The 57,671-nt window shown below is 61.3% G+C and carries 47 protein-coding genes (2 of these 47 only partly in view); 23 read left to right on the top strand and 24 right to left on the bottom strand.

What is annotated here, in order from left to right:
• The 9 genes from QF092_RS17375 to QF092_RS17335 all read right to left on the bottom strand — a co-directional run.
• Window positions 1-693: the start of a restriction endonuclease subunit S gene (locus tag QF092_RS17375; RefSeq protein WP_281465912.1), read on the bottom strand. 1,035 nt of this gene lie to the left of the window's left edge; only the first 693 of its 1,728 coding nucleotides appear in the window; it begins with the start codon at window positions 691-693; the stop codon falls past the left edge of the window.
• Window positions 690-2,135: a type I restriction-modification system subunit M gene (locus tag QF092_RS17370; protein WP_281465910.1), complete on the bottom strand. Its 1,446-nt coding sequence runs from the start codon at window positions 2,133-2,135 to the stop codon at window positions 690-692. The genes QF092_RS17375 and QF092_RS17370 overlap by 4 nt, the downstream gene beginning before the upstream one ends.
• 11 nt (window positions 2,136-2,146) lie before the next feature.
• On the bottom strand, window positions 2,147-2,866 hold the full coding sequence (locus QF092_RS17365) for a hypothetical protein (RefSeq protein ID WP_281465909.1): 720 nt from the start codon (window positions 2,864-2,866) through the stop codon (window positions 2,147-2,149).
• Complete coding sequence (gene hsdR / locus QF092_RS17360) at window positions 2,866-5,319, bottom strand: EcoAI/FtnUII family type I restriction enzme subunit R (RefSeq protein ID WP_281465907.1); 2,454 nt, start codon at window positions 5,317-5,319, stop codon at window positions 2,866-2,868. Before hsdR ends, QF092_RS17365 begins: the two co-directional genes overlap by 1 nt.
• 397 nt (window positions 5,320-5,716) lie before the next feature.
• On the bottom strand, window positions 5,717-6,661 hold the full coding sequence (locus tag QF092_RS17355; RefSeq protein WP_281465905.1) for an NAD-dependent epimerase/dehydratase family protein: 945 nt from the start codon (window positions 6,659-6,661) through the stop codon (window positions 5,717-5,719).
• Entirely contained in the window at window positions 6,658-7,116 is a 459-nt protein-coding gene (locus QF092_RS17350) for a dTDP-4-dehydrorhamnose 3,5-epimerase family protein (protein ID WP_281465903.1), read from the bottom strand. Before QF092_RS17350 ends, QF092_RS17355 begins: the two co-directional genes overlap by 4 nt.
• Complete coding sequence (gene rfbG / locus QF092_RS17345) at window positions 7,104-8,186, bottom strand: CDP-glucose 4,6-dehydratase (protein WP_281465901.1); 1,083 nt, start codon at window positions 8,184-8,186, stop codon at window positions 7,104-7,106. Before rfbG ends, QF092_RS17350 begins: the two co-directional genes overlap by 13 nt.
• A complete protein-coding gene (rfbF, locus tag QF092_RS17340; RefSeq protein ID WP_281465900.1) occupies window positions 8,180-8,962 on the bottom strand; it encodes a glucose-1-phosphate cytidylyltransferase in 783 nt (260 codons plus the stop codon). Before rfbF ends, rfbG begins: the two co-directional genes overlap by 7 nt.
• Complete coding sequence (locus tag QF092_RS17335) at window positions 8,962-10,041, bottom strand: glycosyltransferase family 2 protein (RefSeq protein WP_281465898.1); 1,080 nt, start codon at window positions 10,039-10,041, stop codon at window positions 8,962-8,964. Before QF092_RS17335 ends, rfbF begins: the two co-directional genes overlap by 1 nt.
• 418 nt (window positions 10,042-10,459) lie before the next feature.
• Here QF092_RS17335 and QF092_RS17330 point away from each other — a divergent pair, with 418 nt between their 5' ends.
• The 4 genes from QF092_RS17330 to QF092_RS17315 all read left to right on the top strand — a co-directional run bounded on the left by QF092_RS17330 (window position 10,460) and on the right by QF092_RS17315 (window position 13,426).
• Entirely contained in the window at window positions 10,460-10,756 is a 297-nt protein-coding gene (locus QF092_RS17330; RefSeq protein ID WP_281465896.1) for a ribbon-helix-helix domain-containing protein, read from the top strand.
• A gap of 97 nt (window positions 10,757-10,853) precedes the next feature.
• Window positions 10,854-11,249 carry a VOC family protein gene (locus QF092_RS17325; protein ID WP_281465894.1) on the top strand — a complete coding sequence of 132 codons (396 nt, stop codon included), beginning with the start codon at window positions 10,854-10,856 and terminating at the stop codon, window positions 11,247-11,249.
• A gap of 70 nt (window positions 11,250-11,319) precedes the next feature.
• The gene (locus tag QF092_RS17320; RefSeq protein ID WP_281465892.1) at window positions 11,320-11,844 is read left to right on the top strand and encodes a Twin-arginine translocation pathway signal; all 525 of its coding nucleotides are present in this window, start codon (window positions 11,320-11,322) and stop codon (window positions 11,842-11,844) included.
• 13 nt (window positions 11,845-11,857) lie between these two features.
• The gene (locus tag QF092_RS17315) at window positions 11,858-13,426 is read left to right on the top strand and encodes a GMC family oxidoreductase (protein WP_281465890.1); all 1,569 of its coding nucleotides are present in this window, start codon (window positions 11,858-11,860) and stop codon (window positions 13,424-13,426) included.
• 133 nt (window positions 13,427-13,559) lie between these two features.
• On the opposite strand, the gene QF092_RS17310 is transcribed toward QF092_RS17315, so the two are convergent.
• The 11 genes from QF092_RS17310 to QF092_RS17260 form a co-directional block, all read right to left on the bottom strand.
• A complete protein-coding gene (locus tag QF092_RS17310) occupies window positions 13,560-13,715 on the bottom strand; it encodes a hypothetical protein (protein WP_281465888.1) in 156 nt (51 codons plus the stop codon).
• A 4-nt stretch (window positions 13,716-13,719) separates the two neighbouring features.
• Window positions 13,720-15,078, bottom strand: a complete 1,359-nt coding sequence (locus QF092_RS17305) for an amidase (RefSeq protein WP_281465886.1) — start codon at window positions 15,076-15,078, stop codon at window positions 13,720-13,722.
• Window positions 15,065-16,486, bottom strand: a complete 1,422-nt coding sequence (locus tag QF092_RS17300) for a TRAP transporter large permease (protein WP_281465884.1) — start codon at window positions 16,484-16,486, stop codon at window positions 15,065-15,067. Before QF092_RS17300 ends, QF092_RS17305 begins: the two co-directional genes overlap by 14 nt.
• Window positions 16,487-16,526: 40 nt before the next feature.
• Window positions 16,527-17,111, bottom strand: coding sequence for a TRAP transporter small permease subunit (locus QF092_RS17295; RefSeq protein WP_281465882.1), 585 nt, complete (start codon window positions 17,109-17,111; stop codon window positions 16,527-16,529).
• A 64-nt stretch (window positions 17,112-17,175) separates the two neighbouring features.
• Window positions 17,176-18,312 (bottom strand): TRAP transporter substrate-binding protein, encoded by a 1,137-nt coding sequence (locus QF092_RS17290; protein WP_281465880.1) that lies wholly within the window; start codon window positions 18,310-18,312, stop codon window positions 17,176-17,178.
• A gap of 122 nt (window positions 18,313-18,434) precedes the next feature.
• Window positions 18,435-19,397, bottom strand: coding sequence for a 2-hydroxyacid dehydrogenase (locus QF092_RS17285; RefSeq protein WP_281465878.1), 963 nt, complete (start codon window positions 19,395-19,397; stop codon window positions 18,435-18,437).
• A 39-nt stretch (window positions 19,398-19,436) separates the two neighbouring features.
• Window positions 19,437-20,309, bottom strand: coding sequence for an NAD(P)-dependent oxidoreductase (locus QF092_RS17280; protein WP_281465876.1), 873 nt, complete (start codon window positions 20,307-20,309; stop codon window positions 19,437-19,439).
• A 95-nt stretch (window positions 20,310-20,404) separates the two neighbouring features.
• Window positions 20,405-21,724 (bottom strand): HlyD family type I secretion periplasmic adaptor subunit, encoded by a 1,320-nt coding sequence (locus QF092_RS17275; RefSeq protein ID WP_281470082.1) that lies wholly within the window; start codon window positions 21,722-21,724, stop codon window positions 20,405-20,407.
• A 112-nt stretch (window positions 21,725-21,836) separates the two neighbouring features.
• Window positions 21,837-22,910, bottom strand: coding sequence for a hypothetical protein (locus tag QF092_RS17270; RefSeq protein WP_281465874.1), 1,074 nt, complete (start codon window positions 22,908-22,910; stop codon window positions 21,837-21,839).
• 100 nt (window positions 22,911-23,010) lie between these two features.
• Window positions 23,011-24,792, bottom strand: a complete 1,782-nt coding sequence (locus tag QF092_RS17265; protein WP_420026479.1) for a type I secretion system permease/ATPase — start codon at window positions 24,790-24,792, stop codon at window positions 23,011-23,013.
• An 80-nt stretch (window positions 24,793-24,872) separates the two neighbouring features.
• On the bottom strand, window positions 24,873-31,982 hold the full coding sequence (locus QF092_RS17260) for a peroxidase family protein (protein ID WP_281465870.1): 7,110 nt from the start codon (window positions 31,980-31,982) through the stop codon (window positions 24,873-24,875).
• Window positions 31,983-32,351: 369 nt separating this feature from the next.
• Between QF092_RS17260 and QF092_RS17255 the strand changes: the two genes are divergently transcribed.
• The 9 genes from QF092_RS17255 (at window position 32,352) to QF092_RS17215 (ending at window position 42,527) form a co-directional block, all read left to right on the top strand.
• On the top strand, window positions 32,352-33,017 hold the full coding sequence (locus tag QF092_RS17255) for a response regulator (RefSeq protein WP_281465868.1): 666 nt from the start codon (window positions 32,352-32,354) through the stop codon (window positions 33,015-33,017).
• On the top strand, window positions 33,004-34,446 hold the full coding sequence (locus QF092_RS17250; RefSeq protein WP_281465866.1) for an ATP-binding protein: 1,443 nt from the start codon (window positions 33,004-33,006) through the stop codon (window positions 34,444-34,446). Before QF092_RS17255 ends, QF092_RS17250 begins: the two co-directional genes overlap by 14 nt.
• Window positions 34,447-34,560: 114 nt before the next feature.
• Entirely contained in the window at window positions 34,561-35,688 is a 1,128-nt protein-coding gene (locus QF092_RS17245) for an MHYT domain-containing protein (RefSeq protein ID WP_281465864.1), read from the top strand.
• Window positions 35,689-35,836: 148 nt separating this feature from the next.
• The gene (locus QF092_RS17240; RefSeq protein WP_281465862.1) at window positions 35,837-36,691 is read left to right on the top strand and encodes an FAD binding domain-containing protein; all 855 of its coding nucleotides are present in this window, start codon (window positions 35,837-35,839) and stop codon (window positions 36,689-36,691) included.
• An 11-nt stretch (window positions 36,692-36,702) separates the two neighbouring features.
• Window positions 36,703-37,194, top strand: a complete 492-nt coding sequence (locus QF092_RS17235) for a (2Fe-2S)-binding protein (protein ID WP_281465860.1) — start codon at window positions 36,703-36,705, stop codon at window positions 37,192-37,194.
• A complete protein-coding gene (locus QF092_RS17230; protein WP_281465858.1) occupies window positions 37,191-39,611 on the top strand; it encodes an aerobic carbon-monoxide dehydrogenase large subunit in 2,421 nt (806 codons plus the stop codon). The genes QF092_RS17235 and QF092_RS17230 overlap by 4 nt, the downstream gene beginning before the upstream one ends.
• Before the next feature lie 50 nt (window positions 39,612-39,661).
• Window positions 39,662-40,522, top strand: a complete 861-nt coding sequence (locus QF092_RS17225) for an AAA family ATPase (protein ID WP_281465856.1) — start codon at window positions 39,662-39,664, stop codon at window positions 40,520-40,522.
• The gene (locus QF092_RS17220) at window positions 40,519-41,691 is read left to right on the top strand and encodes a vWA domain-containing protein (RefSeq protein ID WP_281465854.1); all 1,173 of its coding nucleotides are present in this window, start codon (window positions 40,519-40,521) and stop codon (window positions 41,689-41,691) included. Before QF092_RS17225 ends, QF092_RS17220 begins: the two co-directional genes overlap by 4 nt.
• Complete coding sequence (locus tag QF092_RS17215) at window positions 41,688-42,527, top strand: XdhC family protein (RefSeq protein ID WP_281465852.1); 840 nt, start codon at window positions 41,688-41,690, stop codon at window positions 42,525-42,527. Before QF092_RS17220 ends, QF092_RS17215 begins: the two co-directional genes overlap by 4 nt.
• Window positions 42,528-42,940: 413 nt before the next feature.
• On the opposite strand, the gene QF092_RS17210 is transcribed toward QF092_RS17215, so the two are convergent.
• A complete protein-coding gene (locus tag QF092_RS17210; protein ID WP_420026478.1) occupies window positions 42,941-43,696 on the bottom strand; it encodes a DeoR/GlpR family DNA-binding transcription regulator in 756 nt (251 codons plus the stop codon).
• Window positions 43,697-43,906: 210 nt separating this feature from the next.
• Here QF092_RS17210 and QF092_RS17205 point away from each other — a divergent pair, with 210 nt between their 5' ends.
• The 5 genes from QF092_RS17205 (at window position 43,907) to QF092_RS17185 (ending at window position 51,261) form a co-directional block, all read left to right on the top strand.
• On the top strand, window positions 43,907-44,872 hold the full coding sequence (locus QF092_RS17205) for an ABC transporter substrate-binding protein (protein ID WP_281465848.1): 966 nt from the start codon (window positions 43,907-43,909) through the stop codon (window positions 44,870-44,872).
• Window positions 44,873-44,940: 68 nt separating this feature from the next.
• Entirely contained in the window at window positions 44,941-45,966 is a 1,026-nt protein-coding gene (locus QF092_RS17200; protein WP_281465846.1) for a quaternary amine ABC transporter ATP-binding protein, read from the top strand.
• A 20-nt stretch (window positions 45,967-45,986) separates the two neighbouring features.
• Window positions 45,987-47,954, top strand: a complete 1,968-nt coding sequence (locus QF092_RS17195; RefSeq protein ID WP_281465844.1) for an ABC transporter permease — start codon at window positions 45,987-45,989, stop codon at window positions 47,952-47,954.
• Window positions 47,951-48,829, top strand: coding sequence for a phosphotransferase (locus tag QF092_RS17190; protein WP_281465843.1), 879 nt, complete (start codon window positions 47,951-47,953; stop codon window positions 48,827-48,829). Before QF092_RS17195 ends, QF092_RS17190 begins: the two co-directional genes overlap by 4 nt.
• On the top strand, window positions 48,826-51,261 hold the full coding sequence (locus QF092_RS17185; protein ID WP_281465841.1) for a GcvT family protein: 2,436 nt from the start codon (window positions 48,826-48,828) through the stop codon (window positions 51,259-51,261). The genes QF092_RS17190 and QF092_RS17185 overlap by 4 nt, the downstream gene beginning before the upstream one ends.
• A 57-nt stretch (window positions 51,262-51,318) precedes the next feature.
• On the opposite strand, the gene QF092_RS17180 is transcribed toward QF092_RS17185, so the two are convergent.
• Entirely contained in the window at window positions 51,319-52,113 is a 795-nt protein-coding gene (locus QF092_RS17180; RefSeq protein ID WP_281465839.1) for a helix-turn-helix transcriptional regulator, read from the bottom strand.
• 99 nt (window positions 52,114-52,212) lie between these two features.
• Here QF092_RS17180 and QF092_RS17175 point away from each other — a divergent pair, with 99 nt between their 5' ends.
• From QF092_RS17175 to QF092_RS17155, 5 genes are read left to right on the top strand one after another with little or no spacing between them, the layout of a single operon-like run.
• Window positions 52,213-53,334: an ABC transporter ATP-binding protein gene (locus tag QF092_RS17175; RefSeq protein WP_281465837.1), complete on the top strand. Its 1,122-nt coding sequence runs from the start codon at window positions 52,213-52,215 to the stop codon at window positions 53,332-53,334.
• 30 nt (window positions 53,335-53,364) lie between these two features.
• The gene (locus QF092_RS17170; RefSeq protein WP_281465835.1) at window positions 53,365-54,522 is read left to right on the top strand and encodes an ABC transporter substrate-binding protein; all 1,158 of its coding nucleotides are present in this window, start codon (window positions 53,365-53,367) and stop codon (window positions 54,520-54,522) included.
• 4 nt (window positions 54,523-54,526) lie between these two features.
• Entirely contained in the window at window positions 54,527-55,378 is an 852-nt protein-coding gene (locus QF092_RS17165; RefSeq protein ID WP_281470079.1) for an ABC transporter permease, read from the top strand.
• 9 nt (window positions 55,379-55,387) lie between these two features.
• On the top strand, window positions 55,388-56,206 hold the full coding sequence (locus QF092_RS17160; protein ID WP_281465833.1) for an ABC transporter permease: 819 nt from the start codon (window positions 55,388-55,390) through the stop codon (window positions 56,204-56,206).
• A complete protein-coding gene (locus QF092_RS17155; protein ID WP_281465831.1) occupies window positions 56,206-56,961 on the top strand; it encodes an SDR family NAD(P)-dependent oxidoreductase in 756 nt (251 codons plus the stop codon). The genes QF092_RS17160 and QF092_RS17155 overlap by 1 nt, the downstream gene beginning before the upstream one ends.
• Before the next feature lie 173 nt (window positions 56,962-57,134).
• Here QF092_RS17155 and QF092_RS17150 read toward each other — a convergent pair whose 3' ends face one another.
• Both QF092_RS17150 and QF092_RS17145 read right to left on the bottom strand, forming a co-directional pair.
• Window positions 57,135-57,566, bottom strand: coding sequence for a hypothetical protein (locus QF092_RS17150; protein WP_281465829.1), 432 nt, complete (start codon window positions 57,564-57,566; stop codon window positions 57,135-57,137).
• 21 nt (window positions 57,567-57,587) lie between these two features.
• Window positions 57,588-57,671, bottom strand: the end of a protein-coding gene (locus QF092_RS17145) for a hypothetical protein (RefSeq protein ID WP_281465827.1). 327 nt of this gene lie beyond the right edge of the window; 84 of the gene's 411 nt are visible here — the last part of the coding sequence; its start codon lies off the right edge, out of view — the gene reads right to left on this strand; it ends in the stop codon at window positions 57,588-57,590.

Genomic DNA, 57,671 nt, shown 5'->3' with positions numbered 1-57,671 from the left:
GGGCGTGTTGACGATCTTGACCTTCGAGATATTGGGCTGCGCTCCCCCCTCGCTCGCAGCGTGAAAGTTCGCCCGATAAGACAGGAGGAACAAATACAAGAAGCGGTTGTGGACGCCCTTGAACGGAGTGCATCCGCACACTGCTTGGTTGGTCACCGCGTTCTCTGCGAGAATTGCAAGCTTGCCTATAGTGGCTCCATACATCGCAATCAGAACATCGCCGGGTTTGTTCAGCCGGAACGATCCCGTCGTGACCGCATACTCCGATACGGTCTCTTCTGAGCCGACAAGCTCGGTGTTGTCGTTCAGTTCACCGGATTTAAGCCATGTAATCCCGCCCCCAAATAGATCGGGGTTCCCACGAGGAGGTGTTGATCCAGCACCCCAGTCACCAATTGTGCCCAATCGCGTCCATGACCAATTCCTCGGAATCTTGTAGGGTTCGTCACCCTTCGTGATGTCTGGAAGTTCCGTCTTCTTGATGGCTCGCGCCTTAACTAGCAGCGCCTTCTCCGTCTCGATCCGCTCCAACAGCACCGACGCAGGCTCATCCCCAGCGTCCTGCCGAACCAGCTTCCCGCGCACCGCCAGATCCAGCACGAAGCGGCGCAAGCGGGGGATGGCATCCTCTGCCTCGGCCACGCGGTCATAAAGTGACAGAAGCCGCGCCTCGGTGAAGGGAGTGTCCTTCATCGCGCCAGCGCCTCGGTCAGGATCGCCTTCAGCTGATCGCGGATCGCCGCCACCTCTGCCTCGGCCCCCTCCAGCGCGGCGAGCAGGTGTTCGGGATCGCCCAGATCTTCCTCCACGGCGTGGGGGTTCTTGAAGTCGAGGTTGTAGCCCCGCGCCTTCACCTCATCCGCCGTGACACGCCAAGCCTGCGGGCCTTCGACCCGCCCGTCACGCCCGGCCCCGCCCCACCATGCGGCGCAGTCGGCCAGATGCTCCAGCCGGATTGGCTTGGTCATGGAATAGGCTTTCTGCCCCTCTGGCACGCGATGTTCCCAGAACCACGTCTCGGTCGTCGGGCCGCCCTTTTCGAAGAACAGCAGGTTCGTGCCGATGGAAGCGTAGGGTTTGAAGACCGAGTTCGGCAGGCGGACGATGGTGTGGAGATTGCACTCCTCCATCAGGTGTTCCTTGAGCCGGGTCTTGATGCCTTCGCCAAACAGCGATCCGTCGGGCAGCACCACTGCGGCGCGGCCGCCGGGTTTCAGCAGGCGGATGATCAGGGCGAGGAAGAGGTCAGCCGTCTCGCGCGTGCGGAAGGTCGGGAAGTTGTTCTCGATCCCATCCTCTTCCTTACCGCCAAACGGCGGGTTGGTGAGGATGATGTCGACCCGTTCATCCTTGGTCCAGCTGATCAGAGGACGGGCGAGCGTGTTGTCGTGGCGGACGAAGTGCGGCTCTTCCACCCCGTTCAGCAGCATGTTCGTAACGCAGAGCATGTGGGGCAGCGGTTTCTTCTCCACCGCGCGCAGGGCGGCCTGCATCGCGTCCTCTTGGTCCGGCCGTTTGATGTAGCGGTCGCGCATATGGCGCATTGCGCAGGTCAGAAAGCCGCCGGTCCCGCAGGCCGGGTCCATCAGGATCTCGCCCGGTTTGGGGTCAATCTGCTGCACCATGAAGGCAGTGACGGCGCGGGGTGTGTAGTATTCGCCCGCGTTTCCGGCGTTCTGCAGGTCGTTCAGAAGCTGTTCATAGATGTCGCCGAAGTGCTGGCGTTCGGTGAGGTTGTTGAAGTCCACCTCGTTGATCTTGTTCACGATCTGCCGCAGCAGCTGGCCGGACTTCATGTAGTTGTAGGCATCCTCGAACACATCGCGGATGACCCTTGCCCGCGGCGTGCTGCCGGGGAGGCGTTTCAGACCGGGGAAGAGCTCATCGTTCACAAAGTTCAGCAGCGCCTCGCCCGTGATCCCTTCCGGGTCCGCCGCCCAATTACGCCACTGAAGATGATCGGGGATCGGTGAGGTGTAAGCGTCGCGGGTGAACTCTAGCGCTTCGTCCTGATCATCCATGATCTTGAGGAAGAACATCCAGCATAACTGGCTCACACGCTGCGCATCTCCGTCGACGCCGGTGTCCTTGCGCATGATGTCCTGGATGGATTTGACGAGGGTGCGGACGGACATTTTTTCTCTTCTTACTTTGTCGTAGGCGCCGTTTTGACCAGAAAGTTCTTCCAGAGAGCGTATGCAATCTTTTGTTCTTGTTGTGCCAAAGCTTGATCTCGAAAGAGATCTAGGGGGTAGAGCTTCTCATCAGTTTCTTCATACAAGAAGCGCTCGTAAACGTTGCCCGTATGGGAGTCCCTCCACGGTTCGTATGTCTCGGAAAGACGTGTAAAGGCAGTATTCAGGCTATAGACTTTCCGTGTTGTCACTTCTTCCGGCAAGCATATCTGAGAAGAAACAAGGCCAGAAGCATCTCGTCCGCGGATGCGTAGCCACAACCCTCCTGCTTGCGGACTGTTTCTCATCGGTGTTTTGGAATTTTGCGGGCCCAGCTTCACCGGAAATAAGCACAGTTCACCGGTGCTCCAGTTATCTAGAAACTTAAGTGCGACGCGCTCTCGCACCTGTGGCCAACGAATAAGCTTCGACATCAAAGCGTCGCTTGGCTGATTTTCCTTTTTTATGACTACATAGGCGTAAAGGGTGCTCGCTTCCGGTAGGATTTGAAGTAGGTCGGGCTGTCGCATCGACTCGATGAAGCGTTTGTCAGCTATTGCTTTCTGAGGCACGATCATTTCGGCGGTCGTCCCGTTCCGAACAGGCACCTGCCCGCCCGATCTCATCTCCCAATGGCCATCGATAAACTTCATTGTGATGCGAAGTGTTCTTTCCGAGGGTTTTCTGCGCATCAAGCAACACCTTCTTCATAAATTGCAGCCTGTAAGTCTTGCATGGCCTTGAGGTAGTCCTGCTTCTTGCCGAAGGCGCGCATCAACTCAATGTCAGTTCCCATATGGGCGAATGGGTTTATTTTCAGGATCTTCGGGTCGTCAAAGTCTAGCAGGCCATCATTGGCATATTTGTCGAGAAGCGCTTCCAGCACCGCACGCGCGGTTGGTCCATACTTCGTGAATACGTCCCGCTTCTTCACCCCATCTGCGCGTTCTTTCCGCGTCAGGGGCTTTGCGTCGAAGACGACATGGCAGATCAGATCGAACGGATCTAGATCCTTCCCAAGCTCTTCTGCGACCTGTTCGATCGGCAAGCCTTCGGCCTCTAGCTCCGCAAGAACGGCCTTTTTCTTCGCCTCCGATTTCCAACGCTTCAGGAAGTCGTCAAGGCTTGCAAACTGCCGACGGACCCGTTTCTTCGTATAGTCCCGCAGAGATTCGGTGATCAGCTTGCCGTCTTCGTCGAGGTATTCGACACGCTCTGCAATGATGGCGACGCTGACGCCATCGACGTAGATCTTGCGCTGCGGTTCACCGCCGCTGGACCCGAACATCGGATCGATAGGATTTACCAGAATGGTCTCATCGCCACCTGTTTCAGAGCCGGCTCCTTCGTCGCCACCATTCTGCGGCTCTTCTTCCGGGGGAACGATCGGATCAGAACCTGACGGTGTGTAGACCTGCACGGGTTCACCGTCGAAGTCCGGGTCTGCAAAGTGGTTCGACGCGCCACGAAAATCCATCAAGGTGAAATAGAACTTCTGACTGTCTTCGTGAACACGCGTCCCGCGCCCGACAATCTGTTTGAATTCGGTCATGGAACCCACCTCGCGATCGAGAACGATCAGACGGCAGGTCTGCGCATCCACACCTGTCGAAAGAAGCCGGGACGTCGTCACGATGACCGGATGTGAGACCTCGGGATCGATGAAGTTCCCCAGCTGATCGAGCCCCTCCTTGTCGTTCCCGGTTATGCGCATGACGTAGCGGGGGTTCTTTTCAACGAGATCGGCATTCTCGTTCACCAGAGCCAGCCGCATCCTCGCCGCGTGCTCCTGATCAACGCAGAACACGATCGTCTTCGCCATTCGGTCACCGCTCTCCTTCAGGAACTCGGTGACTTTCTTAGCGACTAGCTTTGTTCGATCATCGATGACCAGATTTCGGTCGAAATCCTTATTGTTGTAGATGCGGTCCTCGACTGCGTTCCCGTCGCGATCAACCGTTCCCTGCTCGGGCCGGTAGCCCTGAACGTCCCGGTCGATGTGAACCTTGACCACCTTATAGGGGGCAAGAAAGCCGTCCCGAATGCCTTGCTTGAGGGTATAGCTGAAAACCGGTTCGCCAAAATAGGCGATGTTGGATGCGTATTCCGTCTCCTTTGGTGTCGCCGTCATACCAACCTGCACGGCACCCGAGAAATGGTCGAGAATTTCCCGCCATGCCGAGTCATCAGCCGCGCTGCCCCGGTGGCATTCATCGATGATGATCAGGTCGAAAAAGTCCTTCGAGAACTCTCGATAGATCTTTTGCTTTTCTTCGGGCCCAGTGATCGCCTGATAGAGGCCAAGGTAGATCTCATAGGACGGGTCGATCCTCCGCTTTCGGTCGAGACCGAGGGGTATGTCCACCTCGGTTCCGTCGGCACGTTCAATAGTCTTCGCCTGCGTCGAGAGCTTGGCCATCAAGCCAGTGAAAGGCCGGAAATCGTTGACCATTGTCTGATCGATCAGAACGTTTCGATCCGCGAGGAAGAGAACTCGCTTTCCGGGATAAGCCTGTCGAAACCGCCAGATGATCTGGAATGCCGTGTAGGTCTTTCCAGTGCCGGTCGCCATCACCAGAAGGATACGATCTTGGCCCTTTGCGATAGCCTCAACTGCGGCATTCACTGCGTTGATTTGGTAATAACGAGGCACCTTCCCGCTGCCATCGTCATGATAGTCCTGCCCTGCAACAGCCTGTGCCTCACTGCGCAGACCTCGCCATAAGCAATAGCGCTGCCAGAGTTCCGCCGGCGTCGGAAACTGGTCCAACGTTATGAAACGCTCGCGCGGCGCGGTCTGGCCCGTTCGATCATGAAAGATGAAGCCACTTCCGTTCGAAGAAAAAGCGAAAGGTAAATTCAGCGTTTCTGCATACTCCAACGCCTGCTGTATCCCGTCACCGACAGAATGAGACGGGTCCTTGGCCTCTATGACTGCAAGACGTAAGTTGGGCTTTGCTGATAGGATGTAGTCCGCCCGTTTGCCCTTGCCGCGACTGACGAGCTTGCCGCGAACAATGATCCGGCCCTTGGTGAAGCTGACCTCTTCGCTAACCTGGGACTGAATATCCCACCCTGCCGCCACGATCGCCGGAGTGATTGCCTTCGTGCAAATGTCTCGTTCTGAATGGGACCTCTCGTCCATGTGCACCTATGTCGACCACAACAATACCCTGCGAGAGAGCCTAACATCCGACCAGATGATCAGGAAGACGATAAGTTACGGTTCTGATGGTCACTCTTCACGGTTGGACTTGATCGGGCGCCTTAAGTTAAACACCGCACACGTCTTTAGTTTGCGTCTATCCATCGCCGGTCGATGTAACAAAAAGTAGGTCGTCACATCGTAACAAAACACGCTTTAACCCATTGTTTTTATTAACAATACGCAGAATTCAATCCTCTCTTGCAGCACCATCCATCCCCTTGATTTGATTGATCGAAACTGCTGCCTCAGGCAAGGCGCATCTCGACTGTTGTCGCGCTTGGCGTGGCCAGATCAGACCGGGCTCTGTGTCCACGGCCGCGCCGCTCGCCGCTCGTCAATCTGCGAAAAAACGGAAACAGGCAGAGAGCAGCGCTTCCACCTCATCCTCCAGCGGAGTCTTGGGACCAAGGCCCAGCGCTTGCAGGCGATCAACCGCAAACTCCAGCGATGCGCCTGTCGCGGCAGCGGTTGGCCCGAGATGGATCGCAATCTCACGCCCCGTCCGCGCACGAAACGCCGCCTGCACCATCCGCGCCAGATCACCCACCGTCGTCGTCTGGCCGCTGCCCAGGTTCACAGTCCCATCGCCAAGCCGATCCCGGGGCACCTCGGCCAGCGCAATGGCAATGCGCACCACATCGGAAAGCGCAACAAAATCACGGCCTTGCGTGCCATCCGATTTCAACCGCAACGCGCCCAACGTCACCGCCATCCGGCACAGATCATTGGCAACCAGCGTCCAGCGATCCACCGCAGCGTGCTGTGGTGCGCCGACCGCATTGCTCAGGCGGATGTTCACACCCTCAATCTCGCCCCGGCTGTCCCGCAGGCGCAGGAAATGTTCAAAGGCCAGATGTGTGATGGCGTAGGGATGGATCGGGTTCGTGGGGCTGTTCTCAGTGATCCTCCCGTCCAGCACACCATAGACATGGGCGGTCGAAAAGTTGACGAACCGCCCCACCCCCGCCTCCACAGCGGCATCCAGCACATTCAGCGCATCGAGTACATTGTCCCGCACAGCGCGCTGATGGTTTTGCCCGCAGACGATCTCATTCGCTGCGGCCAAGTGGAAGACGCAGTCCACTCCTTCCATTGCGGGTCGCAAAGTGGTGGGATCGGCATAATCCACCTGCACCACCCGTGCATCGGGCAAATAATCCAAGCATGCCGGGGTGTTACGGGTCGTGACCACCACCTCTGTCCCCGCGCGGCAGGCCAGACCGGCGGCGAGGCGCGCGCCCACATATCCGGTCCCACCAGTGACAAGGACGCGCGTCATTGATGCTTTAGCGCCCAATCATAGCCGATATGGTTGTCGAACGGATCGCAGCGCATGATCTCATCCGGGTCATGCGGGATGGACGCGCAATTCGCCACAATGGCCGGGGTGGTGCTGATCCCTTTGAATCCGTTCCACACCATCGGCGGCACAGTCACAAGGCTATAGCTGTCGGGGCCTAGAAACACTTCCTGCAACACGCCCCGCGTCGGGCTACCCTCGCGGTCATCGTAAAGCACGAATTTGATCGCCCCAAAGGGAACGGCGTAATTCAAGACCATCTTCTTGTGGATGTGCCACGCCTTCACCACGCCCGGATTGACGACGGAGAAATAGATTTCTCCAAATTGCTGGAACACATCATCAGTGGATTTCAGCATATGCATGATCTTGCCGCGTTCATCGACGATCTGCCTGCGCGGTTCGATCCGCACGCCTTCAATCATGGGCGCCATTCGCGTTGCCTTTCGTAATCCTCAATCTGCGCCGCCGTGATCGCGGCCACATCGCCCCCACCCAAGACATGGGCATACCAATCCATCGTTCGGCGGACACTCGTGTCGAAATCCCAGACCGCACGCCACCCCAACTGCTTGAAAGCCTTGTCGGAATTCAAAGACAAAAGCCCCGCCTCATGCGGTGCCGTTGGGTCTGGCCGCGCTTCGGCCCGACCACTGCCCCAAGCACGGATGGCCGATTGGACGAAGGCCTCCACCGGTTGGTTCGACGCGATGTCGGGGCTGAAATTCCACACGCCCCGATCCGTCACCGGATCGGCAAGGAACCGCGCCGCCAGCGTAAGATACCCGCTCAGCGGTTCAAGAACATGTTGCCAGGGGCGGGTTGAACGCGGATTGCGCATCACCACGGGCGCATCTGCCGACAATGCGCGGATAATGTCCGGCACGATACGATCTTCGGAAAAATCCCCGCCGCCGATCACATTCCCCGCACGAACCGACGCAAAGCCAAGCGTCGGGATCGCCTGCAAAAACGACTTGGACCACGCCTCAAAGGCCACCTCTACTGCGGCCTTTGAGGCGCTATAGGGGTCATGCCCACCCAGCCTATCGGTTTCGCGATAGGCAAAGACCCATTCATTGTTCTGATAGCACTTGTCGGACGACACATTGATCAGGGCACGTACCGTTTCCGCATGGCGGCGCGCCGCCTCCCAGACATGGATCGACCCCATCACATTGGTCGAAAAGCTTTCCACCGGATCACGATAGCTTTGCCGAACCAAGGCCTGTGCAGCGAGGTGCAAGACCACCTCGGGCCGGACCTCATCAAAGACGCGGTCCACGGTCGCGGACTCACGAATATCGCCGTCCTGATGCGAAATGATCCTGCGCAGGTCTAACCGCGCAAACAACGTCTCTGGCCCCGTTTCAGGCAGGGCAAGGCCGTGGACCTCGGCCCCCATACGGTGCAGCCAAAAGGCCAGCCACGCCCCCTTGAAACCGGTATCGCCCGTGACCAGAACCCGCTTTCCGGCAAAGGACTGCGCGATCGGACTTACCATCGCTTCCACTGCGCACGGCCCGTTTCAATCAGCGACTGCATCAGTTTCCAATCCCGATAGGTATCCATGCACTGCCAAAAGCCGTCATGCGCGAACATCTGCACCTCGCCATCAGCCACAAGGCTGTTGATCGGCTTTTCCTCGAACACCTCCGCATCATCGCCCGACAAATAATCGAACATCGCTTGCGAGGCGACAAAGAACCCGCCCGAAATGCGCCCCCCGCTGGTCTGTGGCTTTTCGTTGAAACCTTCGACCCGCCCGGTATCGGACGCCACAATCTCGCCAAAGCGGCCAGGAGGACGCACGCCTGTCACAGTAAGGGCGCGGCCATGCGCGGCATGATAGGCCTGCAAGTCATCAAGGTTCACATCGCTTAGCCCATCGCCGTAAGTCAGAAAAAAGGCCTCTTCCCCTTCGACGAAGGGCCGGATGCGCGCGATGCGCCCCCCAGTCATGGTATCAAAGCCAGTATCGACGATGCGGACATTCCACCCTGCCTCATCATGCAGGAAATCGAGTTTGGGGCTTTGCCCGCCGCCTAAGGTGAGGGACATGTTGCTGAATTGGTTATCATAATTCAGGAAGTAATCCTTGATCACGTAACCCTTATAACCGGTGCATAAGATGAAATCCGTATGCCCGAACGTGGCGTAATATTTCATGATATGCCACAGGATCGGCTTGCCGCCGATTTCCACCATCGGTTTGGGCACGTCGTCCGAAACACCACGGATGCGGGTGCCGTAGCCGCCGCATAGAATAACCACCTTCACTATGCCACACCCTTGATCGGTCCAGACGCCGTGCCGGACGCATTGAAATACCCCATCGCCTCGGCCAGACGCTGACCGCCTTCGCTGTCTAGAACCTGCCGCACGGTCCGAGCATGGATATCCAGCGCGCGTTCATGCAGTTCCGACAGGATTGGGTCCTTGGACAGATCGCCTAGGATCTCGGAATAACCGTCGGGAACATGATGATGGATCGGCGTATTATCCAGCCCGACATTCCGTCCCAGCCAATAATCCATCGCGACAGAGATGGTCTTCTTATCCAGCGAAGCACCATTTCCGCGCAAAGGATCGCCGCGGTTCACCTTCACCAGAAAACTGTCCATCGACCGCAATGAATAGTGGTTCACCCGCGCCATCGCCATGCTGTCCGTGGCTTGGATTGAATTCACCTTGTTATTGGTGAATTCGGGCGGCAGAACCCGCCCGCTGCCATTCACCCATCTTTGGCCGGTAGAGGAAAAATCATTGAACCGGGGGCGGTGGTTGCGGAAAGCTGCGTCCGGTTGCGGATTGCGCATGATCGTCTTGACCGAGGCGAGCGTATTCTTTGCCGGATCGCTGTAATCGGAAAATTCTGTCATCGGCCGGGTGAAAACGCCCTGAACCTTCCCATCGCCGATGCCCCGCACATTGTTGCAGTTGTGGCCAAGCACCGTAAAGCTCATCAGATCAAAGGGTTCGGCGGCGTCGAACAGATCTGCCAGACGATGTTTGCCGGGGGTGACATCGACGAATTCGTCAGCATCGACCGTCAGCACCCATTTTGCATCCTGAAAGCGGTTGAAGGTGCTTGCGTAACGCAGCGCACCCACCTGCCATGACGGGATCTGGTGCAAGATCCGCTTTGGATTGGGCGAATGGCGCAGATACCCCAGACGATCCAACCGTTCCAGCATCAGGTCCGTGCCGTCATTGCAATCGGCGGAAAAGATAAGGAAATCTTCGACGCCAAGGGCAAGATAATGCGACACCCATTCCAGGATATAAGGCGCCTCGTTCTTCATGATCGCGACGAGAAGAACGCCTTCGGGGCCCGGGGGGGACTTTTTTCCCGTCATAGGCGATATCCGCAGGTTAAGCCGCGTTGCGCCGCCTGCCAACCCTCATGCCTCGAAGAACGCACCGTTTTCATACAGATACCCGCCAAACACCTATCGCAAATTAGACGCGCCAAAGCGCGCGGTCAATCCAACGCGCCATGGTCACAACGGCTACTAACGCCTTTCAGGCCCACCCCTCTTGCAGGATAAATTGCCACTCTTGAACGCTGGCCAGAAACTCGCTCAGGCGCACTCGCGCACCAATGGCCCGGCGCTTCTCCGTCGCGCAATTGGGGGGCCTCGCCATATCGCAGACGGACGCAGCACACCGCCTACGACTTAAGTGCTAATCAACTCCGCCTTGCCTTGTCAGCCCCACTCCCGCTTTACTTATCCATCTTCCATCGCCGGAGGGACAACAAAGGGAGGAACAACCATGTGTCAGGTCTTCGCGGGGCAGGACCCCGCACGGTATGAAAGCGTAACCCGACGCCTGCGGCTAAACGGGCAAAGCACCAGCATCCGGCTGGAACGCGCCTTCTGGGAAATCGTGGATGAGATCGCCGCGAACGAGGGGACAACAACCCCTGCCTTCGTGTCGAAACTCCATTCGGAGGTCCTGGAGCAGCGGGGCGAGCCAGAGAATTTCACATCGCTCCTGCGCTGTGCTTGCCTCATCCACATGGACGCCCGCGCCGCAGCTCGCAGCGCCCATGCCCTCGCAGCAGAGTAAAAAGACCCGCGTAGTATAGACCTACTACCCGCCACCGCCGGAACGATTCCACACTTCCCCTCAAGACAGTCCTGACAGACCTGAGGGAGGAAACACGGTGGCGAAGGCCATACACAGCATGATCCGCGTGCTCGACGAAGCACGCTCGGTGGCGTTCTATGACCTTGCCTTCGGGCTCAAGGTTGCAGACCGGCTTGATTTCGACAGTTTCACCCTGATCTACCTTTCGAACGCTGAGACCGGCTTCGAACTGGAACTCACCGTCAATAAGGGCAGATCCGAACCGTACAATCTTGGCGATGGCTACGGCCACCTCGCCTTCTCGGTCGCTGATGTCGATGCCGAACATGCCCGCCTCACGGAGGCGGGTCTCGCTCCGCGTAAGCTGGTGGATTTTGCCCCCGGCGGCACGGTGATCGCCCGCTTCTTTTTCATCGCCGACCCCGACGGATACCAGATCGAGGTGCTCCAGCGGGCCGGTCGCTATCTCTGAAACCCGGACGCAGGCGGCAGGAGGAGCCGCCCTCGCCCGCACACCAAACGTCATGCTCAGGGAGGAGACAATGACAAAACCACTCAAAAGCCGGGGCCTAACGCGCCGCCAGCTTCTGTCGCGCTCGGTCGCGGCCGGGGCCAGCCTTGTCGTCGGCGCAGGGTTCGTTGCATCCGGCAATGCCGCTTGGGCGATGGAAACCACGGCAATCAAGCCCGAGTCGATGGCGACGCTGATCCAGATGGCACGCGACATCTATCCCCACGATCAGGTCGCCGATCAGTTCTATGCCGTCGCCGTAAAGGGCTATGACAGCGCCGAGATGGCCGAAAAGGTTGAGGCGGGTATTGGCGAACTGAACGCTGCTGCGCAGGCTGCGGGTCACGCCGATTACCTGTCGATCGGTTGGGAGGAAGACCGGGTCGCCGTCCTTAAGTCCATCGAAGGTGGGGCCTTCTTCCAGACGGTCCGCGCGGGCCTCGTGACCGGCCTTTACAACCAGAAGGAGCTCTGGCCGATCTTCGGCTACGAGGGCGAAAGCTTCTCGCTCGGCGGCTACATCGAGCGCGGCTTCGACGACATCAACTGGCTGTAAGGAGGGCGGACCCATGGTTGCGAAATTCGACCTGAACGACGACTCCGTTGTCGTCATCATCGGCACCGGCGCTGGCGGCGGTGTTCTGGCCAACGAACTGGCGCAGAAGGGCGTCAAGGTCGTGGCGCTGGAAGCGGGGGGGCGCTACCTCCCCGAAGATTACATCAATGACGAATGGGAAAGCTTCACCCAACTCGCTTGGCTTGATGCCCGAACCACCAGCGGCTCGTGGCGCGTGGCCAAGGACTTCGGCGGACTCCCTGCTTGGATCGTCAAGGCCGTCGGCGGCACCACAACCCACTGGGCCGGGGCTTCGATCCGCTTCCAAGATCATGAATGGAAAGCGCTTTCTACCTATGGCGCGGTCGAAGGGGCAAGCCTCCTCGACTGGCCCATCGATGCCGCAGAAATGGCGCCCTGGTACGAAAAGGCAGAAACCAAACTGGGCGTGACCCGTACGGGCGACCGCGCCGGACTGCCGGGCAACAACAATTACAAGGTCTTCGAAAAGGGGGCCAAGGCACTGGGCTACAAGGAAGTCCATACTGGGCGCATGGCCATCAACTCGTCCGATTATGACGGCCGCATGGCCTGCCAACAGACAGGGTTCTGCTTCCAAGGCTGCAAATGGGGTGCCAAGTGGTCCGCCGCCTACACCGACATCCCTGCGGGAGAGGCGACAGGCAATCTGGAAGTCCGCGAACGCGCCCATGTGGCGCGCATCCTCCACAATGATGCGGGCAAGGTGACCGGGGTCGAATATTTCGACAAGGACGGCAATCTGCAATTCCAAGCGGCGCGCATCGTTGCCGTCGCGGGCAACAGCTTTGAATCGCCTCGTCTTCTTTTGAACTCGGCCTCTTCGATGTTCCCCAACGGTCTTGCCAACTCATCCGATCAAGTGGGCCGCAACTACATGCGCCACACGACCGGGTCGGTCTATGCCGTCTTTGACAAGCCGGTGCGCATGTGGCGCGGAACCACCATGGCAGGCATCGTTCAGGACGAGGCACGCCACGATCCGTCACGCGGCTTTGTCGGCGGGTATGAGCTTGAAACCCTCTCGCTTGGCCTGCCCTTCATGGCGGCCTTCCTCAACCCCGGCGCATGGGGGCGAGGCTTCACCACCGCCCTCGACCATTACGAGAACATGGCCGGCATGTGGATTGTGGGCGAGGACATGCCGCAGGCCACAAACCGCGTCACCCTGTCCGACGCGACGGACCAGTATGGGCTCAAGGTCGCCAACGTGCATTTCGATGATCACCCCAATGACATCGCCATGCGCAACCATGCCTACAAGCAAGGCGTGGCGATCTATGAGGCGGTCGGTGCCACCCGCGCCTTCCCGACGCCGCCCTATCCCTCGACCCACAACCTCGGCACCAACCGCATGTCGGAAAAGCCCGAGGATGGCGTCGTGAACAAATGGGGCCAGACCCACGACATCCCGAACCTCTTTGTCTCGGACGGTTCGCAATTCACGACAGGTGCGGCAGAGAACCCCACGCTGACGATCGTCGCGCTTGCCATCCGTCAGGCCGATCACATCGCCCGCGAAATGAGTGCCGGGAACATCTGACCATAACCTACAAGAATGATTGAGGGCGGCCCCAAAAAGGCCGCCCTCACCGCATCCAAAGCATTCCTACCGCCGTCGGGCTTCGCGCAAGATTGCACCGAGTCACCCGAAACTCCAATCGCCGAACGGCGGATCAGCGGCGGCGAAACCCCGTATACACATCCCATCCGGCAAGCAGAACGGTCACGCCGATCACTGCCGCAAGGTCAAGCCGCGGCACATGGATCAAGAGGATCGACAGGAACGCGACAAGGACGATAAAGGCCGCGATGGCCATCAACCTGTTCATGACATCACCTTTGCAGGTCAAGGGTTTCTAGATGATCAGCCAACCACCGTGCCGTGCGCAACAGCCGCGCGTCATCGCCGCGCGGGCCAACAAGCTGCACACCGATCGGAAGGCCGCTTTCCGACGTGAAAAGGGGCAGCGTCACAGCCGGAACCCCGGCCAATGTCCACAACCCGTTGAAGATTGCGCTTCCCGTATCATCCAAACCTTTCGGCGCAGGGCCGGGAGCAGCAGGGCACAGGATCACGTCAAAACGGGTAAATACCGCCTTCAGCGCCCCGTTCATCACATCGCGCCAATCCAGCGCGGCGATATAGTCGCGCGCCAGCACCGACTTGCCCTCATCGATGGCTGCCTTCAGCCGATCCGACATAAGATCGCGCCCCCGCCGCTCCAGCGGGTAATAGCATTTCGCCATCTCGGCAAAGTTGATCTTCTGGCGCAGGGACGCAATTTCCTCAAACCCTGGCAGGGGTACTTCGGCGCAAACGTCGCCCAAAAGCGCGACCAGTTCTTCAAGCGCCGCCTTCATTTGCGCGTCCGCGTCATCCCAACCGGGTGGTTTAACAAAGGCAAAGGCTGGCTGCACGGGCGGGCGCGACCGCGCCACCTCCAGCATACGCGGCGTTGGAGCCAGCTCTGTGGACGGGTCCGCCGGATCGTGTCCCGCCAAAACCTCTGCCAATAGAGCGCAATCTTCCACGCTGCGCGCGAACACCCCCACCGTGTCAAGGAAGGGCGATTGCGGCAGGATGCCCGTTCGCGGGATCAGTCCGAAACTGGGCTTCATCCCAACGATGCCGCAAAAGGATGCCGGGCGGATCACCGATCCCCCGGTCTGCGTGCCGATCGCCAAAGGAACCATGCCCGCCCCGACCGCCGCCGCCGAACCTTGCGACGACCCCCCCGGTGTATGCGCCGGGTCATGCGGGTTGCGGGTCTTTCCGGGCTGCATGAACGCGCATTCCGTGGTCACCGTCTTGCCGAGGATGATCGCCCCCGCCGCACGCAGCCGGCTCACGATCCAGGCATCAGCCTTCGGCACTCGCCCCGCATCTATGGGCGTGCCGTTTTCGGTTGGTATTCCCTTCGTGTCGATAATGTCCTTCAGGCCGATCGGCAGGCCGTGCAAAGGACCCAAGGGACGCCCCGATTGGCGCCACTGATCCAACCGCTCTGCCTGCGCTTGGGCATAGTCGCCATCCAACCATGCCCAAGCGCCGACTTGCGGTTCCGCCTCTTCGATGCGCGCCAGACAGGCGCGCACCAAGTCGACAGCTCGCAGCGACCCTTCGGCAAGACGGTCGCGCAGGGCGACCGCCGTCAGGCCGAGGATGGCCTTTTCCTTCTCACTGGGCGCCATAGAAAGCGTCCGGCAGGCTAAAGACGATCTGCGGATAGACATACATGATGACCATCGCAATCAAGACCATCCCGCAATAGGGCAGAACGCCCGAGAAGATTTCGGTCAGTTTGATATGCGGTGGGGCAACCCCCTTCAGGTAGTAGGCACTCATCGCCATAGGTGGGGTGAGGAAGCTCGTTTGCAGGTTCAGCGCAACCAGCACCCCGAAGAACAGCGGATCAATTCCGAACAGCGGCAAGAGCGGCAAGAAGATCGGCACGAAGATGATGATGATCTCCGACCATTCCAGCGGCCAACCCAAAAGGAAGATGATCAACTGTGCGATGATCAAGAACTGGATCGGCGTCAGGTCCAGACCCTTCACGAATTCCGCGATCACATGCTCGCCACCCAGATAGCTGAACACGGCCGAGAAGGTATAGGATCCTACGAAGAGCCAGCAGACCATCGCCGTTGTGCGCACCGTCAGGTAGACGCTTTCCCGCAACCTGTCGAAGGTCATGGCGCGATAAGCGATGGCGAGCAGAAGTCCACCCATCGCCCCGATCGATGCCGCCTCGGTCGGCGTAGCAAGGCCAAAGAGGATGGAGCCAAGCACCGACAGGATCAGAACGGCAAGCGGAAGGAAACTGGTCGCCAGCATCCACAGCAAAGGCCCAAGCGGGACCTTCGGCACCTCTTCCAGCGTAGGTTTCGGTGCCAGCTTCGGGTTGAGGATGGCGCGGGTCACGATATAGACAAGATACAGCGACACCAGAACCAGACCGGGGAGCAGCGCCGCTGCGTAAAGGCGCACGATAGAGACGCCAGACGAAGCTGCATAAACAATCAGCATGATCGACGGCGGGATCAGAATGCCCAGAGTACCGCCGGCGCAGATGATGCCGGTCGCAAAGCTGTGGTTGTAGCGCATCTTCAACATCTGCGGCAACGCCAGCAGACCCATGAGCGTCACGACCGCGCCCACAATACCCGTCGCCGTCGCAAACAACGCGCAGGTGATCAGAGCCGCAACACCAAGCGAGCCCGGCACATTCCGCGTTGCAACGGCCAGCGTCCCGAACAACTTGTCCACGATATTGGCGCGCTCGACGACATAGCCCATGAACAGGAACAGCGGAATCGCCGTCAGAACCTCATTCGAGATGACCGTGTAGGTCTGGTTGATGAAGAGGTCAAAGATCCTGTTGTTATAGAACCCCTCTATCCAAAGCCTTGTGGATTCGAACCAGCTCGCATCCTCCCCAAGTCGGTCGAATGCGCGCCACATACGGCTTGCGTCGAAATAGGCGTAGTATCCAAAGGCGATCCCGATGGCCATCAAGGTGAAGGCAATGGGGAAGCCAAGGAAGACGCAAAGCATGAAAATGCCAAGCATGGCCAAGGCGATCTGTGGGTCGGTCACGATGGGCGCTCCGGGGGTTTGCGTAGAACAGGGACGGCCTTCAGGCCGGATCAGACGCCTTTTGGGCGTTCGCCTGCTTCATGAGTAGTGTTTCGGTTTCCTCGACATCCGAGGCAAGCGGCGGCCACTGACCTTCGCGGATGCAGATGATGCACCGGAAGATCTGCGCAATGCCTTGCACCATCAACAGGATGCCTGCGGCCACGATGACTGTCTTGAACTGATAGATCGGGATGCCTGCCGGGCTGTTCACCGAAACCTCAGCGTAAGACCACGACCGACTGGCATATTTCCAACCCGAGAAGATCAGAGCCGTCACGCCGGGCAGGAAGAAAAGGATGTAAAGCGCAAGGTCCACCTTCGCCTGCGTCCGGTGGGACCAGAGCCGATACAGAAAGTCGCCGCGAACATGTCCGCCCCGCGAAAGCGTGTAGGCGCCGCCCATCATGAACAGCGTTCCATACATGATGAAGCTTACATCCAGCGCCCAAGGCGTTGGATGATTGAAGAGGTAGCGCGAGCCAACTTCATAGGTCATCCCGACTGTCATCAGGATGATAAGCCAACCAAAAGCTTTGCCGAACCACTCAGACAGGGCATCGGCAAAGCGAATGTATTTCCTCATTCTCGGGAACTCCGATCAGAACGGCAGAACAGGGAGGGGGCGCCTTGCGGCGCCCCCAAGCAGATCAGAGCTTCAGCTTGCCGGGGAAGTGGTGGTCGTAGGCAAGCCCCAGATCGGGCGCGTTCATCAGTTCGTAGTAGGCGACCTTCTCGGTCCACGCGCGCTGGCTATCCATCACCTTCTTGTTGAAGGGATCAGATTCCAGATCGGCGATGAGAGTATCCCAAGCCGCCAACTGACCGGCGAGGATCTCTTTCGGCGTCCGGTGCACGGTCACGCCGGCATCGGTCTGCAATTCCGCCAGGTCCTTGGAATATTCACGCATCGCCAGCGCAAGGTTCGACGTGGCCGAAGCTTCGACAGCGTGCTTCAGGATCGCCTGCAGGTCTTCCGGCAGATCGTCCATGAAGTCCTTGTTGAACAGGAATTCAAACGATTCCGACGCCTGGTGGTAGGACGACAGGTAGTAGTTCTTGGCCACATCCTGCGCGCCAAAACGGCGGTCCGAGGAGGGATTGTTGAACTCGAATGCGTCGATGACGCCGCGTTCCATCGCGGGGACGATCTCGCCGCCCGGCAGCTGCGCGACAGACATCCCCATCGCTTGCAGAAGGTCGGCAGCAAGGCCCACGGTGCGATACTTGAAGCCCTGAAGGTCAGCCACGCTGTTCACTTCGGTCTTGAACCAGCCGAAGGGCTGCGCCGGCATCGGCATGCCCATGAAGCCATAGACGTTCAGACCAAGGATATCCTGAGTCAGCTCGCGATACAGTTCCGCGCCGCCGCCCTGATAGAACCACGCCAACATGGTGGTTGCGGAACCGCCGAAGACGGGGCCTGTCCCGAAGAAGGACGCAGCCTTCGACTTGCCATACCAATAGACGGGCACCGTATGCGCGGCATCGATGACGCCATCATTGACGCCGTCCATCACCTGGAAGGCACCGACGACGGCACCGGCAGGCAGCAGGTCAACGGTCAGTCGCCCGCCCGACATCGCCTCAACCCGCGCCGTGTATTCGCGCGCGAAATCCATCCAGATGTCCGACGCCGGCCAAGACGTCTGCATCTTCATCACGATGGGCGCCTGCGCCAGCACCGCCGGAGCCGCCAGAGCGGTCGCCGCAGCGGCCGAGCCACCAAGTGCCCCTTTGCGCAGGAAAGAACGGCGCGAAAGCCGCGCCTTGTCGATATCGGTCATATGATCCTCCCAGATTGGTGGCACCTCGTGGCGGGCACCATCCTGCACGAACATAGAACAGTGAATTCCAAGTTCAATAGTGGTCAAAAAACATAACCACTTTTCGGCGAAGTTTTTTGCACTCAGGCCACTCGATCCTGTGGTTCTTGGCCACCAAAAAAGGCATCCAGATTGTCCAAGGCCCTGAATCCCATAGCATCTCGCGTTTCCTCCGTCGCAGAACCGATATGCGGCAGAAGGAACACATTCGGCAACCGTGACAGGTCGGGGTTCCCACCGGGCTCTGTCTGGAACACATCTAGACCCGCCGCGAACAGCCGCCCTGAGGACAAGGCCGAGATTAGTGCCCCTTCGTCAATCAACGCTCCGCGGGCCGTGTTCACCACAATGGCACGCTCCGGCAAAAGGGCGAGCGTCCGTGCATTCAGCAGGCCCGCATTCTCTGGCGTGGCGGGGCAATGCAGACTTAGCACATCCGAAACCGCAAGTAGGCTTTCCAGACTGTCATGGAAGACCGCGCCCTTTTCCTGATGCGAGGGCAATCTGCGGCGGTTGTGATAATGCACCTGCATGCCAAATCCCCTCGCACGTTCCGCCGTCACTTGCCCCACGCGCCCCATGCCAACGATCCCAAACCGTTTCCCGCTGACTTGGCGACCCACCATGAAGGCGGGAGACCAGAAATTCCAAGCCCCGGACCGTACAAGCGCATCCCCCTCTGCACCCCGCCGCGCTGCGCCCAGCATGCAAAGCATTGCGATCTCGGCCGTGGCCTCAGACAAGACATCGGGCGTGTTCGTCACCACAACCCCTGACTTCCGCGCGGCTTCCAAGTCGACATGATCCGTTCCGACCGAATGATTGGCGATGATCCGCAGGCCCGGGCCTATAGCGTCCAGAACCTCTGCTGTGAACCGTTCGGAATGGCAGGGCAGCACGGCATCGACGGCACGGCAGGCTGCGATCAATTCCGCGTCTGACAGAACCCGATCTTCGGGGTTCAGGACCACGTCATAATCCCGCGCGGCACGCCCCTCGACCGCGGGGCGCAGCTTGCGAGTGATCAACAATTTCGGTCGTACCATAGGCCCCTCTTTGTTGCGCGGCGCAACCAACGCGCGCCCTCAGCCCAGCTTGCGCAGACGGGCAAAAAGGCTGGACGTATCCCAGCGCCCGCCACCCATCTTCTGCACATCCTTGTAGAACTGATCGACCAACGCGGTTACAGGCAGACTGGCCTTCACTTCATCGGCAGTGGAAAGGCAGATCCCCAGATCCTTGCGCATCCAGTCCACCGCGAAACCATGTTCGAAATGCCCGGCAAGCATCGTCTTGTGGCGGTTCGCCATTTGCCAGCTTCCGGCAGCACCCTGGCTGATGACTTCCACCACAGCCTCGCCATCCAGCCCTGCCTTTTCAGCGAAATGCAGCGCCTCTGAAAGCCCCTGCACCAGCCCCGCAATGGCGATCTGATTGCACATCTTGGCAAGTTGACCTGCCCCGCTCTCGCCGATACGCCGGCAGATGCGGGAATAGGCCGCGATCACAGGCTCTGCCCGGGCATAATCCGCCTCACTTCCCCCGCACATGACCGAAAGAACACCGTTTTCCGCCCCGGCCTGGCCGCCCGAAACGGGCGCATCGACAAAACCGATGCCCATCCCTGCGGCTGCATGCGCAAGCTCACGCGTGACGGCTGCCGACACTGTGGTGTGATCCACAAACAAGGTCCCCGACGCCATCCCAGCAAAGGCCCCATCCGGGCCGATGCAGACGCTGCGCAGGTCATCATCATTGCCCACACAGGCCAGCACGACATCCTTTCCTTCAGCCGCAGCCTTTGGGGTGGCCGCTGACGTGCCGCCATGTTTGGTAACCCACGCCTCTGCCTTTGCGGGCGAGCGGTTGTAAACCGTGACTTCATGCCCCTTGGCCATCAGGTGTCCGGCCATCGGAAAACCCATGACCCCCAATCCCAGAAACGCCAACTTCGCCATGAAAGACCCTCCCGTCCGGTTTTTTCTCAGGGACCGTAGGTAACTGCGGGACCGACCGCGTCAACCCGCGATGGCATGGCGAACCGCCCTTCCCGTTATTCCTCGCGCATAGCGCGGTTCATTTGGTCGAGGACGGGTTGCATGAGGTATGAGAGGACGACGCGTTCTTGAGTTGGGATATAGACTTCGACGGGCATTCCTGGGACGAGGCCTCTGGAACCGAGGTCATCGAGGTTTCCGGTCGCTTTGGCGCGTGCTTTGTAATAGTTGAGGCCTGTTTGGGGGTCGATGACGGCTGCGGCGGCGATGGTTTCGACGATGCCGTCGATTTCGGGCGTGATGCGCTGGTTGAAGGTTGGGAAGCGCAGGCGTGCTTTTTGGCCGGGTTCGATGGCGTCGATATCTGTGGTTGAGATGCGGAATTCGATGATGAGGTCGGTTTCGCTGGGCACGACGGTGACGAGTGTCTTGCCGGGCGGGATGACCTCGCCGAGGGTTGAGACATTGACCTCATTGACGGTGCCTGTGGCGGGGGCGCGCAGGACGGCGCGGTCCTTTTTCTCGCGGGCGGCGGTCAGTTGCTGGCGCAGGTCGGTGATCTGGGGTTCGAGGCTGCGCAACTCGCGATGGGCATCGGCCTTTGCGGTGGCCATGAGGCGGTCGCGTTCGAGGGTGATCTCGGTCTGGCGGGTTTCGTTGCGGGCGAGGTTGGCGTTGATCTCGCCCATTTCGCCGCGCATGCGGGTGAGGTCGCGCAGGATCTCGTCGAGGCGGCTTTTTTCGACGGAGCCTGCCTTTTGCAGCTTGTCGAAGCGGGCATAGGTTGCCTCGACAAGGGCCAGTTCCTCGGCCACCGATTGGCGGCGCGCGGTCTGGCCTTCGGTGTCAAAGCGCAGTTGATCGGCCTGCAGATCAAGGGCGGTCAGCTGGACCTCGCGGTTGAGGCGGTTTTCCTCCATCAGGCGGCGCTCGCCCTCAAGGATGCGGACGGCCTCGGGATTGGCGGCGTCAAAGCTCGTGGGCAGCACCATCTCGCTGCCGTCGCGTTCGGCGGCAAGGCGGGCGGCGCGGGCCTCGGCCTCCATCAATTGGGATGAGAGCATGCCGATGCGGGTTTCCAGCTCGAAGGTGTCGAGGATGAGGACGGGCTGGCCTGCCGTGACCTCGTCCCCGGCGGCGACGAGGATCTGGTTCAGCGTGCCGCCATCGACATGCTGCACGCTTTGGACATCGCTCTTCACAAGGACGGAGCCCGAGCCGATCACGGCGGCATCCAGACGCGCGGTCGCGGCCCAGAAGCCGATGCCCCCGACGAGGAAGGCGGTCAGCGTTGCAGCGGCGATCAGGCGGCCGCGCAACGAGAAGGCGGCGGTCGGATCGGGCGGATAGGGCAGGTTGGAGGCCATCGACATCATCTTCGTCACTCGGTGCTTGGCGGGGGCCTGCAGGCAGGTCCCCGAGGAGGGGGGGGAGGAGGAGGGTTCGGGGTCCGTCAGGCCCGCGCGGGGCCTGACAGATGGGCCGCCATCACAAGAGGCCCGTCACGCTATCGGTCGCCAAAAGCGGGTCGGGCTGGAGGCCCGTGTCATTGCTCATGTCGCCTGCCATGCCATTGGCGGTCAGGAAGGCGGTGGTCACCGGGCCTTCGGCAAGGCTTGCCTCGGGCATCGTGCTGTTGCCCGGGGTATCGAGGCTGGGGAAGTATTCCTCGATGAAGGCGGCCTTCGACTCCGGGTTGGAGACGAGGTCATAGGTGCGCTCTTCGCGGGCCAGATAGGCGGTGTCGAGATCGGGCCGCGTCTCGCCGCCGCGCAGCTTGTAAAGCTCGTGCTGGCTGACCCAATCGCCGATGGCGAGGTTCGAGATGTCGCGCACCGTGGTGGCATGGAAGGGCCGCACCACAGAGGCCAGCTGGGCAAAGAGGTCCTGGAAGCTGATGCCCACGATGCCCGTGGCATCGTCCTCGCCCGTGCCCGTGCCATTCCCGCCGGGGCCATTCCCGCCAGGGCCATTGCCGCCCGTGCCCGTGCCAGCGGTATTGCCGGGCGCGCCGCCCCCCGTGCTGCCCCCCGTGCCGCCCCCCGCACCACCGCCGGGGGCACCGGGGATCAGCGGCAGGCTGCCGCTGGTGCCAAACATCGAGGGCAGCGCCGCCGTGGCGATCTCGGGCCGGTCGGCCAGATAGAGGTCGGGCATGTCCATCGTCGGGTCGGCATCGGGGAAGAAGCGCGACAGATCCAGCTGTCCGGGCCCGCGGCCGATGCGGCCCATATCGCCATCCTCACCGGGCAGCGAGCCGGTGATCAGCGGCTGACCCTCGTCCAGCTCCGCAAATTCCACCGGCGGCGCAGCCTCCTCCATCCCCGGATGGCGTGGGGCCGACACCTGTTCGGCAGCCTGACGGTCGACGGGCTGGTCGGTCGGGTCGCTGGGCTGGGCGGTGCCGCCAAAGGCCGTCTTCACATAGGCCGCAAGCGTCAAGGTCAGCGCCGCGAACATCGCCGCAAAGGGGGCTTCCTTCCGTTCGGCCAAGGTGAAGAGGGCGCGCCCCTTCGGCTTGTTCGCCTCGGCCGATTTGCGGTGCTTGGTCTTGATTTCCATCTCCGCCTCCTTCCTTTGTCCGTTCCTGCTGTCTGTTCTGGCTGGGCGTGTTGCGCCCCATCCGTCACTCGGGGCCGCGGCCCCACCTCAGCCTGCCGCCTCAGTTCGCATTCGCCGCAGCCTGCAACTCGCGCTCGGCCGGGCCGAGGTTGATCTGATCGCTGCCCGCCACCGTGGTGGGCGCCACCACCTTGCCGTCGCGGTTGCCCAAAACCTCTTCCTTCGTGCCAAAGGCCGCCAGACGACCGGCATGCACCGCCGCCACCATATCCACCGCCGCCAGCACGCTCGGACGATGCGCCACGATCACCGCGATGCCGCCACGCGCCCGGATCGCCTTGATCGTATCGTTCAGCGCCCGCTCCCCCACCGCATCAAGCGAGGCATTGGGTTCATCCAGCAGCACCACGAACGGGTCCTGATAAAGCGCGCGCGCAAGTCCGATCCGCTGGCGCTGCCCGGCGGAAAGCGCGGTCCCCAGCGCCCCCACCTCGGTGTCATAGCCCTCGGGCAGGCCCGCGATCATCTTGTGCACATTCGCCGCCACCGCCGCCTTGTAGACCGCATCCGTGTCCTTGTTCGTGTCAAAGCGGCTGATGTTCTCGCGCACCGTCCCGTTGAAGAGACCCACTTCCTGCGGCAAAAAGCCGATGATCTCGCCCATCCGCGACGGGTCCCATTGCGCAAGGTCCACGTCATCATAGCGGATCGACCCGCGCAGCACCGGCCAGACACCCGCAAGCGCCCGCAACAGCGTCGACTTGCCCCCGCCCGACGGGCCCACGATCGCCAGCGCCTGACCCGCCTGCAATTCAAAGCTCACCTCCGACAACAGCACCCGGCCATTCGCAGGCGAGGCCACCGTCAGGTTCTCAACCCGCAAGGATTGCGTCGGCGAGGGCAGCATCACCGGCGTCTTCTCCGCCGACAGCGCCACCAACGTGTCGCGCAGTTGCGTCCAAGCGTGCCGCGCCGACACAATCCCCTTCCAGTTCGCAATCACCTGATCGATCGGCGCCAGCGCCCGACCCGAGGCCACCGACACCGCGATGATCGCCCCCGCCGACAGCTCGCCCTGGATCGTGAAGAACGCCCCAAGACCCAAGAGCCCCGATTGCAAGAGCATCCGCAGCACTCGCGACATCGCCCCCATCGTCCCGGTGATGTCCGAGGCCCGCGTCTGAAGGTCCAGATGCTGACGGTTGGCCGCCGCAAAGCGTTCCACCGCACGCCCCGTCGCCCCCATCGCGATCAGGCTTTCCGAGTTGCGCGTGTTGGATTCCGAGATCGTATTGCGCACCACCAGCGCACGCTGCGCCGATTTGGCCAAATCCCGCGACTTGAACTCTGCCAGCATCGTCAAAAGCGCCAGCACAACCGCGCCACCCAGCGTCACTGCCCCCAGAACAGGGTGCAGCAGATACACAAACACCAAAAACACAGGCACAAAGGGCAGATCAAAAATCGCAGCAGGCGCCTGCGAGCCCAAAAAGTTCCGCAGCGTGTCCACCGTCCGGCCCCGCTCCAGCGCCTCCGTCGTCGAAAACCCATAGCGCGGCATGTCAATCGCAACCTTGTGCGACAAAGGCGCAAGACGCTGGTCCAGACGCGCCCCAATCCGCACCAAAACCTGGCTCCGGATCGTGTCAAAACCGCCCTGAACCATGTACAAGGCCAAAGCCAAAATCGACAAAAACGCCAGCGTCTGTACCGAGCCAGACGTCAACGCCCGGTCATATACCTGCAACATGTAAAACGAACCCGTCAGCGCCAAAACGCTGATCAAACCAGAAATCCCAAACAACGCCCAACCATACCGCGCCAAGTCCGCGTTCAACAACGAACGCGCCTTCCGCAAAGCCAAAGGATCTGCACTCGACATCGGATGCGCCATAATTGCCTCTCAGGAAAAACAGGGAAACGGGCCCCGCGCGACGCATGCCGCGCGGGGGCGCTTTGGGATCAGAAGCTGAACGCTCCGCTCAGATCATGCGCGCCATGCAGCGTGATCGAGAAGTCGGCATCATCATCATCATCTGTGAACCCGTCGATAATCGTGTCGACACCATCCACCGTCGCAACCTCCCGGATCACCAGGCTGCCTGCCGCCGTCGTGCCCTGATCGGCCAGCGTGAAGGCCTGGTTGCCGTTCATGCCCACCATCGCGTCGATCCCCGACAGGTCGATCTTGTCGCCCGGACGGAAGTCCGTGATCACGTCGCCATCCGCCGTGCCGGCCGAGACGAAGACGAAGACATCATCGCCATCCCCGCCCGTCAGAACGTTGATCGACAAGGACGCCTTGATCACGTCATTGCCCATCCCGCCGGTGGCATTCTCGATCCCCACAAGGTGATCGGTCACACCACCCACTCGAACCGTGCCGATCGGGGTATAGGCCCCCAGATCAACCACCGCGCCGCCCGTCAGCGCCGACAGGTCAATCGTGTCGCTGCCTGCGCCACCGAAGATCATGTCTGCCCCGTCATCAGCTTGCGCAACGAAGAGGTCATCCCCTTCGCCGCCCAGAAGCACGTCACGACCCGCGCCGCCTTCGATCACGTCACCACCGCTGCCGCCGACCGCAACATCATTGCCGCCATTGCCAAGGATGATATCCGACCCGCCCTTGCCAAGAAGGGCATCGCCCTCTTCGCCACCGACGATCACGTCATCGCCCGCATCGCCCATCTGGACTGATGCGCTGTCACCCGGCATCAGCACCAATCCGTCATGCGACGGCGCATCTTCCGCCTCCGACGACCCGCCACCATTGCCAAGATCCGCGCCGCCATCCGTCGCGCCATTGCCGCCCTCGCCCGTTCCGGTCTGGCAGACGAGTTCAGGCAGCGCATCCATCAACCCAGTAAAGGTGACCGAACGCTGGCCATCCGACATCGTCACCGTGCCATCACCATTGTCGGACGCCTCGAAGGCCGCCGGATCAGACCCGGCGGGCAGTTCAACAACATCCTGGGCCCGCAACGCGCCGACGACATGATCGTTGCCACCCGCCGTACGGAAAACAATGCGGTGTGCCGAGCTGAGCTGGCTGATATCCACAGTATCATCGCCCGCGCTGCCATTCACGGTGATCGTGTTGAAGAACAGGCTGGTCCCGGTGAAATCGCCGACGATGGCGACCGTGTCGTTATCCGCCCCGCCGAAACCGCCGCCATTGGTGTTGACGATGATCTCTTCGATGTCGCGCAATTCGGCGATCTTGCTGCCATTGCGCAGGATGACGATCTCGGTCCCCGGCGTGACGGCCCCGGCATAAGAGGCAACTGCGACGATCTCAAAGCTTTCGGCACTGTTGTTACCGTTCACCTCGAAAGTGTCCCCCGCAGTTCCTTCGGTGCCGCCATCGATGACATCAAAGCCATCCGTGCTGTTGCTAAAGTTCGACGCAGACCAGCGGATTAGGTCATCGCCACCGCCAGCCAGAATGACGTCATTCCCACGCCCGCCGACGATCGTTTCCGCTCCATCGCCACCGACAAGGATTTCGGCTCCACTTCCGCCCGTCAAATCGCCGGTCGCATCTCGGTTGATCGTCACACGCGCTGAATCGGTCGTAAGACCATCGCTCACCGTGTAATCGAAAGATCCGGATCTGGTCGTTTGGGTATAGGTGATCGAAACGCTTTGCCCGGCATGGGATACCGTTGCACGGTCGTCGTTTCCGACGCTGGTGATGGCTAGGGGCTGCGGCCCATCGACATCGCTGTCGTTCAGCATCAGCACCCAATCCGGGACCGCGAAAGTCCCGTTCACGCGAGTGATAATCGCGTCACCCGCCGCTTGCGGCGCATCGTTCACCGCAGTGACCGCCACGGTGGTCACCGCAGGAGCCGACTCTGCAAACCCGTCGCTGACAACCGTCTCGATAATCCGGTCCGTCACATCCGGCGTGTCAGACGAATTCGCGAACCGCACCGACTGGATGGCCGCCTCATAGGCCGCAAGGCTAGCGCCGCCGGACAGAAGCAGCGTGATTACACCGGCGGTCGCTGTATCTAGCACCCCGGTGATCCCGGCAGGCAACGGCCCGAAACGCAGCGTATCGCCCGCCTTGGCATTGGTCAGCGTGACACGCCCCGATTGCAGCGTAACACCATCATCGGTGATGCTCGGCAGGTCGGCGATGCCAATGGGGTTGTCCCCTTCCGTGAAGGAAACGGCGATATCCTGCGTCGGCACCGCCGCCGGACCCGTCATATCCAGCGCGACGTCGTCAATGCGGATATATTCGCTTCTATCGTTCAGCCCCACCTTCTCGAACCGAAGCGCGGCATTGGCGCCGAATGGTCCAGTCAAAGCCACTTCATGCACACCACTGGCATCGGCGCGGTCAATCAGATCCACTTCGGTGAAATTGACACCATCATTGGCGAACCAAACGCGCACCGCATCATCGGCCTCAAGGCTACCGCTGCCAGACTTCGACACGGTGAAGCGCAACGTCGCGCCATCCGCGAAATCAGTCCCGGCCACACCACGGGTGATCGTGGCCCCGGTTGTCACGTTTCTGTTGTCGTTGGACGATCCGAACTGCAACGCTCGGCTGCTGACCTGAATTCCACCATTTCCACTTGACCCGCTGCCGTCATTGGCCTCGGACCATGCCCCGGCCCATGCATCAGCCCCGGTAGATCCGTTATAGCCGTTCGAGAAAGTGTCAGCGAAGTTCAGCGCATCAAAGCCATGCAGTTGAAGGACCGGCGCGTTACCAAGCAGCGAAAGCTCTTGATCTGCAAAAACCAGCCGTTCCACGCCCACCAGAAGGTCGGCGCCGTCAGCCTCGGCTGCGCCGATTCCCGTAACCTTCCAAACGGCACCCAAGGCGGGGTCGCCCGCACCAAGCGTGACGCGCTCAATCACGTAATCCGCACGATTGCCGGTGTAGACCGCGGCGTCATTGCCGCCCGACGCGCCACCGTCATTGCCCAGCACGTAATCCTTGAACATCCGCGACGACAGCATTTCCGTGAAATGCTTGGCGAAATCGGTTGTACCCAGATCGGCCCGCGCAAGCAGCCCGTTATCTTGAAGGATGCCGGTGTTGCGATGGGTCGCGCCGCTGATGTCATCGACCATGGTGTAGGTGCCGGAATAGGTGCCGATCAGCTGATCCAGACGCACCGCGTCCCCGATCAGAAGGTCGAACCCAGCGCCACCCTGCAGTAGGTCATCGCCGCTGCCGCCGATCAGCCAGTTATCATTGGCATCCCCGATGACTTGATCGCCCTTCTGCGAACCGATCACGCCTTCCATCTGGAACCAAGCCGGGAAGGGTGTGGTCTTATCGATCGCCGCCTGAGGATTGTTCTGGGTGTTCATATCCGCCACGATGGCGGGTGAGCCCGACAGATAATCACTGAAATCGATAAGGTCGAAGCCGGTGTCGATGATGCCGTCGCCACCGATCACTTCATCGGGGCCAAAACCCGCAAGGGCCTGCGACGGGTTGCCGGGACGGATGATATCATCCCCCATACCGCCCTGCAGGAAGTCCTGATCGTCGCCACCGACCAGAACGTCATCGCCATTGTCGCCATAAAGCAGGTCGCCCGACTGCCCCCCGTCGATATAGTCGCAACCATCGCCGCCATGGGTGAAAGCATCAGTGTCGCCCTCGCCATAGATAACGTCATCGCCACCGCCGCCGGAAATCTTGTCGATCCCCTGACCGGCATAAATCACGTCGTCACCTTGTCCGCCGATCAGCTGGTTCAACCCTGCCGCCGCCGTACCAGAGGACCCGCCGACCAACACGTCGTCGCCGTCGCCGCCATCGATCAAGTCGCCCATATCGCCACCGATCAGCGTATCATTGCCCGCCCCACCGTGCAGGCGGTCGATGCCGTTCCCGCCGATGATCAGGTCGTCGCCCTCTTCGCCATAAGCGGTATCGTCCCCTGCCTCCAGGTAGAGCACGTCATTCCCGGCAGAGCCGACCATCACCTCATGCGACCCGGCACCTGTCACCGGCAGCCCTTCGATGTTGGTTTGTCCCGGATCATGCTCGGCCCGCTGGTCGAGGATATATTTCCCCGCCAGGGCAGGGGCTTGAGAATAAGTGACAGTCCGCCCGTCGATCGAGATGTTCTCGCGGCTATAGGCCATGATCTGTGGCGCGATGTAATCCAGCACCGCACCATTCGACGCCTCGGCCCCGCCCCGCGACAGGATACCTGCATCGGGATTGGCGGCCAGAGTCGCCCCGTAAGCATGGTTCGGGATGTCGTCTTGAACACCCGTCACCACGCTGTCCGCGTCGCGGCCGAAATCGTAGTATTGATCGGCGTAGGCAAAGATGTTGCCGTTCAGGTGCTGGGTCCCGGTGTTCCGCTCCACGATATCTTTGAACTGCTCGCCCGCGATCTCATCCCCGAAATTCTGGTTCACGAGGCGATAGAGGTAATAGAGTCGGTCGCCATCCTTCAATCGAACGATCTGATCAACGAAGAGGATGTTGAAAGTCTCGCCCAACAGGCCGCCGGTGACATGCACCTCAGCAAGACCGCCGATCCAGGCGTCGATGAAGTCGACTGCTGCAGCGGCATCGACCAGTTCGGAGATCGCCGTATCCGCCGCCGTGAAAGCGTTGTTCATGAAGGCGATGGCATTGCCGATAGTCCACCCCATCGGGCCGCTACCCGAAGCGATGGTCCCGTTGGCCAGGTCAACGAGTTCTTGCGCCTTGGCCATGTCGCCGCCAAAGGCATAGGCCGCGATGAAAGCCGGCAGCGATTCCTTGTGGCCCATGCCTTCGGCAAAGCTCGCCCAGCTGTCATAGGCTTGCACACCCAGCGCCGTCCGCATCGCGTTCAGCGTCGGAATACCAACGTCCCGCCCCCGGGCGATGTTGATCGCCGCCAGATCCAGCGGCATGCCAAGCAGCCCTTGGTTCAGGGCTGGCGTCATGAACTCGTCCACATCACCTGCTTGCTGGTGCGTCATGCCAAGGGCGATGGCCCCCGGCCCCACCTCGGCATAGGCTTCGGGGTTCAAGAAGGCCAGTTGCAGGGCATAGCTTACGATCTTGCCGGTGATCGATCCGCTTGGGTCGATGGTGTCCACCGTTTCACGCAGGGTGGAATGGCCGAAGCGATAGGCCACCTGCCCAAATTCCAGAGAAATGGACGCGTTCACCCCGGAATTGTAGCCCACATATTCGGGAATATCCGGCGTGATGGTCGGCGCGAACTGGTCAGCAGCCGTGTGCTGATACTCCATCTCGACGATCAGCTTGGTGCCGAGGAAAACCTTGTCCTGATCCCATGCGATGCTGCCATCCGCATAGACGAAGTTGCCAGCAGCATCCGTCTCACCTGTGTCGATCTGAAACCCGTGCAGCGTGGCATGCGACAGGTCGCCATCCGCAGCCAGTGCCGCATCCTGCTTGGCCAACGCCCGCAGCAGGTTTTCCACCTGATAATTATGTTCGGAATGGAAGACGTGGTGAACGGCGGTCAGGCCAAAATTCTCGTTCACTCGCCCATCGCCTGCAACGTAATGGGCCGACACGCTGTCGAACAAAAGTTGCGACGCCAAGGCACCCATCGGATCGGCATTCGATTGCATCGGCTGGAAGCTTGCAAAATTGATCAGTGCCGACAGGTCCATCGTGGAATAGCTGCCATCCGCACCGGGCAGAATCGCATGCCCATCCGGATCATCGGCGGAGGTAACCACCATCGACCGACCATCTACTGCCAGCTTCACAAAAGTCGCGGCAAGCGCCTCTTGGACCGCAACACTGAAATGCGCGGTGTCGAATTTCGGGTTCATGTCCAGCAAGAGCGGATGCCCAGTGTTCCCGGCAATCACATGGCCCGAAGCATCGCGGCTGCGCAGGTTGGTCACATCCTCCCAAGTAAGGGCATCGCGGCCCGTGGCGATTAGATGTTCGTTCAACTCTGCCAGCGTGGGCAGCGTCGCATGGGTGACATTGCCCCAGCCATCTGTCCAAGCATCAGCAAGGCTATGCCCGTCTAGCAGGTTCATACCGGGCACCCACTCCCCCGTCAGAGGATCGATCACCCACTCCCGGAGGATATTCGCGATCTCTTCGGTCGACCCGTAGGTCTGGTTCTGGTCGATATAGGGCGAGGTATGGTTCACATAGGTCGGATCACCATTCGCATCCGTGCCTTCGATAACCGCGCGTGAAACGGTGATCTTGGTGTTGCCCGGATCGGCAGGCCCATTGGTGCCCGGCGCACGATACAGCGGATCGTCAACCGAAAGCGGAATGATCACCTTCCCATAGGCCGAGGATTTGTCGATGAAATCCAGCCCGTGGTCAAAGAACTGGCCAAACAGCGCGAACCAGCCATTGGTCGGTGCCACGCCGGGGTTCTGCGAAGCGACGAAGACCTCGCCATTCCCGGGGTTCTGGAAATCGATCTGCCCGATTTCCCCCACAAGCCCGCGGTCCACAACAATGGCCGCGCCGTCGATCTGATGCGCGGTGTCGATAAGGAAATCTGCATTGGCCGGATCGGCATTCCAACCATCGATCGTCGCCGCATAGGCGCTGTCGGTCTGATAGCGCTCAGCCGACCAATAGACGATCTGCCCATTCGCATCCTGCAACAGGACGACACCACCCGTGGTAATGGTGCGGCTGATGATACGCGGCGTCGCATCTGTGACCGTCGTTCCGGGCGTATAATCGACGCCGGAGACGTAGTTCCAGAAATCCGCCGGAACGAGACGGATGAACGTCGCTCCCGAAACACCCCATTCCTGCGTGGGTTCGCCCGCGTTCAGGTTGTTGTGAAAACCGGCCTGCTCCCGCAGACCCACCAAGGTGGTGGACGTCGGAAAGGAATGACCCAGCACATCGACGACATTCGCCGATGTGAGGGTCACCCCGTCATATGCATAGCTGCCAGCCCCTGCCGGATCCCAGATCGCGACCCCGGCTGCATTGTAAACCGCGCCGGTCCCATCCCAATTGATGATCGCATCGCCATTCGCGTCAAACAGTGGAATGAAATCCAGCTGCGCGAGGATGAATTCAAGGTCGGTCTGGTTCAAGACAAAGGGTTTCAGGCTCATGGCAGCGCTCCTGTGGAAGGTGTTCATTTCCCGGAGAGCTGTCTGGAAGGGGCAGTCAGACCGGGCCTCATGCCCCGGTTTGACGCCCCCATGCATTACGCCACCATTGCCATAAGATTACGATGCTGACATCTTTGATACATTCGAAGGTCCGAAAATCCATCTGAAACGCCATATTTTACAACGCGTTACCGATGCGCTCAGAGTTGCCGTTTTTTTGCCGCATTTTCTGACAGCCTGTCATGACATCAAATGCCGCCTAGTGCGATTGATCTCTGTTTGACCAACAATCCGAAACGATTGTCCCCGGACCCGCGCACAACGCAACCATGGGTTTAGGGGCACAAAGAATCACTCGCAAACCGCCTCATGAAACTTCTGCTTGTCGAAGATGACCAAGACGTCGCCCGCAACACGCGCGCAGGCCTTGCCGCCGCTGGGTTCGAAGTGACGTGGGTCACCTCCGGCGTTGCGGCATTTGACAGTCTGTATGCCGGCCATTTCGATGTGATGGTGCTGGATGTCATGATCCCCGGGCTGTCGGGCTGGCAGGTCCTTAGCCTGATGCGGGAAGAAGGGATCACCGTCCCGGTCCTGATGTTGACCGCGCTCGATTCGCTGGAAAACCGGGTGCGCGGTCTGAACAACGGGGCAGATGATTATGTGGTCAAGCCGTTCGCCATCACCGAACTCGTAGCCCGGCTGCACGCGATCTTGCGGCGCGGCGCGGTCATTTCCGAAGAGGCGCTCACCCATCGTGACCTGATGGTCGATGTGCGCCGCCATCTGGCAAAACGCGCGGGCACTGTCTTGGACCTCACACAAAAGGAACTGCGGCTTTTGTCCCTCTTTCTCGAACATAAAGGGCAGGTCCTTAGCCGCAGCTATATCCTTGAAAGGGTGTGGGATATGAACTTTAACAGCGACGGCAATGTCGTCGATGTCTGCGTCCGTCGCCTGAGATCGAAGGTGGACGACCCCTACACTGACAAGCTCATCCATACCATCCGGGGTCGCGGCTATGTCCTCCGCTGAAGCCACGCGCCCCGGCCTTCTGCACTCGCTCTCCGCGCGTTTCACGTTTCTCGCCTTTGTCTTTGCCACTGGTCTTGCCGTCATTCTGGTGGCCGTCCTCGCCCTTGGCACATGGCGCACGCTTGTCTGGCAGGAGGAGCAGGTCCTCCTCCAGCGCAGCGAGGCGCTCTATTCGTGGTTGGGCACGAACCCGATTGACGAAGACAACCTCTTTCATGAAATCGTCGAGAATGTCTTCGAACCACGCGAAATCCTCATGCGGGTCGAAGACCCGGCTCTAAGCGCGCCTATGGAAACCCCCGGCTATTCCGAAGCGCTGTCTGACCTTCTGCTGGAACCGGCCCCCACCTCCCCGGTCGAGGCCGGGGTATCCTTCGCGGTCGGTCCCCAAGGTGGCCTCTATCTTTCGCTTCTCACCGCGCGCTTTGTGGGCGATGGAGAGGCTGCACGGCTGGTTATCGTGCGCGGGGCGTCGAACCTGTCGCTGGATGAAAAGGCCTTTGCCGGCTACCTTTTTTTCGCAGGTTTGCTGACGACCGGGCTGATTTTCGGGGCGGGTCTTTTGCAACTCATGATTAGCCGCTGGCTGCTTCGACCCGTTCAGCGCATCACGCAGGAAACGGCCTTGGTCGCACCCGGCACGATCGATCGGCGGATCGCGCCGCAAGGTCTGCCCAGCGAACTTGCCGTCCTTGCCAGCGCGCATAACACGATGCTGGACCGCCTAGAGAAAGCCTATCATGGTCTTTCCACCTATGCCGACAACGCCGCTCATGAATTGCGCGGTCCGGTCGGGCGCCTCATGGCGCAGACCGAACGACTCCTTGATCGGACCGACTTGCCGCCAGACTTGCAAGACCCCATTGATACGCTGCACGAAACCGCGACCAGCTTACGAGACGTGCTCAATGTTGTCCTCTTTCTGGCCCGCGCGGATCAGGGTGTAATGACTGCGCTTCGGCAAAACGTCGATGCAATACAATCGCTTACCGATCTGCGCGACCTTTACGAACCGGCCTGCGAAGAGGCGGGACTGACCCTCTCCCTCGACCTGCCGGATCACCTTACTTGGCCACTTGATCCCCGGCTGTTTCAGCAGGCGATGTCGAACATCCTTGAAAATGCCATCCGCCATACCCCATCAGGGGGCCGGATCACTGTTCAGGCACGGTCCGCCTCTGGCATGCTCGACATCCGCGTCACAGATACCGGATCGGGCATTCCACCCGAACACTTGCCATTTGTCTTCGACCGTTTCTATCGCGTCGATGCTGTGCGCAATCCGGGTACGGGTACCGGTCTTGGGCTTGCCATCGTCCGCTCAATCCTACGGCTGCATGCGGGACGCGTCGATATCGCAAGTGCGCCGGGCCAAGGCACCACAGTCGAGATGTTCTTCGGCCCAGCGCCCAGCGCAAGCGGCCCGTGACGCCTGCGCATCCCGGATCACCTTGGCCATACGACCGGATGCGACGGCCTTCCGATCCGCCCCCTCTACCTGTAAGCTAACCCCCGGTGTCATCGGCAGCGGGGAGGCTGTCGCGTGCTTGAGTATAGTCACGACCCTCGCCTTGTTCTGGCCGCCTTCGCCATCGCCCTGATGGCGGGGTTCACGGGCCTTTCTCTGACACGCGGGGCAAATGCCTTGCCTGTTGGGCAACGAAAGGCCGTCATCTCCATGGCGGCAGTAGCCCTTGGCGGCGGCATCTGGTCAATGCATTTCGTCGCCATGTTAGGTCTGCGCCTGCCAATCCTTTACACCTACGACGCGCTGGTGACCCTTCTCTCTGCCCTCGTGGCGATCCTTTTGACCGGTCTTGCGTTGCTGATACTGCATTTCCGCCCGCGGACCAGTCGCAACTTGGGATTGGCCGGTGCCATCATCGGCGGTGGCATCGCCTTGATGCATTATATTGGCATGTCAGGCATGGAACTCTGCAGCCCGGTCTATACGGTTCCCGGCGTGGCAGGCGCCCTTGCCGCCTCTGTCGCGCTCTCCATCCTCGCCATCCGCATCGCCTATTCCGAACGCGGTCGGCGCAACATCCTTCTGGGCGCGGCGGGCTTCGGTGCCGCGGTGATCATGGCCCATTTCCTTGCCATGGCAGGCACGGGCTTTCTGCCTGATCCGCAATCCGATGCACTCGGCCCGGCGCTGGAAAACGGCACCCTTGCTATCATCGTGACACTGGCAGCCTTCGTCATATCGGCAGCCTTCCTTCTGAGCGGGATCACCTTCTTCCCCACGCCAGAAGAAACCCCTCAAGCCGCCACAATCCCCTCCGTTGAAACCGCAACGGCAGCGGTCGCGCGCCGCGTCGATCCGCCCCGCGCCGATCCGCCCCTAAAGGTCCCGCACGAACGTGAAGGGCGCACCTTCTTTCTCGATCCGGCCAGCATCTCGGTGATCCGGGCCGAAGGGCATTACACGTTGCTGCAACGCGGGATGGAAACGCTGTTCTGCCCTTGGTCCATATCCGAGGCGGAAGAGCGCCTCGCCTCGGCGGGCTTCCTCCGGGTGCATCGCAGTTATCTGCTCAACCCCGCCCGCGTCACCCGCTTTGAAAAGCTAAAAGATTCTGGCGAATGCAGCGTCGAAGGGGCGGACGGCCTGCGCATACCCGTCAGCCGCACCCGCCTCTCGACACTACGCGAGGTTTTGGGCCTCTGATCCGCAGCCTGCGCAGTTCGTGCAGGCATTTCGCAATTCGTGCAAATCGCTTCCTCCTTCGTTCGCACAGCCTCAACTTGCGCCGCGTCCGACATAGCTTCCGCCCAACTGTGATCGGCAATGTATCGACCACAGATGGGAGGAACACATGATACCACCGGCCTTTGAATATCATCGGCCGACCGACCTTGCGTCGGCGGTCGGTTTGTTGGCGCAACTCGGTGATGAGGCGCGCGTCATCGCAGGCGGGCACAGCCTGATCCCGATGATGAAATTGCGGATGGCGGAACCCGCGCATCTTGTTGATTTGCAAGCCGTAGCGGAACTCAAAGAAATCAGCGTCGCCGCGGATCACGTTCATATCGGTGCCATGGTCACCCAATCCGACCTGATCACCCACGATGGTCTTGCCCGCGCCATCCCGCTTCTGCGCGAAGCGGCCCTTCAGATCGCCGATCCGCAGGTTCGGTATGTTGGCACTGTCGGCGGAAATGTTGCCAATGGTGATCCGGGCAATGACATGCCAGGGCTGATGCAGTGCCTCAATGCGACCTTTACCCTGACCGGCCCGGCCGGCAGCCGCGATGTGGCCGCCCGCGACTTCTATCACGGGCTGTACAGCACCGACCGTGCCGATGACGAAATCCTTACCCGCATCACGATCCGCGTGGCGGCAGGCGGCTATGCCTACGAAAAACAAAAGCGCAAGATCGGCGACTACGCCACCGCCGCCGCTGCCGTTCTGCTGACGCGCCAAGGCGGCACCGTCGCCACCGCCTCCATCGCCATGACCAACCTGTCCGACATGCCGGTTTGGTCGCAGGCTGCTGCTGACGCGCTTGTGGGCACAGATTGCGGCACAGATGCCGTTACTACCGCTGTGGCTGCGATGCTCGCCGATATTGACCCGCAGGCCGACAATCGCGGCCCCATTGAATTCAAGCGTCACGTCGCGGGCGTCATCCTCGCCCGTGCCATCGCCCGCGCCTGGTCGCGCGCCTGAAAGAGGGTATCATGACCAAGAAAATTCACGTCACGCTCACCGTCAACGGCGAGGCACAGGAATTCCTCGCCGAACCGCGCGAACTGCTCATCCACACATTGCGCGAAAGACTGGGGATAACCGGCCCCCATATCGGCTGCGAAACCAGCCACTGCGGCGCCTGCACCGTCGACATGAACGGCCGCTCCGTGAAGGCCTGCACCGTCTTTGTGGCACAGGCCGACGGCGCAGATATCACCACCATTGAAGGCCTCGGCGGCCCAGACGGGCTGCACGTCCTACAGCGCATGTTCCGCGAACATCATGGCCTGCAATGCGGCTATTGCACACCGGGCATGATCACGCGCGCGCACCGTTTGCTGCAGGAAAACCCCGCGCCCACCGAGGAAGAGGTCCGCTTCGGGATGGCCGGAAACCTTTGCCGCTGCACGGGCTATCAGAACATCGTCAAGGCGATCTTGGCCGCTGCGGCCGAAATGAACGCGAAGGAGGCTGCGGAATGAACGACCTCACCCCGACACGCGAGGAACGCATCGCCAATCTCAAAGGCCTCGGCTCCAGCCGCAAGCGCGTGGAAGACGCGCGCTTCACCCAAGGCAAAGGCAACTATGTCGACGACATCAAGATGCCGGGAATGCTGTTTGGAGATTTCGTCCGCTCTCCTTACGCCCATGCGCGCGTAAAATCGATCAATGCGGATGCCGCCAAGGCCATACCGGGCGTAGTCGCCGTCCTTACAGCTGCCGACCTCGCCCCCTTGAACCTGCACTGGATGCCGACGCTCGCGGGCGACAAGCAGATGGTGCTGGCCGATGGCAAGGTCCTGTTCCAGGGGCAGGAAGTGGCCTTCGTCGTTGCCACCGACCGCTATATCGCCGCCGACGCCGTGGAAAAGGTGGAGGTGGAGTATGAGGAACTCCCGGTCATAACCGACCCGTTCAAGGCACTGGAACCCGATGCCGCCGTGCTGCGCGAAGACCTGAACGGCATCATGTCCGGCGCGCATGGCCCCCGCCGCCACCACAACCACATCTTCCTGTGGGAAACCGGTGACAAAGAGGCAACCGAACAAGCGCTGGATGCCGCTGAAGTGGTAGCCGAAGAGATGGTATACTACCACCGCACCCATCCCTGCCCGCTGGAAACCTGCGGCACCGTGGCCAGCATGGACAAGGTTAATGGGAAGCTCACGGTCTGGGGCACTTTCCAGGCGCCCCATGTGGTGCGCACCGTGGCCTCTCTGCTGTCGGGAATCGAGGAACACAATATCCGCGTCGTCTCGCCCGATATCGGCGGCGGTTTCGGCAACAAGGTAGGTGTCTATCCCGGCTATGTCTGTGCCATCGTCGCCTCCATCGTTACGGGCAAGCCTGTGAAATGGGTCGAAGATCGGATGGACAACCTGATGGCCACCGCCTTCGCCCGCGACTACTGGATGAAGGGCCGCATCAGCGCCACAAAGGACGGCAAGATCACCGCGCTGCACTGCCACGTCACCGCCGATCACGGCGCCTTTGACGCCTGCGCAGACCCGACGAAATTTCCGGCAGGCTTCTTCCACATCTGTACAGGGTCCTATGACATCCCCGTGGCTTATGTCGGGGTGGACGGCGTATATACGAACAAGGCCCCCGGTGGCGTCGCCTATCGGTGCTCCTTCCGGGTGACCGAGGCCGCCTATTTCATCGAACGGATGATTGAGGTTCTGGCCATCGAGCTGAACATGGATGCTGCCGAACTGCGCCGCATCAACTTCATCCGCAAAGACCAGTTCCCCTATCAGTCAGCACTTGGCTGGGAGTATGACTCGGGCGATTACCACACCGCGTGGGACAAAGCGCTGGAGGCGGTGAACTACAAGGGCCTGCGCGAAGAACAGGCCCAGCGGATCGAGGACTTCAAGGCCGGAAAGACGCGCAAGCTTTTGGGCATCGGCCTGACCCACTTCACCGAAATCGTGGGCGCAGGTCCCGTGAAGAACTGTGACATCCTTGGGATGGGCATGTTCGATAGCTGCGAAATCCGCATCCATCCGACAGGGTCGGCCATTGCGCGGCTTGGCACCATCAGCCAGGGACAGGGCCACGCCACCACCTTCGCCCAGATCATCGCCTCGGAAATCGGCCTCAGCGCCGATAGCATAACGGTCGAGGAAGGCGATACCGACACCGCCCCCTACGGCCTTGGCACCTACGGCTCCCGCTCGACTCCTGTCGCGGGCGCGGCAACGGCACTCTGCGGCCGCAAGATCCGCGCCAAGGCGCAGATGATCGCGGCGTGGCTTTTGGAGGTGCACGAAGGCGATCTGGAATGGGACGTCGACCGCTTCCAAGTCAAGGGCGCGCCGGAACGGTTCAAGACGATGAAGGACATCGCCTATGCCGCCTACAATCAGGCCATCCCCGGCCTAGAACCGGGGCTAGAGGCGGTCAGCTACTACGACCCGCCCAACATGACCTATCCCTTCGGCGCCTATATCGCGGTGATGGAGATTGACGTGGACACTGGCGAACATGAGGTCCGCCAATTCTACGCGCTGGATGATTGCGGCACCCGCATCAACCCGATGGTCATCGAAGGTCAGGTCCATGGCGGCGCGACCGAAGGCTATGCCATCGCCATGGGGCAAGAGATCGCCTATGACGAAATCGGCAACGTCAAGACCGGGACCTTGATGGATTTCTTCCTGCCCACGGCATGGGAGACGCCGCATTACACCACCGACCACACCGAAACCCCGTCACCCCACCATCCCATCGGGGCCAAAGGCGTAGGCGAAAGCCCGAATGTTGGATCGGTTCCGGCCTTCTCGAACGCGGTCCACGATGCTTTCCGCGCCTTTGGCCTGCGGCAATCTCATATGCCGCATGATCATTGGCGCATCTGGAAGATCGCCCGCAATCTTGGCCTGCACGGGTAATGTGACCGTAGGGCGGGGTTAACCCCGCCCTACCCCAACGGGACCCTATCATGACCGCCGACAACGTCCAATCCGGCCTCGCCGCCGAAGGTTATGTCGCCTCACCCGATCTCGCGATGGCGCTGCACCTTGCCCTCTCACTTGGCCGCCCCCTCTTGCTTGAAGGGGCCGCAGGCGTTGGCAAGACCGAGGTTGCCCGCGCCCTTTCCGCATGGCAGCGCTGCGACCTGATCCGCCTGCAATGCTATGAGGGCCTCGATGCCGCGCAGGCGATCTATGAATGGAACTATCCCCGCCAGCTTCTCGCCATCCGCGCCGGCGAAGGCGCAACAGATGAAGCGCGGCTTTTCTCCGAAACCTACCTCCTCGAGCGCCCACTTCTCCGTGCCATTCGTCAACCCGTTGCCCCGGTCCTCCTGATCGACGAGATCGACCGCGCGGATGAGGAGTTCGAGGCCTACCTTCTCGAAATCCTGTCCGATTTTGCCATTACCATCCCCGAATTGGGAACCATACGCGCCACCACGCGCCCCATGGTTATCCTTACCGCCAACGGAACACGCGACCTGTCCGACGCGCTGCGCCGTCGGTGCCTTTATGCACATGTCGATTACCCGGACGCGGCAACGGAACTCCGCATCCTCACCACGCGTCACCCGGCGCTGAACCAACATCTCGCCGCGCAGATCGTGGGCTTCGTCCAATCGCTGCGGAAGGAAGAATTGGAAAAGAAACCCGGCGTGGCCGAGATGTTGGATTTCGCAGCCGCCCTCGCAGGGCTCGGCGTGGCCGATCTTTCTTCCGACCCTGCCATCCTGCAAGCCGCCCTCGCCACACTTTTGAAAACCCAATCCGATCGGGCCACGATCACCACAGAGGTCGCCCAGCGCCTTGCAGGTAAAGCGGCATGAGGGGACAGGTCACCCGCTTTGCCGCGCGTGACGCGGGCCCCATGGCCCGCATTGCAGGCTTCATGTCCCATTTGCGCGCCAACGGCTTTCGCCTCGGCATCGCGGAAACCGAAACCGCCCTTGCGGCGCTTAATGCCACCGATTGTTCTGAACCCGCCACGCGCCGCGCCCTGAAATCCGTCTGCTGCGGCAGCGCCGAGGATTGGGCCCGTTTCGACGCCGTCTTCGACAGTTTCTGGCGAAACGGGGGCCGCGTCCGCACCAAAGCCATCCCCTCTAACAGCGCACCCACCAAGGCCACGCGTGAGGCCGAAGGAAGCGCCAACGGGGGGACAGGCCGAACCGACAGCCCCGACAACAAGAATGACGGCGAAGCCGACACTGGCGGCGAAGGCCGCCTCATTGCCACCCGCGTCGCCAACCTCCGCCGCCGTGACCTGCGCGAGGTCGTCTCGGCTGATGATATCCGCCTTGCCGAAACCGTGGCCCACCGGATCGGCGCGGCCCTGCGCGACCGCCGCTCGCGCCGTGCCAAGGCTGCCGCCAAGGGTGCGCGCATTGACCTGCGCCGCACCCTACGCGCCAGCCTCTCCACCGGAGGCGAACCCTTCCGCCTCAAGAAACGCCGCCGACCCGAGCGCCCGGTGCGCATCGCGGCATTGCTCGATGTTTCAGGCTCTATGCAGCCCTACGCGCGCCCCTTCCTTGCCTTCCTTGCAGGCCTCATGCGCGCCGATCCCGGCGCAGACGCCTATCTCTTCCACACCCGCCTTGTCCGCGTGACCGAGGCCTTACGCGACGATGATCCGTTTCGCGCCCTCAACCGCATCACCCTTCTCGCCGATGGCTTCGGCGGCGGCAGCCGCATCGGCGCGGCACTTCAGCATTTCGCCATCACCCATGCACGCGCCCATGTCGATGGCCGGACCGTGGTAATGATCCTGTCTGACGGCTATGACAGCGTCCCTGGATCCGAGATCGGCACCGCCCTCGCCCGCCTGTCCAAACGTGGCTGCCGCATCCTCTGGCTCAACCCGCTCAAGGGCTGGCGCGACTACGCGCCCGTCGCCTCTGGCATGGCCGCCGCCCTCCCGTATCTCGACCTTTTCGCCCCGGCCGCGACGCTTGACGACCTCGCCGCTTTGGAAACGGAGCTCGTACACCTATGACCGCCCACCGCTTTGCTGACCGCTTCGACAGCACCCTAAGCCGCCTCCGCGCCTCTGGCCGCCCATTCGCCATCGCCACCGTCGTCCGCACGCTGGATGCCACCAGCGCCAAACCGGGGGCAAAGGCACTCATCCTGCCAGACGGCACCATCACAGAGGGCTGGATAGGCGGCGGCTGTGCGCGGGGCGCAGTGGGCCGTGCCGGAGTAGCCGCCATTACCACAGGCCAGCCGCAATTCATCTCGCTCCGCCCCGAAGACCTGCTTGCCGCTGAAGGCGTCACCTCCGGCGAAGAACGCGACGGCGTCCGCTTTGCCCGAAACGGCTGCCCTTCACGCGGGTCCATGGATATCTTCGTGGAGCCCGTCCTGCCCCGCCCACGTCTTGTCGTCTTCGGCACTGGACCCGTGGCACTTGCTTTGACAGACCTCGCCGCCCGCTTCGATCTGCACCGCACCCTTGCCGCCCCCGGCATGGCCGACTTGCCCGAAGACGCTGCCGACAGCTTGCAAGACAGCTTCGCCCTCGACACCAATGCCGAAGGCCAGCGCTTTATCGTCATCGCGACTCAAGGCAAGGGGGATGAGGCCGCCCTCCGCGCCGCCCTTGCTGCCGGGGCCGATTACATCGCTTTCGTCGGATCGCAACGCAAATTCGCCACCCTCGCCGCACGCCTGACAGACAGCGGCATCCCCCCAGAGGCGCTTGAAAAGGTCCGTGCCCCGGCAGGCTTGAACATCCACGCCATCACGCCAGAAGAGATCGCCCTCTCCATCCTCGCCGAACTCACCTTCATCCGACGCAGTGTTGACCGGAAGGAAAAGACGGATGTCTGACACATCTGCCACGGCCACAAAACCCGGCCTCCTTGCCCGCCTTTTTCCAAAGCCGACGGCAGAACAAGTGGCCATCCTCGCCACAATCAAGCTGCCCTGCTGCTGACTCGACTTAGGTTCGGAACTCGCAACTTTGGCAGGCGTTCCAGGTGCCACTTGCGGACATAGCCGCGCAAATCCTGCATAACCCCGCGCGACTGCCTGCCTTGATCGACGCTCCTGCTTGATCTCGACCGCTGTGATCCGCGCCAGGTGCTACGCTGCCAGAAGAACCCCTTGCCTATCCGGCACAAGCTGCGCACCGCCAAGCAAACGGACTGACAACCTCAACCGAAAGACGTTCGAAACCTGCAATCTAGGATTGCAAGGCCGCGAGAAACCAACCTCACGATGTTCGAAACGGGAAGCCCGGCCTAATCCGCAATCTGGACCGCCGCCCCAGCCCCGGCCAGCGCCGTTCCAATATCGGCAGATGGCGCGCGATCTGTCACCACAAGGTCGATCTGCCCAAAGCCCGCCACCCGGATCACCCCGCGCCGCCCGAACTTCGTCGCATCGGTCGCTACAACCCGCCGCCCCCCGCAACCCAGCACGGCGCGGGCAAACTCCGCTTCTTGCAGATCGTAATCCACCACGCCCCCAGCATCCACAGCCCCGGCCGAGATCACCGCATGCTCCACCGAAAAACGTGCAATGAAATCGAGCGCTGGTGCCCCCAGCGCCGCTCCGCTATCGCCGCGCAACTCCCCCCCGGCCATAAACACCCGGTTGCCATTCACCGTGGCCAGCGTCCGCGCGATATCGGACGAATTCGTCACCACCGTCAGCCGCCTATGACCCAGCAGCGCCCGCGCGATGAAACTCGTCGTCGTACCGGTATCCAGCATCACCGACGCGCCATCCGCGATCCCCGCCGCCACCGCCCGCGCGATGGCCCGCTTGGCCGCCGCATTTTCGCGCATCCGCCGATCAAAGGGGGCCTCACCCGTCTGCCCTGCCAGACCCACTGCACCATGGGCGCGAACCACCGCCCCCGCATCCACCAATGCCCGGATGTCCCGCCGCACCGTTTCCGCCGATACGCCCAAGGCACGCGCCAGATCGGCAATCGCCACCATCCCGCGGCCATCAAGGCATTGCATCAAATCCGATTGCCGCCGCGACACCATTGCCCGATCCTGCCCGCTTCATGTGGAAATCCTGACCGTTTCCACAGCATGCAGCGGCAATTCGGTCAAGGAAATTCCAACACTCCACGGAATCGGATTGACAGCATCCCGTACCCGCCAGCTAACCTTTCCTCGGCAGACCTCGCGCAACACACCGCGCGCAAAAAGAACCCGATATCGTCCTTCCGATACACCGACAGGGAGTTTCCGATGCCCCGTTCCATCCGTTCCAATATCCGTTCCGTGGGCCTTTCCGCCCTCATCGCCTGCACCACCGCCCTGGCCGCCATGGCGCAGGAATCCTCCGATCCCATCAAGCTCACCCTCCACGACTGGACGGGTCAGCTCATCACCACCCAACTCATGGGCGAGGTATTAAAGAAGGCTGGTTACAGCGTCGAATATGTCCAGGCCGACTACCTTGCCCAATTCCCCGGCCTTGAATCCGGCGACCTGCATGTTGCCATGGAAATCTGGGAAACTACGGGGCGCGAGGCGATGGATGCCGCCGTCGCAACGGGGAATGTCGAAAATTTCGGCCCCACGGGCATGCAGGCGAAAGAAGAATGGTGGTATCCCACCTATATGAAAGAACTCTGCCCCGGCCTGCCCAATTGGGAGGCGCTGAAAGACCCCGCCTGCGCCGAGGCCTTCTCAACACCCGAAACCGCGCCCAATGGCCGCTATCTCGGCGGCCCCGTCACTTGGGGCGGTTTTGATGAGGAACGGGTCGAAGCTTTGGATCTACCCTTCGAGGTGATCCATGCCGGCACCGACGCCGCGCTCTTTGCCGAACTCGAAAGCGCCTATCAGCGCAAGGCCCCCATCGTGCTTTGGATTTACGCCCCGCACTGGGCACCCGCCAAATACGAAGGCGAATGGGTCGAATTCCCAACCTACTCTGCCGAGTGCTACAACGACCCCGCCGTAGGCGTGAACCCAGACCTCGCCTACGACTGCGGCAAGCCATTCGGAGACATTTGGAAGGTGGGTTGGGCAGGGCTCAAGGACAAATGGCCCGGTGCCCACAAGGCGATCACTGCCTTCACCATCGACAATGCCGAAATGGGCGCCATGATCACCGAGGTGGACCTGAACGGCAAAACGATCGACGCCGTCGTCGCCGACTGGATGGCCGCAAACGAAGCACGGTGGAGCGGCTGGATCGCCCAGTAACCCGCCCTTCGTTTCGCATTCCAAGGGGCGGCCCCGCGCCGCCCCACGATCCCACAATAAAGTCAAACATGACCGACGCGCGCGATAAACTCGTCTGCCGCAATGTCTGGAAAGTCTTCGGCGCAAAGGCCGAGGCGGCGCTGGCCAGCATGGGCCGCGACCCCGCCCCCGAACGGCTGATCGCCGCAGGCCTCGTGCCCGCCGTCCGCGCCGTGGACCTGACGGTGAAGGAAGGCGAGATTTTCGTCATCATGGGCCTGTCCGGCTCGGGCAAATCCACGCTTGTCCGCTGCCTCTCGCGCCTCGTCGAACCCACGGCGGGCGAAATCCTCTTCAACGGCCAGAACCTTCTGACCGCGACTGAGGCCGAGATGACCCTGATCCGCCGCCACAAAATGGGCATGGTGTTCCAGCATTTCGCCCTTCTGCCCCATCTGACCGTCCTGGAAAACGTGGCCTTCCCTTTGGAAGTCCAAGGCCTGCCACGCCCCGCCCGCGATGCCCGCGCGCGAGAAATGATCGCCCTTGTCGGCCTTGCGGGCCGCGAAGACAGCTACCCCCGCCAGCTTTCGGGGGGCCAGCAACAGCGCGTCGGGATCGCCCGCTCCCTCGCCGTGGAACCCGAACTCTGGTTCCTCGACGAACCCTTCTCCGCGCTCGATCCCCTGATCCGGCGCGAATTGCAGGACGAATTCATCCGCCTGCAATCGCGACTGCAGAAGACCATCGTGTTCATCACACATGATTTCGACGAGGCGATCCGCCTCGCCGACCGCATCGCCATCATGAAGGATGGCTGCATCGAACAGATAGGCACGCCAGAAACCCTTGTCCTGCATCCCGCCACCGATTACGTGCGCGAATTCACCCGTGCCGTCCCAAAGGCCAAAGCCGTCCGCGTGGCATCCCTGATGACTGATGCGCCGCCCCCGGCCAATGCAGCCACCATCACCGACCGCGCCACAGTGGCCGAGGCGGGCACCGCCTTTCTCGAAGGCGCCACCGCCCTTTCTGTCACCGATGCCGACGGTCGCCCCATCGGCACGCTGCACCGCGATGACGTGATCCGCCTGATCCTTGGGGGCACGGCGTGACCGCCCTTCCCGCCCCCATAATGGCCCAGCCCCGACTGATCTGGGGCGTGGCCCTCGCGCTTGCCGCCATCCTCTGGCTCTGGGGCCAGACGCTGGCCCCCTTTGCCTTCGAATACCCCAAAGCCTGGCAAATCCCCGCCGCGCGCTGGATTGGCGGCTTCATCACTTGGCTGGTAAAAGAGGCTGCCATCGGCCCGCTCGCCTTTTCAGATGTCACCCGCTTCCTTGCCGAACTGATCGACGCGCCCTACCGCCTTGTCTTGTCGCTTCTCTCGACGGGCCTTCTTTCGGGCGAAGGGTCCAGCGCCATTCAACTCTGGCCGCCTCTCCCTTGGGTCGCGGTGATCGGCCTCTTTGCACTTTTTGGCTTATACGCCGGCGGCCCGCCGCTTGCCCTGACGGTCACGTTCTGCATGGGCTTTGTCGCCGTCTTCGGCCAATGGCAAAGCGCTATGGTCACGCTCGCTTCCATCATCGTGGCCGTGCCAATCGGGGTGATCGGCGGCCTCCTTCTGGGCATCGCGGCATGGCGGATGCCATGGCTCGACCGAGCGCTGAAGCCGTTGCTCGATCTTATGCAGACCATGCCGGTCTTCGCCTATCTCGTCCCCATCCTCATTCTTTTCGGCTTTGGCCCGACCGCCGCCATCGTGGCCACCCTGATCTACGCCATGCCGCCGATGACCCGCATCACCACGCTGGCCCTGCAGCGCATTCCATCCGAAATTCATGACCTTGGCCGTATGGTCGGCTGCACGCCGCGCCAGATGACATGGCGGGTGCTGGTCCCCTCTGCCCGCGAACCGCTGATGGTGGGGGTGAACCAAGTCATCATGCTCTCGCTCAACATGGTCATCATCGCCTCGATGATCGGGGCGGGCGGCCTTGGCTTTGATGTGCTAAACGCGCTCCGCCGCCTCGACTTCGGCGCGGGATTGGAAGCAGGCCTTGCCATCGTCGCCCTCGCTGTCGCCCTTGACCGTCTCTCGCAGGCGCTGGCCCGCCGCAGCTGGGCCGCGGCCCCCCACGGCACCCTCGCCCAACGCCACCCCTATCTGATTGCCGCCCTTGCTCTCATAGCCGTCACTTGGACGCTCGGCCTCATTTTGCCCGCGATCCAGACCTATCCCGATGCCGCCCGCCTGACGACCAGCCCCTTCTGGGCCGCCGCCGTGGAATGGATCAACCTAACCTTCTTCGACACGCTGGAGGCGATAAAGACCGCCATCCTCACCCTCATCCTCATCCCAGTAAAGCGGTTCCTCCTCTCGCTCCCATGGCTTGCCGTGGTCGCCCTTCTCGGCCTTGCAGGCTGGCGTCTGGGCGGCTGGAAACTTGCCGCCCTTACCACCTCCCTCTCGTTCCTCATCGCCGCAACAGGGCAATGGGAAAAGGCCATGATCACGGTCTATCTCTGCGGCCTCTCCACCCTTTTTGCCCTGATGATCGGCCTGCCGATCGCCATCGCTGTTGCCAACCGCGACCAGGCATGGACGATCACCCGCGCGATCCTGGATACGCTGCAAACCCTTCCTTCCTTCGTCTATCTCATGCCCGTGGTAATGCTCTTCCGCGTGGGCGACTTCGCCGCCATGATCGCCGTCGTCGCTTATGCCGTTGTGGCCGCCATCCGCTACACTGTCCTCGGCCTGCAGGGCGTGGACCCAAGGCTGATCGAAGCAGGCCGCGCCATGGGTTGCACCGATTGGCAGATCCTGAGCCGCATCCGCCTGCGCCTTGCCCTGCCGGAAATCCTTTTGGGCGTGAACCAAACCATTATGTTCGCCCTCTCCATGCTGGTCATCACGGCCCTCGTGGGCACTCGCGACCTTGGGCAGGATGTCTATATCGCACTCACCAAGGCCAATCCCGGGAATGGCCTTGTCGCTGGCCTCGCCGTCGCCTTCATAGCCATCATCGCCGACCGCCTGATCCATGCCACCGCCGAACGGCAGAAAGCCAAGCTCGGCCTCGGAGGCCCCGCATGATCCCCGAAAAACTCCGCGCCCTGCCCTTCAAGGGGCAGATAACCGCCGAACCCCTACTAGGGGGCCTCTCCAACGAAAGCTGGAAGGTCAAAGACGACACCGGCACCCATGTTGTCCGCTACGGCCGCGACTACCCCTTCCACCACGTCGACCGCGCGCGTGAAGTGATGACCGCCCGCGCCGCCCATGCCGCAGGCTTCGGCCCCCGCGTTGAACATGCCGAACCGGGCGTGACGGTGGTCGAATACCTGAATGCCCAAACTTGGGGGCCCGATGACCTCCGTGCCAACCCTGACCGGATCGCCACGCTCTTGCGCCGCTTCCATGCCGAAATGCCTGCCCATATCGCCGGGGCGGCCTTCCTCTTCTGGCCCTTCCATGTGATCCGCGACTATGCCCGCACCCTCCGCGCGGGCGAAAGCCCCTTTACGCCGGATCTTCCCGCGCTTCTTTCCCTTTGCTCAGAGCTCGAACAGGCCCAGATCCCCCTGCCGATCATCTTCGGCCACCATGACCTTCTGCCCGCAAATTTCCTTGACGATGGCCACCGCCTCTGGCTGATCGACTACGAATATGCAGGCTTCGGCACTGCGCTCTTCGACCTCGCCGGGGCTGCCTCTAATGCGGGGATGGAGGCAGCAGAAACCAACCGCCTCCTCACCACCTATTTCGGCGAAAGCCCCTCGCCCGCGCTCCTCCACGCCTTCGACGCCATGCAATGCGCAAGCCTCCTGCGTGAGGCGATGTGGGCCATGGTATCCGACCTCCACCTCGCCGCACCGGGGGCCGATTACAAGGCCTATGCCCGCGAGAACCTTGAGAAACTCGACGCAGCCCTCGCCCAATACCACTCCCGCCACGGAAACCCGAAATGACCCTCCCCACCCATGCCCAGATCGTCGTCATCGGCGGCGGCATCATCGGCTGTTCTACCGCCTATCACCTCGCCCGCGACCACAAGGCCGATGTGGTGCTGCTGGAACAGGGGCAGATCACCTCCGGTTCCACATGGCATGCAGCGGGTCTGGTGGGGCAGTTGCGGGCCTCGGCCTCGATCACCCGCGTTCTCAAATACTCGGTGGAACTTTACAAAGGCCTCGCTGCCGAGACGGGTCTTGATACCGGCTGGAAGATGACGGGCTGCCTGCGGCTTGCCACCAATGCCGACCGCTGGACCGAATACCGCCGCCTCGCCACCACTGCCCGCAGCTTCGGGATGGAGATGCACCTCCTCTCGCCTGACGAGGTGAAACGCATGTGGCCCCTGATGGATACCTCCGATCTTGTGGGGGCAAGCTGGCTGCCCACCGACGGGCAAGCCAGCCCTTCCGACATCACCCAATCCCTTGCGAAGGGTGCGCGGATGCATGGCGCGAAACTGCATGAAGGTGTCACCGTCACGGGCTTTGCGATGGACGGCCGCCGCATCACCGCCGTCCACACGACCCAAGGCACGATCACCTGCGAGAAGGTGGTCAACTGCGGCGGTATGTGGGCGCGCGAGATCGGGGCAATGGTAGGGATCAACGTGCCCCTGCAACCCGTCAAACACCAGTATATCATCACCGAGAAGATCGACGGTCTCTCCCCCGACGCCCCCACCCTGCGCGACCCCGACCGCCGCACCTACTTCAAGGAAGAGGTGGGCGGTCTGGTGATGGGCGGCTATGAACCCAACCCCCAGGGCTGGGTCACGGGCGACATCCCCAAGAATTGGGAATTCCGTCTGTTTGACGATGATTACGACCATTTCGCCCAGCATCTGGAACAGGCCATCGCCCGCGTGCCCGCTCTTGAACAGACCGGCGTCAAGCAGATGATCAACGGCGCGGAAAGTTTCACCCCCGACGGCAATTTCATCCTCGGCCCCGCCCCAGAATGCGCCAATATGTATGTCGGCGCTGGCTTCAACGCTTTTGGCATCGCCTCTGGTGGTGGCGCGGGCTGGGTCCTTGCCGAATGGGTCATGCGGGATGAGGCCCCGCTCGACCTCTGGGTCGTCGATATTCGACGTTTCTCTGGACTGCACCGCGACCGCGGGTGGGTCTTTGACCGCACGATGGAGGCTTATGGAAAACACTACACCATCGGCTTCCCGCATGAGGAATATGAAAGCGGCCGCCCCCGCATCACCTCGCCCCTCTACCGACGCCTCAAGGATCACCGCGCCGTCTTCGGATCAAAACTCGGCTGGGAACGCCCCAATTGGTTCGCGCCCGAAGGCATGGAGGCGCGCGATCACTATTCCATGGGTCGTCAGAACTGGTTCGCTCCGGTGGGGCAGGAACACACCCATGTCCGCGAAAAGGTGGGTATCTTCGACCAATCCTCCTTCGCCAAATACGAACTTTCCGGCCCTAAGGCCGCCGAGGCGCTGGAATGGATCTGCGCCAACCGCGTCGCCCGCGATGTGGGCCGCCTGACCTATACCCAGCTTCTCAACACCCGCGGCGGGATCGAGGCCGACCTCACCGTCGCCCGCCTCTCGGACGACCACTTCTACATCGTCACCGGCACAGGCTTCCGCACCCATGACCTTGCCTGGATCGCCGATCACCTGCCCGGCACCGGCTGCACCGTGACGGATGTGACCGAAGACTGGGGAACCCTCTCCCTCATGGGCCCCATGGCGCGCGAGGTGCTGGCCAAGGTGACAGATGCCGATGTGTCCAACGCAGCCTTCCCCTTCGGCCATGCCCGCGAAATCGCCATCGCCGGCGCAAAAGTCCGCGCCCTGCGCGTGACCTATGTCGGTGAACTCGGCTGGGAACTGCACATCCCCCTCGCGCATACCGGAGCCGTCTTCGACGCGCTGATGGCGGCAGGCGGGGCCAATGTCCGCCCCGTCGGCTATCGCGCGCTGGAATCCCTCCGCCTCGAAAAAGGCTACCGTGCGTGGTCCTCCGACATCACTCCCAACGACACCCCCTTCGAGGCGGGCCTTGGCTGGGCGGTCAAGATGAAGTCGAACACCCCCTTCCTCGGCCGCGCGGCGCTCGAGGTGGCCCAGACCCGCCCCCTTACCAAACGCTTCGCTGGCTTCACGCTGGACGCCCCCAACGCCGTCCTCGTGGGCCGGGAAACCATCCTCCGCAACGACCAACCCGTGGGTTACCTCACCTCCGGCGGCTATGGCTACACGGTCTGCAAAAGCATCGGTTACGGCTATATCCGCAACGCGGACGGGGTGACGGATGACTGGCTCACGACCGGCCGCTACGACCTTGTCGTCGCAGGCGACACACTGCCTGCACAACTGGCGCTCGGCCCGCTGGTTGATCCAGAGGGGCGGCGTGTGAAGGGGTGACAGCCCAGCAAACCAATCGCTCCGCGCGAGGTCTTTATAAAAACATTCCCCCAGATATCAGGGTCCATCCGAAAGCGTCCGTAGAAAGCGAGAGAAAAGCTCGCCCTGCGAATTGATCCGCAGCTTGGCATAGATGTTGCGCCGATGAATCCTGACGGTTCCGGGCGAAATCCCAAGGATCTGCCCAGTTGATTCAGCGGAATGTCCTTTCAGCGTGAAGGCAGCGACCTCACGTTCACGGGCGGTCAGGACGCCTGCACCAAAGCTGCCAAGATCATCCACGATATCCCGCTGGGGCCTCGGCATCCCCGAAACCTCTCCACCCTTACCGAACTGATGGCAAAGGGTCTTCCATTGCCGACGGACGACCGACGCTACAAAAGGAAAGACAGCCTCCAACGCCTTGAACTCCCGCTGCGAAAAGGGGCGTTCCGTTCGCATCAAGGACAAGACAAGCGTCGATTGCTCCGGCAGATCGACGAAATAGGCGATCTCTTCGGCAAGGCCCGTCTGGGCATAATAGCTGCGATAATACTCGCCCTGATAAAACCGATCCGGTGCCAGATCGCGCAGGCGGTACAGGCCCGGCTCCACGCCCCGCAATGAGGCCAGATAAAAGGGATCAAGAAGATAGGGGCCCGCCTGATAGTCGGTGACAAAGATCTTCCGCTTTGCCATTGGAAAATCGTCGTGCAGGTCAATCGGCCGCGCAGTCCCGCGATAGCCAAAGATCACGGTATAGCTGTAGGGCACAGTCTGGCGCAGAAAGGCGGTCAAGACCGAAGGAAGGTCCGACGTCTCCAGCACCCCCACCACCGCGCCCGCCAAAGGTGCCCAGGCCGACGGCTTCATCAACGCCCCGCTTCGCCCAAAACTACCTCATTTGTTATATATACTGCCAATCGGAGTTCTCCTACGCTTTGCCATGTTTCATAGGATAGACCCGACCTCATGCAAAGCCTATCTGCCAGCGCCGATCCGGCCGAACGCCCCCTGATCGCCCAGTTCCGCGCGGCGACAAAGCGTTACGGGGACGTACTTGCCGCAGATGCCTTGGATTTCGGCATCGGATCGGGCGAGTTTCTGTCCTTTCTCGGGCCGTCGGGCTGCGGCAAAACCACCGCCCTTCGCATGCTGGCGGGGTTTGAGACGCCAACGTCAGGCGACATCTATCTCGATGGCGAAAGGGTCACGGAGGTGCCCGCTTATCTTCGCCCCGTGAACATGGTGTTTCAGCACTATGCGCTTTTTCCGCACCTCACCGTGGCCGACAATATCGGCTATGGCCTGATGCAGCGACGCCCCCGCCCTGCCCGCGCCGAGGTGGCGCGCAAAGTGGACCGCGCGCTGGAAATGGTGCGCCTTTCCGGCTTTGGCCCCCGCCGGATCTGGGAAATGTCGGGCGGTCAGCAACAGCGCGTCGCCCTCGCCCGTGCCATCGTGAACGAACCCAAAATCCTTCTTCTGGACGAACCGCTTGCCGCCCTTGACCGCAAGCTTCGCCGCGAAATGCAGATCGAACTTCAGACCCTGCAACGCCAACTAGGCATCACCTTCGTGCTGGTGACCCATGATCAGGAAGAAGCGCTGTCGATGTCGGACCGCATCTGCATCATGCGCGCCGGGCGCATCGTGCAATCGGGATCACCGAACGCCCTATACGATCACCCGATCAACCGATATGTGGCTGATTTCGTGGGGAAATCGAACTTCCTCAACGGCAGGCTCGCCTCTCTTTCCGGAAAAAATGGCCAAGTCGAAACCGCGTCGGGCCAGCGCTTTACCGGGCGGATGCACACAGAGCTGGCGCAAGGTACGCCCGTCTCGCTCAGCATCCGGCCCGAACAGATCGGCCTTGCTCACATGGCCCAAGACGGGGCTCTGCCGGTGACCGTCATCAACCGCATCTTCCTTGGGGAACATACCGAATACCTCGTCCGTCATGCCGTCTTGGGTGATCTTCTGGTGTTGGTGGCAAGGCAGGCCGAGGCAAACGAAGGCAGCTTTGCCCCCGGCGATGCGGCCCATGTCCACTGGGCGCCACAGGCCGCCCTCATCCTACCCGAAGACTAAAAAGAACCATCCAACAGGGAGACTTCAGCAATGTCCGACAAGATCGACCACATCTCGCGCCAGAAGTTCATGGAGGAATTGCGGCGCTACCAGAAAGGCTCGGTCACACGCCGACACTTCCTCGGCGTTACCGGCCTTGGCACAGCCACGGCGGTCCTTGGCGCCGCCATGCCCGGCCTTCTTCCGCGCCCGGCCTTCGCTCAAGGCATCGGCGACCGGGTGGTTCTGGCCACATGGCCCAACTACCACGACGCCGCGAATTTCGATACCTTCTCCAGCGAGACAGGCGCCGCCGTGCAGGTCAACGTCTTTGGCAGCAACGAGGAAATGCTTGCCAAATTGCAGGCAGGCGGGTCGGGCTGGGACGTCTTCGTTCCGACCAATTACACCATTACCACTTATGTCGAACAGGATCTGATTGAACCGCTCGATCTGTCCCTTCTTCCGAATTACGACGCCGCCAGCTTCGACCAGCGCTTTGCCGGTCCGGGCACAGTCGATGGCAAACTCTACGCCGTGCCAAAGAACTGGGGCACCACCGGCTTTGCCGTCAACACGACGCATTCCGGCGACGCGACCCCTGCCACTTGGAAGGAATTCTTCGATCTGACCCAGACCAGTTTCTCGGGTCGCACCATGGTGCATGACTACCAGCTCACTACCATCGGCGCGGCCCTCAAGGCCTTTGGCTATTCCTTCAACTCAATCGATCCGGCCGAACTCGCCAAGGCCGAAGAACTTCTGCTGGCCACCAAACCGCATCTTTTCGCAATCAACTCGGACTACCAGCCCTCGATGCGCTCCGGCGATGCATGGATGACGATCTGCTGGACGGGAGATGGCAAGCAGTTGAACCGCGACATGCCGGAAATCGTCTACGTCCTTGGCAAGGAAGGCGGCGAGCTGTGGTCGGACTTCTACGCCGTCCCGAAAGGCGCCCCGCATCGCGAGGCGGCCTATGCCCTGATCAACTATCTTCTCGCGCCCGAGGTGAACGCCAAAGAGGCGCTCTTCCACGGCTATCCGGTTCCTGACAGCCGCGTCGCCGCACTTCTGCCGCCCGAGGTTCTGAACGACCCGATCCTCTATCCTGCGGCGGACCTTCTCAACGCGCTGGAATTCGGCGCAGCGGCCACCCTGACCGATCCCAACCGGGCCGAGCTCATGGCACGGTTCAAATCGGCCTAAGATGATGCAGCGGCGGCTTTCCACATGGCTTCTCCTTGCCCCGGCGGGGCTATGGTTTGCCGTCATGCTGGTGCTGCCGCTGTGTTTCATCCTTGTCGCCAGTTTCGGCGAACGCGAGGCGGCGGGCGGCTTCGTCCCCGCCTTCACCTTCGAACAATACCTGAACCTGCCCGCGCGCAGCACGGCCTTCTTCAACACGCTGATCCTTGCCCCGCTTGGCACCGCGCTGGCGCTTCTCATCGCCTACCCCTTGGCGTATTTTCTGGCCCTCCGAGTGAGTGCCAGATGGCGGACGCTCCTACTGATCCTCGTCATCGTGCCCTTCTGGACCTCGATCCTCATCCGCAGCTATGCGTGGATCTTTCTCTTGGGTGGGCAAGGCCTGCCCGCGCTGATCGAATGGTTGGGCTTCGGTTCGATCCGGTTGATCAACACGCCCTTCGCTGTGCTGACAGGCATCGTCTACGGCTATCTGCCGCTGATGGTGTTGCCGCTCTATGTCAGCCTCGAACGTCTGGACACGCGCCTTCTGGAGGCTTCCGCCGATCTGGGTGCCCCACCCTTGCGCAGTTTCCTGCAAATCACGCTGCCCCTGTCGCTGCCCGGCGTGGCAACTGGCTGCATGCTGGTCTTCATCCTCTTGATGGGTGAATTCCTGATCCCTGCCATGCTGGGGGGTGGCAAGGTGTTCTTCATCGGCAATGCGCTGGTCGATCTGTTCCTGCAATCCCGCAATTGGGCTTTCGGATCGGCAGTCGCGGTCAGTCTCGTCGTCATCATGTTGGTCACCGTCTCCTTCTACATGTGGCTGATGCGCCGCATGGGTGGCCAGCGCGACGATGTGGCTTTGATGTAGGGGGCCCAGATGCGCACCTACGCCGCCGCTGTTTTCGCCTTCCTCTACCTGCCCATCGCGGTCATCGCGATCTTCAGCTTCAACGCCGGGCGGCATGCCAGCCAATTCACCGGCTTTTCACTGCAATGGTACGGCAAGGCCCTCTCCAACCCCTTCGTGATGGAGGCGCTCTGGACCAGCTTCATCGTCGCCCTCACCTCGGCCACGATCGCCTCGGTCTTCGGCACCATGGCGGCCCTTGCGTTGCAGGGCATGAAGGGACGGGTCCGGGCCGTGGCCGACGCGCTGATCTATGTCGCGGTGATGGTGCCCGGCATCGTCATCGGCATCGCATCGCTGATCGCGCTTGTGACGCTCTTTGGCTGGATAAACCCGCTTCTGGCCACATTGGCCCCCGAAGGCGAGGCACCCCAGCTTGCGATGGGCTACGGCTCCCTGATCGCCGCGCATGCGCTCTTTTCCATGGCGCTCGTCATCATCATCCTGCGCGCCCGCCTTGCCGGAATGGACCGCAGCCTGATGGAGGCCTCGGCGGACCTCTACGCCCCACCGCTGGCCACCTTCCGGCAGGTCACCCTGCCCCTCATCTTCCCCGGCATCCTTGCCGGGTTCCTCCTCAGCTTCACCTTCAGCTTTGACGATTTCATCATCGCCTTCTTCGTTGCCGGGTCCGAAACCACGCTGCCGATCTATGTCTTTTCCTCGATCCGTCGCGGCGTGACCCCCGAAATCAATGCCATCGGCACGATGGTTCTGGCCGTGTCGCTGCTTTTGTTGATCGCAGCGCAATTCATCCTCAGGCGCGGCCCCAAGAACGGAGGACGGTAATGCTGCTCACAGGTCGCGTCGCGTTTCTGACAGGGGCTGGGTCCGGTATTGGTCGGGCGGGTGCGCTCGCGCTCGCCCGCGAAGGCGCGCATGTCGTCGTCACCGATCTCGACGGCCACCGGGCGCAAACCGTCGCTCAGGAAATCACCGCTGCCGGGGGACAGGCCGAAGCCATGGCCCTTGATGCGGGCGACGACAGCGCCGTTCAGGCCGCGATTGACGGCGTGGCGGCGCGCGGTCGGCTCGACATCCTGCATTCGCATGCGGGCATTCAGATACCGGGTCGCCTGACCGAGGTCAGCCCCGACGGCATGGATACCTCATGGCGGCTGAACGTGCGCGCCCATTTCATCGCGGCACGCGCGGCGATGCCCCATATGCAGCAAAGACGCCAAGGCTCGATCATCATCACCGCCTCGAATTCCGGCGTGCAATATGACCGCGGCATGATCGCCTATTGCACGACGAAACACGCCGTCATCGCCATGACCCGCCAGATCGCCGCCGATTACGCCGCCGACAACATCCGCTGCAATGCCCTCTGCCCCGGCTTCGTCGACACCCCCTTCAACCACGGGTTCGAACAACAGATGGGCGGCCGCGCGGCGTTGGAGGCCTATGTCGCGCAATCGATCCCGATGGGACGCTGGGCCTCGGTGGATGAGATCGGGGCCAGCATCGTCTACCTCGCATCCGACCAATCCGCCTTCATGACGGGCCATGCCCTCGTGATTGATGGCGGGGAATGCCTCTAGCGGTCCATACCATTTCCAAGACCGATTGCGGCGAAACGGGAACGCCAAGTTTTGTCAGGTGGACTACCTCATGATTCTCAGCCCGTAGCAATTCTGCCCTGTTCAAAAGCAGCAGCAGGCATGATTTACGTCCGCTCAAGTTTCAAGACAGAGGCCGACGCAGCACTCTCTCCTCAATCCAGCTTCACTGTCCAGCCGGACAACGCATCACCACCGCCTTCGGTCATTCGCAAATAGCCACCGATCAAATACACATCACTGCACCGTTCCGACCCTTCAACGTCGCGGCAGTAAGTGTCGCCCTTCATCTTCCAGGCGCTGGCGTCACTCCAAGATCCATCGGCTGCAGCACTTTCGGTCTTGCCATTCGACTTGATAATCCAAGTCCAACTTTTGCCGACTTCTGTCATCTGCTTACCAACCACACGCGCCTTGAAATCAGCGGCTGACAGGCGCGTTGCACCAAGTTGAACCAGTTCCTCGCCGGTCTTGGCCTTTGTGACTTGCTTCACGGTCACGCCATCCGCAAAGGCAGATGCCACTCCCAGAAACGTGATTGCCGAGATTGCAGCGATGGTTCGCACAGGTCGCATGGTGAACTCCAATCCTTCTTGATCTGTCAGTTTTCAGTCTTGCAGAACCCAAAGGTATTTTCGTGCCGATCCATCAGCATTGAACATCCTGAGTGATCGTTCATCGACGCGTTCCAC

It is taken from the genome of Fuscovulum ytuae (genome assembly GCF_029953595.1).
GTDB lineage: Bacteria > Pseudomonadota > Alphaproteobacteria > Rhodobacterales > Rhodobacteraceae > Paragemmobacter > Paragemmobacter ytuae.
Note: the sequence above shows the minus strand (reverse complement) of the source record. Positions and strands in the feature narration are given on the sequence as shown.

Bases quoted from the DNA above. Each gene is read 5' to 3' on its own strand.
- QF092_RS17370 (WP_281465910.1), bottom strand. From the start codon at position 2,135: ATGTCCGTCCGCACCCTCGTCAAATCCATCCAGGACATCATGCGCAAG.
- QF092_RS17365 (WP_281465909.1), bottom strand. From the start codon at position 2,866: ATGCGCAGAAAACCCTCGGAAAGAACACTTCGCATCACAATGAAGTTT.
- hsdR (WP_281465907.1), bottom strand. From the start codon at position 5,319: ATGGACGAGAGGTCCCATTCAGAACGAGACATTTGCACGAAGGCAATC.
- QF092_RS17355 (WP_281465905.1), bottom strand. From the start codon at position 6,661: ATGACGCGCGTCCTTGTCACTGGTGGGACCGGATATGTGGGCGCGCGC.
- QF092_RS17350 (WP_281465903.1), bottom strand. From the start codon at position 7,116: ATGGCGCCCATGATTGAAGGCGTGCGGATCGAACCGCGCAGGCAGATC.
- rfbG (WP_281465901.1), bottom strand. From the start codon at position 8,186: ATGGTAAGTCCGATCGCGCAGTCCTTTGCCGGAAAGCGGGTTCTGGTC.
- QF092_RS17335 (WP_281465898.1), bottom strand. From the start codon at position 10,041: ATGACGGGAAAAAAGTCCCCCCCGGGCCCCGAAGGCGTTCTTCTCGTC.
- QF092_RS17330 (WP_281465896.1), top strand. From the start codon at position 10,460: ATGTGTCAGGTCTTCGCGGGGCAGGACCCCGCACGGTATGAAAGCGTA.
- QF092_RS17320 (WP_281465892.1), top strand. From the start codon at position 11,320: ATGACAAAACCACTCAAAAGCCGGGGCCTAACGCGCCGCCAGCTTCTG.
- QF092_RS17315 (WP_281465890.1), top strand. From the start codon at position 11,858: ATGGTTGCGAAATTCGACCTGAACGACGACTCCGTTGTCGTCATCATC.
- QF092_RS17310 (WP_281465888.1), bottom strand. From the start codon at position 13,715: ATGAACAGGTTGATGGCCATCGCGGCCTTTATCGTCCTTGTCGCGTTC.
- QF092_RS17305 (WP_281465886.1), bottom strand. From the start codon at position 15,078: ATGGCGCCCAGTGAGAAGGAAAAGGCCATCCTCGGCCTGACGGCGGTC.
- QF092_RS17295 (WP_281465882.1), bottom strand. From the start codon at position 17,111: ATGAGGAAATACATTCGCTTTGCCGATGCCCTGTCTGAGTGGTTCGGC.
- QF092_RS17290 (WP_281465880.1), bottom strand. From the start codon at position 18,312: ATGACCGATATCGACAAGGCGCGGCTTTCGCGCCGTTCTTTCCTGCGC.
- QF092_RS17285 (WP_281465878.1), bottom strand. From the start codon at position 19,397: ATGGTACGACCGAAATTGTTGATCACTCGCAAGCTGCGCCCCGCGGTC.
- QF092_RS17280 (WP_281465876.1), bottom strand. From the start codon at position 20,309: ATGGCGAAGTTGGCGTTTCTGGGATTGGGGGTCATGGGTTTTCCGATG.
- QF092_RS17275 (WP_281470082.1), bottom strand. From the start codon at position 21,724: ATGATGTCGATGGCCTCCAACCTGCCCTATCCGCCCGATCCGACCGCC.
- QF092_RS17270 (WP_281465874.1), bottom strand. From the start codon at position 22,910: ATGGAAATCAAGACCAAGCACCGCAAATCGGCCGAGGCGAACAAGCCG.
- QF092_RS17265 (WP_420026479.1), bottom strand. From the start codon at position 24,792: ATGTCGAGTGCAGATCCTTTGGCTTTGCGGAAGGCGCGTTCGTTGTTG.
- QF092_RS17260 (WP_281465870.1), bottom strand. From the start codon at position 31,982: ATGAGCCTGAAACCCTTTGTCTTGAACCAGACCGACCTTGAATTCATC.
- QF092_RS17255 (WP_281465868.1), top strand. From the start codon at position 32,352: ATGAAACTTCTGCTTGTCGAAGATGACCAAGACGTCGCCCGCAACACG.
- QF092_RS17250 (WP_281465866.1), top strand. From the start codon at position 33,004: ATGTCCTCCGCTGAAGCCACGCGCCCCGGCCTTCTGCACTCGCTCTCC.
- QF092_RS17240 (WP_281465862.1), top strand. From the start codon at position 35,837: ATGATACCACCGGCCTTTGAATATCATCGGCCGACCGACCTTGCGTCG.
- QF092_RS17235 (WP_281465860.1), top strand. From the start codon at position 36,703: ATGACCAAGAAAATTCACGTCACGCTCACCGTCAACGGCGAGGCACAG.
- QF092_RS17230 (WP_281465858.1), top strand. From the start codon at position 37,191: ATGAACGACCTCACCCCGACACGCGAGGAACGCATCGCCAATCTCAAA.
- QF092_RS17225 (WP_281465856.1), top strand. From the start codon at position 39,662: ATGACCGCCGACAACGTCCAATCCGGCCTCGCCGCCGAAGGTTATGTC.
- QF092_RS17220 (WP_281465854.1), top strand. From the start codon at position 40,519: ATGAGGGGACAGGTCACCCGCTTTGCCGCGCGTGACGCGGGCCCCATG.
- QF092_RS17215 (WP_281465852.1), top strand. From the start codon at position 41,688: ATGACCGCCCACCGCTTTGCTGACCGCTTCGACAGCACCCTAAGCCGC.
- QF092_RS17210 (WP_420026478.1), bottom strand. From the start codon at position 43,696: ATGGTGTCGCGGCGGCAATCGGATTTGATGCAATGCCTTGATGGCCGC.
- QF092_RS17205 (WP_281465848.1), top strand. From the start codon at position 43,907: ATGCCCCGTTCCATCCGTTCCAATATCCGTTCCGTGGGCCTTTCCGCC.
- QF092_RS17200 (WP_281465846.1), top strand. From the start codon at position 44,941: ATGACCGACGCGCGCGATAAACTCGTCTGCCGCAATGTCTGGAAAGTC.
- QF092_RS17195 (WP_281465844.1), top strand. From the start codon at position 45,987: ATGGCCCAGCCCCGACTGATCTGGGGCGTGGCCCTCGCGCTTGCCGCC.
- QF092_RS17190 (WP_281465843.1), top strand. From the start codon at position 47,951: ATGATCCCCGAAAAACTCCGCGCCCTGCCCTTCAAGGGGCAGATAACC.
- QF092_RS17185 (WP_281465841.1), top strand. From the start codon at position 48,826: ATGACCCTCCCCACCCATGCCCAGATCGTCGTCATCGGCGGCGGCATC.
- QF092_RS17180 (WP_281465839.1), bottom strand. From the start codon at position 52,113: ATGAAGCCGTCGGCCTGGGCACCTTTGGCGGGCGCGGTGGTGGGGGTG.
- QF092_RS17175 (WP_281465837.1), top strand. From the start codon at position 52,213: ATGCAAAGCCTATCTGCCAGCGCCGATCCGGCCGAACGCCCCCTGATC.
- QF092_RS17170 (WP_281465835.1), top strand. From the start codon at position 53,365: ATGTCCGACAAGATCGACCACATCTCGCGCCAGAAGTTCATGGAGGAA.
- QF092_RS17165 (WP_281470079.1), top strand. From the start codon at position 54,527: ATGCAGCGGCGGCTTTCCACATGGCTTCTCCTTGCCCCGGCGGGGCTA.
- QF092_RS17160 (WP_281465833.1), top strand. From the start codon at position 55,388: ATGCGCACCTACGCCGCCGCTGTTTTCGCCTTCCTCTACCTGCCCATC.
- QF092_RS17155 (WP_281465831.1), top strand. From the start codon at position 56,206: ATGCTGCTCACAGGTCGCGTCGCGTTTCTGACAGGGGCTGGGTCCGGT.